The 56,795-nt window shown below is 62.5% G+C and carries 46 protein-coding genes and 1 pseudogene (2 of these 47 cut by a window edge); 25 read left to right on the top strand and 22 right to left on the bottom strand.

What is annotated here, in order from left to right:
• The 6 genes from THIDRDRAFT_RS02270 to THIDRDRAFT_RS02245 all read right to left on the bottom strand — a co-directional run.
• On the bottom strand, positions 1 to 403 hold the 5' portion of the coding sequence (locus THIDRDRAFT_RS02270) for a V-type ATP synthase subunit E (protein ID WP_007039171.1). 245 nt of this gene lie to the left of the window's left edge; only the first 403 of its 648 coding nucleotides appear in the window; its start codon is at positions 401 to 403; the stop codon falls past the left edge of the window.
• Positions 400 to 771: a V-type ATP synthase subunit F gene (locus THIDRDRAFT_RS02265; protein WP_007039170.1), complete on the bottom strand. Its 372-nt coding sequence runs from the start codon at positions 769 to 771 to the stop codon at positions 400 to 402. The genes THIDRDRAFT_RS02270 and THIDRDRAFT_RS02265 overlap by 4 nt, the downstream gene beginning before the upstream one ends.
• A gap of 54 nt (positions 772 to 825) precedes the next feature.
• A complete protein-coding gene (locus THIDRDRAFT_RS02260) occupies positions 826 to 1,281 on the bottom strand; it encodes an ATP synthase subunit C (RefSeq protein ID WP_007039169.1) in 456 nt (151 codons plus the stop codon).
• 70 nt (positions 1,282 to 1,351) lie between these two features.
• Positions 1,352 to 3,226: a V-type ATP synthase subunit I gene (locus THIDRDRAFT_RS02255; RefSeq protein ID WP_007039168.1), complete on the bottom strand. Its 1,875-nt coding sequence runs from the start codon at positions 3,224 to 3,226 to the stop codon at positions 1,352 to 1,354.
• A gap of 73 nt (positions 3,227 to 3,299) precedes the next feature.
• A complete protein-coding gene (locus THIDRDRAFT_RS02250) occupies positions 3,300 to 4,361 on the bottom strand; it encodes a V0D/AC39 family V-type ATPase subunit (RefSeq protein WP_007039167.1) in 1,062 nt (353 codons plus the stop codon).
• A gap of 4 nt (positions 4,362 to 4,365) precedes the next feature.
• Entirely contained in the window at positions 4,366 to 4,683 is a 318-nt protein-coding gene (locus THIDRDRAFT_RS02245) for a hypothetical protein (protein ID WP_007039166.1), read from the bottom strand.
• A gap of 215 nt (positions 4,684 to 4,898) precedes the next feature.
• Between THIDRDRAFT_RS02245 and THIDRDRAFT_RS02240 the strand changes: the two genes are divergently transcribed.
• Both THIDRDRAFT_RS02240 and THIDRDRAFT_RS02235 read left to right on the top strand, forming a co-directional pair.
• Positions 4,899 to 5,717 (top strand): transglutaminase-like domain-containing protein, encoded by an 819-nt coding sequence (locus THIDRDRAFT_RS02240; RefSeq protein ID WP_007039165.1) that lies wholly within the window; start codon positions 4,899 to 4,901, stop codon positions 5,715 to 5,717.
• Positions 5,714 to 6,499 (top strand): N-formylglutamate amidohydrolase, encoded by a 786-nt coding sequence (locus THIDRDRAFT_RS02235; protein ID WP_007039164.1) that lies wholly within the window; start codon positions 5,714 to 5,716, stop codon positions 6,497 to 6,499. The genes THIDRDRAFT_RS02240 and THIDRDRAFT_RS02235 overlap by 4 nt, the downstream gene beginning before the upstream one ends.
• Positions 6,500 to 6,547: 48 nt before the next feature.
• On the opposite strand, the gene THIDRDRAFT_RS02230 is transcribed toward THIDRDRAFT_RS02235, so the two are convergent.
• From THIDRDRAFT_RS02230 to ubiG, 4 genes are all read right to left on the bottom strand, one after another.
• Complete coding sequence (locus THIDRDRAFT_RS02230; protein ID WP_007039163.1) at positions 6,548 to 7,333, bottom strand: SDR family NAD(P)-dependent oxidoreductase; 786 nt, start codon at positions 7,331 to 7,333, stop codon at positions 6,548 to 6,550.
• 208 nt (positions 7,334 to 7,541) lie between these two features.
• Positions 7,542 to 8,372, bottom strand: coding sequence for a squalene/phytoene synthase family protein (locus THIDRDRAFT_RS02225; RefSeq protein WP_007039162.1), 831 nt, complete (start codon positions 8,370 to 8,372; stop codon positions 7,542 to 7,544).
• Entirely contained in the window at positions 8,369 to 9,055 is a 687-nt protein-coding gene (locus tag THIDRDRAFT_RS02220) for an HAD family hydrolase (protein WP_007039161.1), read from the bottom strand. The genes THIDRDRAFT_RS02225 and THIDRDRAFT_RS02220 overlap by 4 nt, the downstream gene beginning before the upstream one ends.
• Entirely contained in the window at positions 9,048 to 9,770 is a 723-nt protein-coding gene (ubiG, locus tag THIDRDRAFT_RS02215) for a bifunctional 2-polyprenyl-6-hydroxyphenol methylase/3-demethylubiquinol 3-O-methyltransferase UbiG (protein WP_007039160.1), read from the bottom strand. Before ubiG ends, THIDRDRAFT_RS02220 begins: the two co-directional genes overlap by 8 nt.
• A gap of 659 nt (positions 9,771 to 10,429) precedes the next feature.
• Here ubiG and THIDRDRAFT_RS02210 point away from each other — a divergent pair.
• The gene (locus THIDRDRAFT_RS02210; RefSeq protein WP_007039159.1) at positions 10,430 to 10,831 is read left to right on the top strand and encodes a hypothetical protein; all 402 of its coding nucleotides are present in this window, start codon (positions 10,430 to 10,432) and stop codon (positions 10,829 to 10,831) included.
• A gap of 40 nt (positions 10,832 to 10,871) precedes the next feature.
• On the opposite strand, the gene nadA is transcribed toward THIDRDRAFT_RS02210, so the two are convergent.
• From nadA to THIDRDRAFT_RS02190, 4 genes are all read right to left on the bottom strand, one after another.
• Positions 10,872 to 11,912: a quinolinate synthase NadA gene (gene nadA, locus THIDRDRAFT_RS02205; RefSeq protein ID WP_007039158.1), complete on the bottom strand. Its 1,041-nt coding sequence runs from the start codon at positions 11,910 to 11,912 to the stop codon at positions 10,872 to 10,874.
• Positions 11,913 to 12,012: 100 nt separating this feature from the next.
• Complete coding sequence (locus tag THIDRDRAFT_RS02200) at positions 12,013 to 14,427, bottom strand: penicillin-binding transpeptidase domain-containing protein (protein WP_007039157.1); 2,415 nt, start codon at positions 14,425 to 14,427, stop codon at positions 12,013 to 12,015.
• Entirely contained in the window at positions 14,424 to 15,350 is a 927-nt protein-coding gene (locus tag THIDRDRAFT_RS23505; protein ID WP_007039156.1) for a PP2C family protein-serine/threonine phosphatase, read from the bottom strand. The genes THIDRDRAFT_RS02200 and THIDRDRAFT_RS23505 overlap by 4 nt, the downstream gene beginning before the upstream one ends.
• Positions 15,350 to 16,993, bottom strand: a complete 1,644-nt coding sequence (locus THIDRDRAFT_RS02190) for a hypothetical protein (protein ID WP_007039155.1) — start codon at positions 16,991 to 16,993, stop codon at positions 15,350 to 15,352. Before THIDRDRAFT_RS02190 ends, THIDRDRAFT_RS23505 begins: the two co-directional genes overlap by 1 nt.
• Before the next feature lie 204 nt (positions 16,994 to 17,197).
• On the opposite strand from THIDRDRAFT_RS02190, the gene THIDRDRAFT_RS02185 reads away from it, so the two are divergent.
• Positions 17,198 to 19,663: an FtsW/RodA/SpoVE family cell cycle protein gene (locus THIDRDRAFT_RS02185; RefSeq protein WP_007039154.1), complete on the top strand. Its 2,466-nt coding sequence runs from the start codon at positions 17,198 to 17,200 to the stop codon at positions 19,661 to 19,663.
• A pseudogene (locus THIDRDRAFT_RS24345) lies at positions 19,650 to 19,814 on the top strand (AAA family ATPase); the annotation flags it as partial. The gene THIDRDRAFT_RS02185 and the pseudogene THIDRDRAFT_RS24345, both read left to right, overlap by 14 nt.
• Positions 19,815 to 19,998: 184 nt before the next feature.
• Here the strand turns inward: THIDRDRAFT_RS24345 and THIDRDRAFT_RS23500 are convergent.
• The 3 genes from THIDRDRAFT_RS23500 to THIDRDRAFT_RS02170 all read right to left on the bottom strand — a co-directional run bounded on the left by THIDRDRAFT_RS23500 (position 19,999) and on the right by THIDRDRAFT_RS02170 (position 27,298).
• Positions 19,999 to 22,944, bottom strand: a complete 2,946-nt coding sequence (locus THIDRDRAFT_RS23500; protein ID WP_007039152.1) for a serine/threonine-protein kinase — start codon at positions 22,942 to 22,944, stop codon at positions 19,999 to 20,001.
• Positions 22,945 to 23,186: 242 nt separating this feature from the next.
• The gene (locus THIDRDRAFT_RS23495; RefSeq protein WP_007039151.1) at positions 23,187 to 25,574 is read right to left on the bottom strand and encodes an SUMF1/EgtB/PvdO family nonheme iron enzyme; all 2,388 of its coding nucleotides are present in this window, start codon (positions 25,572 to 25,574) and stop codon (positions 23,187 to 23,189) included.
• Positions 25,575 to 25,783: 209 nt separating this feature from the next.
• Positions 25,784 to 27,298, bottom strand: coding sequence for a dynamin family protein (locus THIDRDRAFT_RS02170; protein ID WP_007039150.1), 1,515 nt, complete (start codon positions 27,296 to 27,298; stop codon positions 25,784 to 25,786).
• 493 nt (positions 27,299 to 27,791) lie between these two features.
• Between THIDRDRAFT_RS02170 and THIDRDRAFT_RS02165 the strand changes: the two genes are divergently transcribed.
• From THIDRDRAFT_RS02165 to THIDRDRAFT_RS02120, 9 genes are all read left to right on the top strand, one after another.
• On the top strand, positions 27,792 to 28,934 hold the full coding sequence (locus tag THIDRDRAFT_RS02165; protein ID WP_245535764.1) for an efflux RND transporter periplasmic adaptor subunit: 1,143 nt from the start codon (positions 27,792 to 27,794) through the stop codon (positions 28,932 to 28,934).
• A 73-nt stretch (positions 28,935 to 29,007) separates the two neighbouring features.
• Entirely contained in the window at positions 29,008 to 32,940 is a 3,933-nt protein-coding gene (locus THIDRDRAFT_RS02160; protein ID WP_007039147.1) for an efflux RND transporter permease subunit, read from the top strand.
• Positions 32,941 to 32,943: 3 nt separating this feature from the next.
• Entirely contained in the window at positions 32,944 to 33,579 is a 636-nt protein-coding gene (locus THIDRDRAFT_RS25430; RefSeq protein WP_007039146.1) for a hypothetical protein, read from the top strand.
• Positions 33,580 to 33,700: 121 nt separating this feature from the next.
• Positions 33,701 to 34,462: a LolA-like protein gene (locus THIDRDRAFT_RS02145; protein ID WP_007039145.1), complete on the top strand. Its 762-nt coding sequence runs from the start codon at positions 33,701 to 33,703 to the stop codon at positions 34,460 to 34,462.
• A gap of 47 nt (positions 34,463 to 34,509) precedes the next feature.
• Positions 34,510 to 35,151 (top strand): nucleotide-binding protein, encoded by a 642-nt coding sequence (locus THIDRDRAFT_RS02140; protein ID WP_007039144.1) that lies wholly within the window; start codon positions 34,510 to 34,512, stop codon positions 35,149 to 35,151.
• Positions 35,152 to 35,340: 189 nt separating this feature from the next.
• Positions 35,341 to 35,871 (top strand): hypothetical protein, encoded by a 531-nt coding sequence (locus tag THIDRDRAFT_RS02135; RefSeq protein WP_007039143.1) that lies wholly within the window; start codon positions 35,341 to 35,343, stop codon positions 35,869 to 35,871.
• Positions 35,872 to 35,937: 66 nt separating this feature from the next.
• Positions 35,938 to 36,855: a 5'-nucleotidase gene (locus THIDRDRAFT_RS02130; RefSeq protein WP_007039142.1), complete on the top strand. Its 918-nt coding sequence runs from the start codon at positions 35,938 to 35,940 to the stop codon at positions 36,853 to 36,855.
• 281 nt (positions 36,856 to 37,136) lie between these two features.
• Positions 37,137 to 37,652: a polysaccharide biosynthesis/export family protein gene (locus THIDRDRAFT_RS02125; RefSeq protein WP_245535763.1), complete on the top strand. Its 516-nt coding sequence runs from the start codon at positions 37,137 to 37,139 to the stop codon at positions 37,650 to 37,652.
• Positions 37,653 to 37,843: 191 nt separating this feature from the next.
• Entirely contained in the window at positions 37,844 to 39,037 is a 1,194-nt protein-coding gene (locus THIDRDRAFT_RS02120; protein WP_139058585.1) for a porin family protein, read from the top strand.
• Here the strand turns inward: THIDRDRAFT_RS02120 and THIDRDRAFT_RS23490 are convergent.
• Positions 38,993 to 41,230, bottom strand: a complete 2,238-nt coding sequence (locus THIDRDRAFT_RS23490) for an AAA family ATPase (RefSeq protein ID WP_007039139.1) — start codon at positions 41,228 to 41,230, stop codon at positions 38,993 to 38,995. The two genes, THIDRDRAFT_RS02120 and THIDRDRAFT_RS23490, sit on opposite strands and share 45 nt — an antisense overlap.
• 316 nt (positions 41,231 to 41,546) lie before the next feature.
• Between THIDRDRAFT_RS23490 and THIDRDRAFT_RS23485 the strand changes: the two genes are divergently transcribed.
• A complete protein-coding gene (locus THIDRDRAFT_RS23485; protein WP_050984623.1) occupies positions 41,547 to 42,512 on the top strand; it encodes a lytic transglycosylase domain-containing protein in 966 nt (321 codons plus the stop codon).
• 15 nt (positions 42,513 to 42,527) lie between these two features.
• Here the strand turns inward: THIDRDRAFT_RS23485 and THIDRDRAFT_RS02105 are convergent, their stop codons facing one another.
• On the bottom strand, positions 42,528 to 44,615 hold the full coding sequence (locus tag THIDRDRAFT_RS02105) for an EAL domain-containing response regulator (protein ID WP_007039137.1): 2,088 nt from the start codon (positions 44,613 to 44,615) through the stop codon (positions 42,528 to 42,530).
• Between the two features lie 133 nt (positions 44,616 to 44,748).
• Complete coding sequence (gene epmB, locus THIDRDRAFT_RS02100; RefSeq protein ID WP_007039136.1) at positions 44,749 to 45,744, bottom strand: EF-P beta-lysylation protein EpmB; 996 nt, start codon at positions 45,742 to 45,744, stop codon at positions 44,749 to 44,751.
• 49 nt (positions 45,745 to 45,793) lie between these two features.
• Between epmB and efp the strand changes: the two genes are divergently transcribed.
• Together efp and epmA are read left to right on the top strand one after the other, a co-directional pair.
• Positions 45,794 to 46,366 (top strand): elongation factor P, encoded by a 573-nt coding sequence (efp, locus tag THIDRDRAFT_RS02095; RefSeq protein ID WP_007039135.1) that lies wholly within the window; start codon positions 45,794 to 45,796, stop codon positions 46,364 to 46,366.
• Positions 46,363 to 47,397 carry an EF-P lysine aminoacylase EpmA gene (epmA, locus tag THIDRDRAFT_RS02090; RefSeq protein ID WP_007039134.1) on the top strand — a complete coding sequence of 345 codons (1,035 nt, stop codon included), beginning with the start codon at positions 46,363 to 46,365 and terminating at the stop codon, positions 47,395 to 47,397. Before efp ends, epmA begins: the two co-directional genes overlap by 4 nt.
• A 36-nt stretch (positions 47,398 to 47,433) precedes the next feature.
• Here the strand turns inward: epmA and THIDRDRAFT_RS02085 are convergent, their stop codons facing one another.
• Positions 47,434 to 48,909, bottom strand: coding sequence for a DUF4139 domain-containing protein (locus tag THIDRDRAFT_RS02085; protein WP_007039133.1), 1,476 nt, complete (start codon positions 48,907 to 48,909; stop codon positions 47,434 to 47,436).
• Positions 48,910 to 48,942: 33 nt separating this feature from the next.
• Here THIDRDRAFT_RS02085 and THIDRDRAFT_RS02080 point away from each other — a divergent pair, with 33 nt between their 5' ends.
• Positions 48,943 to 49,725: an amidohydrolase family protein gene (locus THIDRDRAFT_RS02080; protein ID WP_007039132.1), complete on the top strand. Its 783-nt coding sequence runs from the start codon at positions 48,943 to 48,945 to the stop codon at positions 49,723 to 49,725.
• Here the strand turns inward: THIDRDRAFT_RS02080 and THIDRDRAFT_RS02075 are convergent.
• The gene (locus THIDRDRAFT_RS02075) at positions 49,704 to 50,480 is read right to left on the bottom strand and encodes a DUF2189 domain-containing protein (protein ID WP_007039131.1); all 777 of its coding nucleotides are present in this window, start codon (positions 50,478 to 50,480) and stop codon (positions 49,704 to 49,706) included. The genes THIDRDRAFT_RS02080 and THIDRDRAFT_RS02075 overlap by 22 nt on opposite strands.
• A 331-nt stretch (positions 50,481 to 50,811) precedes the next feature.
• Here THIDRDRAFT_RS02075 and THIDRDRAFT_RS02070 point away from each other — a divergent pair, with 331 nt between their 5' ends.
• The 7 genes from THIDRDRAFT_RS02070 to THIDRDRAFT_RS02040 form a co-directional block, all read left to right on the top strand.
• Positions 50,812 to 51,465 (top strand): CDGSH iron-sulfur domain-containing protein, encoded by a 654-nt coding sequence (locus THIDRDRAFT_RS02070; protein WP_007039130.1) that lies wholly within the window; start codon positions 50,812 to 50,814, stop codon positions 51,463 to 51,465.
• 105 nt (positions 51,466 to 51,570) lie between these two features.
• Positions 51,571 to 52,554 (top strand): SPFH domain-containing protein, encoded by a 984-nt coding sequence (locus tag THIDRDRAFT_RS02065; RefSeq protein ID WP_007039129.1) that lies wholly within the window; start codon positions 51,571 to 51,573, stop codon positions 52,552 to 52,554.
• A 21-nt stretch (positions 52,555 to 52,575) separates the two neighbouring features.
• Positions 52,576 to 53,466, top strand: coding sequence for an SPFH domain-containing protein (locus THIDRDRAFT_RS02060; RefSeq protein WP_007039128.1), 891 nt, complete (start codon positions 52,576 to 52,578; stop codon positions 53,464 to 53,466).
• A 65-nt stretch (positions 53,467 to 53,531) separates the two neighbouring features.
• Entirely contained in the window at positions 53,532 to 54,176 is a 645-nt protein-coding gene (locus THIDRDRAFT_RS02055) for an HAD hydrolase-like protein (RefSeq protein WP_245535762.1), read from the top strand.
• Positions 54,177 to 54,377: 201 nt separating this feature from the next.
• Positions 54,378 to 55,403 carry an AAA family ATPase gene (locus THIDRDRAFT_RS02050; RefSeq protein ID WP_007039126.1) on the top strand — a complete coding sequence of 342 codons (1,026 nt, stop codon included), beginning with the start codon at positions 54,378 to 54,380 and terminating at the stop codon, positions 55,401 to 55,403.
• A gap of 13 nt (positions 55,404 to 55,416) precedes the next feature.
• Positions 55,417 to 56,397, top strand: a complete 981-nt coding sequence (locus tag THIDRDRAFT_RS02045) for a DUF58 domain-containing protein (RefSeq protein WP_007039125.1) — start codon at positions 55,417 to 55,419, stop codon at positions 56,395 to 56,397.
• Positions 56,394 to 56,795 carry the 5' portion of a DUF4381 domain-containing protein gene (locus tag THIDRDRAFT_RS02040; protein ID WP_007039124.1) on the top strand. The gene runs 87 nt beyond the window's last position, so the window shows 402 of its 489 coding nt (coding positions 1-402); the start codon lies at positions 56,394 to 56,396; the stop codon falls past the right edge of the window. The genes THIDRDRAFT_RS02045 and THIDRDRAFT_RS02040 overlap by 4 nt, the downstream gene beginning before the upstream one ends.

Genomic DNA, 56,795 nt, shown 5'->3' with positions numbered 1-56,795 from the left:
GGTGCTGGTCCTGGTTGTTGGCCGAGACCACGAGCCGATCGCCCTCGATGATCGTGACGGCGTTGAGAATGAGACTGTCGAGCCAGGCGTCGTATTGCGCCTCGTCCTCCATGAACCGTCGCATGCGATCGGTGAGGCGCCGTTCGACGCCCTGCACCAGATTCCAGCGCATGCGGTCGAGATGGGTCTGCATCTTGAGCTCGCTGGCCTGCACCCGTTGGTGGAAGGCGCGTTCGCCGAGCGACTTGGCGATGGCTTCCTCGCGCGCCTCGCGCAGACGCAGACGTTCGGCGGCATCGCGCAGGATGCTGTCGCGGCTGTGTCCGGCGCGCTCGTGGTATTCGCTGGCCAGGCGCTCGGCGCGGGCCAGAATGGCTCGTTCCAGTTCGTCTACCTGATTCACTGTGGTTCTCGCTCTCCGGTTTGACTGGATTCGAGTGCGGCGGCGCCGAAGAGGGCCGCCAGACGCCGAGCCACATCGCTGGAGAGCGTTGGCGGCGCGTTGAGCGCCGGCACCGCGATCACCAGGATGCGACCGCCCTCGCGTCGGGCCTGCTGCAGATGCGGGATGTTTTGACCCATGATGGCGTCGTCGACGATGACGAAGGTCCGCTCGCGCGTGCGCTGCAGGTCGCGGAAGATGCGATCGACCTCCTCGGGCGAGGGATCCGGGTGGACCTCGAAACCGATCAGGCGGAAGCCGTCCGCGAGCCGACCCTCGCCGAGGAACAGCATGCGGGTCGGGTGACTCAGGTCCTGGTGGGTATCCATCTTAGGCTGTGTCCGGCTCGGATCCTGTTGACTGGCTCAAATCGTGCGGCCGGCTCAAATCTTGTTGAGCAGCAGGATCGAGATGACCAGGCCGTAGATGGCGATACCCTCGGCCAGGCCCAGATAGATGAGCGTGCGGCCCAGGTTCTCGGGCTTTTCGGTGATGGCCGCGAGCGATGCGGCACCGATGGGGCCGACGGCGATGCCGGCGCCGATGGTCGAGAGACCGGTCGGAATGCCCGCACCGATGATGGCCAGACCCATGCCGGTGGACATCTCCTTGAGCCCCTCCGCCGCCGCGCCTGCGGTCTCCGGGCTGGCCAGGACGTCGTTGATCCCAAGTATCAGCAGTGCGAGCTGGGCGCCGACGAAGACGACCAGTTGGGTTCCGAGGGCTGGCTTGTACCAGCCGCGAATCGAGGTGACGAAGCGTGGGCGCCATTCCAGATAGAGTCCGGAGACGATCAGGCCGAGAATGGCGACGGACATGAGGGCGACGAGCCAGTACATGGTGAGCTCCAAAGTCATATGTGAGTGGCGAGGTTGCTGTTGAACGTGTGTTGCCGGGCTGGGCGTTTCATCACGAGAAGCCGCGACGGAAACGCAGCGGTTTGAAGGCGTGCCCATCCCCTGAGAAATAGCGCGAGAATCCTTCGTAATATTGCAGACGCATCACCTGAATCATGACGATGCCTCCCTCCAGTACCAGGACGAAGAGGTTGCCCAGGATGACGGTGACCACATGCCCGAAGGCGCCCATCATGTCCGCCAGTGTGAAGACGGCGATGGAGAGCGCGACATGGTTGAGGCTGAAGGCCGCAACACGCAGGAAGGACAGCGTGTTGGAGACATAGCCGATGACGGTCTCCAGGGTTTCGATGAAGACGACCAGGATCTTTTCGCCCAGTCCACCGTCCTGGTGCCGCCAGCTGTGCCAGGCCAGCGCGGCGAGCGAGCCGGCGACCAGAACGACGGTGTGGATGCCGATTCCCCCGCCGCGCGCCACCTCCAGGCCGCCGGCGACGAGCGCCAGATAGAAGATCAGGTTGACGACGCCGTGGTGTCCGAACAGCGCACCCGACCAGTTGCGGATGACGAGACGGTTGTAGATGGCCAGCAGACAGGCGGTGGTGATGAAGATCACGCCCCAGACGAGCGCGATGGAGAGCATCAGCAGGGGGTCGCTGAGCGGGCTCATCCAGAGCGCCGGCAGGACGTGCTCATAGCCGAAGACGCTGCCGTAGACGAGTCCGAAGCCCATCGAGGCGAATCCGGCCAGCAGACCGAACAGCCAGAAGCGTCCGAGCTTGCGACGTGCCAGGAAGGCGGCACCGGCAATGACCGCGCCCTGTCCGAGATCGCCGAACATGCTGCCGAACATGAGCAGGAAGGTGATGGCGAACAGGGGCGTTGGGTCCACCTCGCCATAGGATGGGATGCCGTATTGATCGACCAGCATGGCGAATGGGATCAGGAGTCGGTTCTTGGAGGCGACGGTTGGAACCAGCGGACGTTCCTCGGGGAGCGGATCGCGCAGGGTCAGATCGAAGGGTTGGTCGAGCGTCTTGCTCAGGCGCTGCTTCAGGCGTTCGACGGCGCGCGCGGGAACCCAGCCGGCCAGGTGCGCCAGATGTCCGGCGCTACGCAGCGAGGCGTCCAGTTCCACCAACGGCTCGGCCAGCAGGAGGGTGTGCCGAGCCTCGATCAGTTTGGGGCGCTGAGGGGCGCTCCAGCGAACCAGCGTCTCCTCCAGTGTGCGGCGCTGCTCTTCGATGCCGTTGAGTCGCGCCGCCAGCTCGCGTTGCAGCTCGGCCGGGGGACGGTCGAGTCCCTGCGGGATCGGCAGCCGTTGGAATCCGGCCGCCGATAGAACGGTCGTCAGCGTGGATTCCTTGTCACCCTTGGGGCCGACGATGACCACGTGGGCGTTGTCGTCCTGCTGCATGTAGACATGCAGGATGTGATGGGCCAGACCGACGGCGCCCTCCAGTTGACGCAGGTTTTCGCGCGGGACCAGGCCGATATGGATATCGAGGAAGCGCGTCTTGGTTTGCAGCATTCCCAGGTCGATATTGAGCTCGGCGAAGTTGGCCAGCGCCGCCTGCTGTTCCTTGACCAGCCGTTCCTCGTCGTCGAGCAGGCGGAAGTCCTCCTCGTAACCGGAGGTCTCGTCCCAGAGCGGGCCGAGCCAATCGTTGAGTTGGATGAGTTCCTCGGCATCGATCACCCGGATGGGCGCGATCTCGGCGACGGGATCGAGCGGGATGTGCCGGACGATCTTGTCCAGACGCGACTTGGCCTGAATGAAGACCTCGCGGTACTCGCGTCCGGGCAGGCCGGCGAGCTGAGTCTCGGTCGGCGGACGCGTGTCCGGGTGGAAGCTCTCGGTTTCGGCCAGGGCCAGAGACGCCTGCGGCAGGTTCTCGGTCAGAACCAGTAGGCGGACGTGCTTCATTGGCATGGGCCTCAACATAGCTGGGTCTCTTTATCCGATGGTTGGTTGGCGTCCGACTGGTGTCGCTCCCGCCTCAGGCGGCTTGGCCCGCGCCTGTGGCGCATTCCGGGTCGATGAGGTTGAGCGCCATCTCGACCCGGTCGTTCGGAAACCCGAGCAGTCGTCCCTGAACCACGGCGAACAGTCGCATCAGATCGGCCTCTCGGAGCATCAAATAGGCCAGCGCCCGGGCGACGCCGGACGGGCTGCGCGCCAAGAGCCAGCGGATTTCGCGTTGGGTGTGAAGCTCCATGCGCCGCTGCACGTCCGCGATGGTTCGGCAGTCGGCCATCGTTTGGTTCAGAGGTTCTGGGAGTGATTCCAAGATACGTTCCAGGTTTTCCAGGTTCACCAGATTCAGCAGGCGCTCGCGGGTCAGCAGACGGGGCGAGGGCACGAGCTGGTAGAAGGTCTCGGACGGCGAAAGCTGATAGGAGAAGCGGAAACGCAGCATCCAGAGCAGTGCGGTCCGGTCTAGCTCGACACCGATGAGACGGCGCAGCGAGGCCTGCTGGTGGCTGTCAAAGGTGAGGATGCGGTGTGCCAGATCGGCGAAATAGTGCTGATCGACTGTAGCTTCCAGGGCGAAGGGCTCGCGTTGCTGCTCGTAGACCTCGCGCGCCTGGCGCGCGATCCGGTGATGCGGGCCTGCCTCAAGCTGGCGCAGCATCTCCAGGACGTTCTCGGCCCCGAACAGCGCCCGGTCGGGTAGCCGGATGCTCTCGGGCAGGTCGTAGAGATTGTCGCCGATGTCCTTCTGGTCCAGTTCGTAGAGCTTGCCCCGGATCAGCGTTTTGAGATTGAAGAGCGCGTACTTGCGTCCCCAGGCCAGCAGCAGGCCGCGCTCGGCGGACTTCATGGGGCGGATCAGGATCTGAAGCTCGGTCATCAGCAGCCAGATCAGGCTCTGTTCGACGGCGCGGCTGCGAGCGGCGGTCGTGTGCTGCTCGTCGAGTAGGGCGGTCAATCCGAAACGCTCGGCCAGCGCGGGCAAGGGCATCTGGATGAGTTGTTCGGCGAGGTCGGGCGGGAAGAGCCGCGTGGCCATCACCGATACGCGCGTGTTGAGATAGGCCTGATCTGCGACGTCGCTCATGGCGTCAGCGCTCGACCCCGGTCAGGATCTGGAAGGCCGTCTCCAGGGCCGCCTCTTCGCGCTGCTCCGCCTGGTCCCTGAGCTGGATGTGGCGTTCGTCGTAGCGGCGTCTGAGCTCGGCGATGGTCTGCTCCGCCTTTTCCTCCGACTTGGCGATGAAGGAGCGATGCAGATCCGGAATCCGAGCCGTGAAGCGTTCGTTCTCCGACTTGGCGTCGGCGATGGCCTTCTGGATGATGCGTTCCTGTTCCGCTTCGGCTTGCTGAGCGATCTGTTCCGCGCGCATCTCGGCGTCGAGCAATCGCTTGAGTGTGTCGTCCATATCGGATACCTGCGACTACTAAGGCTCTTTACGCATACATTACGCGAACCGGCAGAGAATTGCGCGCGGGCTGTCGAGGAATTGTACGTCTTCGCAGCGGTCTTAGACCGAGGTCGTTCAAGGACGACGCACCACCTTCATTTCCATGAACCCCGCCCGCTGTCGACCACGCGGGCCACCATTGAAGCCAATGGATTTCCAACAGGAGTTGACCGATGCAGATTCGACTGGGCTACGAGATGGTCTATACGTGCCCTCAGCGCACGCCCATGATCCTGACACTGAACGTCCACTACAGTCGGGCGTCCGATCTGGTCGCCCCCGACCATGTCGTCACCCAGCCAGCGGTTCCGGTCATCGCCTATCGCGACGGATTCGGCAATTGGTGCAGCCGTCTCGTCGCGCCTCCTGGGGATATCCGCATCAGCACCGACACCATCATCAACGATAGCGGTCTGTTCGATGCGGTCGATACGACAGCCGTCCAGCATGCGGTCGAGGACCTGCCCAGCGAGACCCTGGTCTATCTGCAGGGGAGCCGCTACTGCGAGACCGACCGCCTCTCGGAGATCGCCTGGTCGCTGTTCGAAAAGACGCCTCCGGGGTGGCCGCGCGTGCAGGCGATCAGTGATTTCGTCCATCAGCACATCACCTTCGGCTATCAGTACGCCCGCGCCACCAAGACCGCGCTCGAAGCCTTTCAGGAGAAGGCTGGCGTCTGCCGCGACTATACCCATCTTGCCATCACCTTCTGTCGCTGCATGAACATCCCCGCGCGTTACTGCACCGGCTATCTGGGCGATATCGGCGTGCCGCCCGCCCCCGAGCCCATGGACTTCTCCGCCTGGCTCGAGGTCTATCTGGGCGGGCGCTGGCACACCCTGGATCCGCGCAATCTGGTGCCCCGTATCGGACGGGTTCTGATCGCCCAGGGCCGTGACGCGGCCGATGTGCCGCTCAGCAACGCCTTTGGTCCGAATACCCTGAAGAGCTTCCGCGTCTGGTCCGATGAGGTGGTGGCGGGCGGCGCATGAGCGGCGATTCAGCGGAAGGGGCGCGCGTGCTCGACCCCGATGAGCCGCCTGCGTTCGAGCTGGTCAATCCGCACGGGACGGCGCGGCTTTTGCTGGTCTGCGATCACGCCTCCAATCGGATCCCCAAACGACTCGCGGGTCTTGGCCTGGCACCCGAGCGTCTGGGCGAGCATATCGCCTGGGATCCCGGCGCGGCGGCGGTTGCCAGAGGACTTGCGGAGCGACTTGATGCCCCGCTGATCCTGGGCGGCTATTCGCGTCTGGTGGTCGATCTCAATCGCCCATTGGAAAGCGCGGAACTGATCCCGGAGCGTAGTGACGGGGTTCCGATTCCCGGAAACCGGAACCTGGACCAGGCGGCCCGAGAGCAACGACTCGCGACGCTGTTCTGGCCCTATCACCAGGCCATCGCCGCCTGGCTCGACGCCCATGCGGATCCCGCGACCTGCCTCATCGCGCTCCATAGCTTCACGCCCCAACTCGATGGCGAGCGCCGCTCCTGGCACATCGGGATCGCCCACGGACGCGATCCGCGACTCGCCAAACGTCTGCTGCGGGGACTCGCGGTGCACGAGGATCTGGTCGTCGGAGATAACTTTCCCTACGCGATCGAGGATAGCCACGATTACACCCTGACCAGACACGGCGAGCGCCGAGGGCTTCCGCATGCCATGATCGAGATCCGTCAGGACGTGGTGGAAACGCCCACGCAGATCGAGGCGTGGGTGAGTCGGTTGGCTTCGCTGTATGCGTCCGTTGGTACGCTGGAAGAGCGATATTGAAGCAGGGGGCGCGCACCGGCGTGGCCGGGCGCGCCGGATTCCTGTGGCTCAGGTCAGTCGACCCGTCGTGGCATCGACGCTGCAACGCTTGCCGGTCATGCCCTGGGATTCCGCGCTCAAAAGCTGGATGTAGGCTTCGGTGACCGTCTCGGGAGCCGGAAGGGTGGAGGGATCCTCGCCGGGATAGAGGCTGGCGCGCAGGGCGGTGCGCAGGATTCCGGGGTCGAGACTGTTGACCCGGATGTGGCTGCTGTCGCGCGTCTCGTCGGCCAGCACCTGCATCAGACCCTCGATGCCGAATTTGGCGGCGGCATAGGCACCCCAATAGGCCATGCCGGTGCGACCGACCCGGTCCGAGGTGAAGACGATAGAGGCGTCCTTGGACAGACGCAGGATAGGCATGCACGCCTGGGTCAGCATGAAGGGCGCGGTGAGGTTGACTCGAATGACGCCCTCCCATTCGTTGGTGTCATAGTCGTCGATACGGCTGAGGAAGGGCGCCGAGGCGGCGCAATGGACCAGGCCGTCGAGCCGCTCGAAGGTGTCGGCGACGATGTCGGCAGCGGCGATGAAATCGCGTTCGCTGGCCGTCTGCAGGTTCAGCGGCAGGATGGCGGGCTCGGGTCCGCCGTTGGCGACGATGGCATCGTAGACCGGCTCCAGGTCGACCTCCTCGAAGGAGGACAGGATCACTGTCGCCCCCTCGGCCGCGCAGGCTAGTGCGACGGCGCGTCCGATGCCTTCGAGCGCGCCCGTGACCAGGATGACCCGCTCGTTGAGCCGTTGGCCGCGATCGTTCGATGGAGTGTTTGATTGAGTGCTCGATTGATCCATTGCTGGATGATCCTCGTCTTGCGAACTATCACCCGATCGGGATCGGCTCTCGCCCTGACCCCGTTCGAGTCGGTTGGTGTGATGCCGGATCGATCGGCTCGGTCCGGCTGGTGGTGATGATCGGCTTTAAAAATCGGGATGCATGGTCCGCCTTGGAGCGGCCAGCGACGCGTGTCTTTGAGTCTTCTTGGTTTCGAACGGTTCCGAATCAGCGCTCACGCCAGGCATGCCAGAGTTTGAGGATAGGGGTGAGCGCGATGCGTTGGTTCAGGACGTCGAATCCGCTGGATGCTAGCTCGGTCAGGAGCAGGTCGCTCAGTCGGGCGCGGATGCGGAGCGTTCTCGGCAGGGTCGCGCTGCTCGGGGCGATGTGGGCGCGCAGGGTCTGTGCGTCCTCGGCGATGCGGGCGAGTAGGGCGCGTAGCTGGGTCTCGTGCTCGGTGAGTCGGATCCGGTGCCGGTCGAGGCCCGCCTCGGCGAGGCGGTCGTTGGTCAGACATCCGTGACGGCCTCGGCGCAGCGACCAGCCGCTGTCTCGGATGCCTTCGACCAGACCGCAGTAGGTACCGAGTTGGCGGGCGGCGTCGATGGCGCTCGGATCGGTTTGGCCGTGACAGTGTGCGATCAGCTCGAAGAGCGCTCCCAGATCCTGCTTCGCCTCGGCTGCGAGGGCGGTGAAGTCGTTCGGCTGCGTTGGCGAGAGGCGCTCGACCGCGCTGGCGAGCAGCTCACGCAATGGCTCGGCTGGCAGTGCATGGCGCTCGCGCACGGAGGTCAGTTGTCGGGTCAGCGGATGCCGCGCGGTGCCGTCGAGGCTGCGTTCCAGTTCGTGCGACCACCAGTCGAGTTTGGCGGCGGCGACCTGGGGTTCGCTGACCTGGTCGGGCGTGGTGGCGATCTCGTGACGCCAGGCGCAGAGAACGGCCAGGTCGTGACGCAGAGGCGCTGGCGCGAAGCGCAGGCTGTAATAGCTGGAAGAGCCGGGCGGGGTGGCCGCGTTGGGGAAGCCCCAGCGCTCTTCAGGTGCTGTTTCCGTCATGAGTCGATGGGTGCGGACAGCCAGTCGAGCGTCTCCAGCGGGTGGGCGATGAGTCCGTGCGCGCCCCAGTCGGTTGGTGCGGTTTCGGTGCCGAGATAGCCGAAGAGTGCGGCGAGCGTGCCCATGCCGGCGGCGAGTCCGGCATGGATGTCGCGTGCGTCGTCGCCGATGTACCAGCAGCGGGCCGGCTCGATTCCGAGCAGGCGGGCGGCGTGCAGCAGTGGGTCCGGATGCGGCTTGGGTCGGGGCGTGGTGTCGCCGCAGACGATGCAGGCGGCACGCTCGCGAAAGCCGAGTTGCTCCATCAGTGGCTCGGTGAGGGCGGTCAGCTTGTTGGTGACGATGCCCCAGGGAATGCCGCGTGCTTCGAGCGCATCGACCAGCTCGGGAATGCCGGGGAAGGGCCGGGTGCGCTCGACCAGGGCGGCGGTATAGAGCTCCAGGAATTCGGTCTTCAGTGGCTCGAAGTCGGGGTCCTCCGGCGTCAGGCCGAAGCCGACCTGGAGCATGCCGCGCGCCCCGTGCGAGACGTACGGGCGGACCTGCTCGAAGGGCAGCACCGGTTTGCTGTGACGCGCGTGCAGCCGGTCGAGCGCGGCGGCCATGTCTGGGGCTGTGTCGGCGAAGGTGCCGTCGAGGTCGAAGAGCACCGCGCCGTCACGTACGGCTGAGCGCTCAGGCATCGGTGTCGCGCACGCAGGTGACCAGATAGTTGACCTCCAGGTTGTGCGGGTCGAGCCGGTAGGTCTGGGTCAGCGGGTTGTAGCTCATGCCGCTCATGTTGATGGTGCGCAGCTCGGTCGGTCGGACCCAGGCGTCGAGTTCGGACGGGCGGATGAAGCGCGAGAAGTCGTGGGTGCCGCGCGGCAGCATGCGCATGATGTATTCGGCCCCGACGACGGCCATCAGATAGGACTTGGCGTTGCGGTTGAGCGTGGAGAAGAAGACCTTGCCGCCCGGACGGACCAGTCGGGCGCAGGCGCCGATCACGGAGGCCGGGTTGGGGACGTGTTCCAGCATCTCCATGCAGGTGACCACGTCGAAGGCCCCTGGCAGCTCGTCGGCGAGAACCTCGACCGGGACGCGGCGGTACTCGACCTCCACGCCGGTCTCCAAGGTGTGCAGCTCGGCGACGCGCAGCGGCATGTCGCCCATGTCGATGCCGGTCACCGTGGCGCCTTGGAGTGCCATGCTTTCGGACAGGATGCCGCCGCCGCAGCCGACGTCCAGGACGCGTTTGCCGGCCAGCCCGTCGGCGCCGCGCTCGATGTAGTCGAGACGCAGCGGGTTGATGTCGTGCAGTGTCTTGAATTCGCTGTGCGGATCCCACCAGCGCGAGGCGAGTTCCTCGAACTTGCTGATTTCGGCGCGATCGACGTTGGGATACTGTTCGGTCATGGTCTATGGATCCGGTGGTTGGTGCTCAATCGGGCTGCAATCGCACGGGCCGAAATCGTGGGTCGAGATCGCCAGGGCGGCTGGAATGCCACGATTCTGAAAATGGCCGCCATTCTAAACGAGCGAGAAGGTCGGCGCGTAGCGCGCTTGTTTTGGTGGTCCGACTCTGTCGGGCGCGGGCGCTCGGTTTGTTGCGGCCAGGCGCGCTCGGACCTCCGTGAGCGCGCATCCGAGCAGGTTGCGGCCGCGCCAGTTCAGCGCATTGGACGCCTGTGGATGGTCTCGGTTCACTCCGATTTCGCAGAGGTTGGCCTCGACAGGATGCGCGCGGGTGGCTCTATGCCTCATGCGATGCGGTCGCTGATGTCGCCTCGCACAGTTTTCCCCAGATGCAGTGCATATCCCTGTGGATAAACTGTTATCAATGGGTCTAAGCGATTCTTGCATATTAAGAATCTGTGACTGGTCGAATCTTGTTCGCCTGGCGTGGGAAAATGGGTCGAACATGTCCTGCATGATGACCTTCGACTTGGGTTCATGGCCCTGGAGGTCATGGGGGGCTGACTCGCGAGCTGCCTGATTGGTCGCTATCCTTGGATGGATGGGGTGGCCTGGTGCGATCGCCAGGCCGTGGTCACGTTGATCGCAACGAGCAACAGATGACGCACTCAACGACGAGAATGCTCGATATCTATCCTGAACGGCGGCTCGTCATTGGACGCTTTGCCGGGCCGATCGATTATCAGGATGTGATCGCATGGGTGCAGGATGCGATGGGCGAGGAGACCTTTTCGAGCGACTACGACGGTGTCGTGGATCTGCGCCGGTCGATGCTGAAGGATGCACGGCCGGACAAGGCCCGATTTCTCGCCACCTATACGATCGATGCGGGCTTCACCCAGGGGAGATGGGCGATCCTGGTGGATCGCCCCAAGGAAACGGCACTGTCCTATATCTTCTCGTCGATTGCCGAAGGACGGTATCCGGTCCAGATCTTCTCGACGACCGAGGCCGCCTCAATCTATCTGAGACGCGATCTTTCGGATTTGCTCCCGGAATAGGCGTCGGCTCAAGGCTGTAGGGCGGACGGATCGGCGGGTCCTAGCGGCGGGAGAAGTCGAGCATGCGGCGAATGGGTACGAGCGCGCGCTCGCGGATCGCTGGATCGATCTGGATCTCCTGGTCGCCCGTTCGCAGCACCGTCTCCAGATTTTGCAGCGCGTTCATCGCCATCCAGGGACAGTGGGCGCAGCTTTCGCAGGTCGCGCCCTCGCCGGCGGTCGGGGCCGGAATCAGCGTCTTATGTGGAGCGACCTGGCGCATCTTCCAAAAGATCCCGGCATCGGTGGCGACGATGAATTCCGGGTTCGACATCTCCGAGACCGCGTTGATGAGCTGGCTGGTCGAGCCGACCAGGTCCGCCTGATCCACCACCTCGTCCGGCGATTCCGGGTGCACCAGCACGGCTGCGTCCGGGTGCAGCTTGCGCACCCGTTCCAGCGCGAAGGATTTGAACTCCTCGTGCACGACGCAGGCGCCGTTCCATAGAAGCATGTCCGCGCCGGTCATGCGCTGGACATAGTGTCCCAGGTGTTTGTCGGGGGCCCAGATTATCTTTTCGCCCTGGGCGGCCAGATGCTCGATTACCGGCAGCGCGATGCTCGATGTGACCACCCAGTCTGCGCGCGCCTTCACCTCGGCGCTGGTGTTGGCGTAGACCACGACGGTGTGATCCGGGTGCGCGTCGCAGAAGGCGGTGAACTCGTCCGCTGGACAGCCTTCGTCCAGCGAGCAGGTGGCACCCAGCTCCGGCATGAGGACGCGCTTCTCCGGATTGAGGATCTTGGCCGTCTCGCCCATGAAGCGAACGCCGCAGACCACTAGGGTTTTGGCCTGGGTCGTGGTGCCGAAACGGGCCATTTCGAGCGAGTCGGCGACACGGCCGCTCGTCTCTTCGGCCAGCTCCTGGAGGTCGTCGTCGGTGTAGTAGTGGGCGACCAGCGTGGCATCCTCCGCCTTGAGCAAGTCGCGGATGCGCGTCTTGAGCTGGGCCTTTTCGTCTGGAGACAGGCTGGGCCACTGAGGATGGGGCGGTACGCTGACCGGGTGTGGCTGGAGACCCTCGGGGGCCGGGTTGGGCATTCTGATACTCCGCATTGGTAAAGACGTCCGTTGCCCTGGCTCGGCGTCGGACAATGCGCTCAATTCTAACGGCTGGTGACGATGAGATGTGAAGCGGTGTTCATCCGTCGCTGTCCGATGGCGAGTCTGGGATACGGCTGAGTAGATCCGCAACGATGGAGCCGCATACGTCACCGCCGAAACCTTGGGTGTGGGTCACCATGCAGGCGAAGGCGAGCCGATCCGAGCCCCCTGGAGGCTGGTGCCAGCCGATCAGCCAGGCGGTACCGTATTGTTCCTTTTGGCCTGTCTTCTGTTGCTGTGCGACATCGGCCGTGCCGGTTTTGGCGTATGTGTTACACCATATCTCGGGATCGGTTTCGCTAAAGGCCTTGGCCGCAGTACCGGCCTGCACGACATCGCGCATGCCTCGGCGCACGAGCGACAGGTCCAATCCCAAAGGCGTCGGTGCCTTGAGTCGTACCGGATCCGCGTTCCAGGCCGCATCCAGATGCGGATGCACGATCGCCCCGTCGGACAAGGTGGCGGCCAAAGTCGCCATGCGCAAGGGAGTCACCAGCACACCCTGACCGATGGCGCTCTGGGCGATGATCCAGCGCAGTGGCGTGGGTGTCTCGCCGAGCAGGTCGATCCGATCTACGCTCATCTGTGGCGAGCGGTCGCCGAGCGACGCGGGCGGTGCGGCAAGCAGCGATTGACTGGAGCCGAATCCCAGTTGGCGCATGGTGCCTATCAGTCGAAGGTCGGGTTGCGGGCGCTGGTTCAGGGGACGAGGATCGTTCTGATAGCGGTCGGCGGCGGTTCCGTCGAGTTGCAGCGCCAAGGCCGAGAACCAGGTATTGAGTGACTCGCGCAGTGCGCTGGCGACGCTCAAATCATACTGGGGTGCGGTCTGTCCTGGGCACCTGGCTCTGGGCCGGCTCGGGGATGGGTTCAGCAAATTCTGCAGCGTTTCTCCGCCGAAGTTCTTGATGGTGTGACGCCCTCCGCTCGGATGGCCGCCTTCCACACCCGCATAGGGATCGATGCGTGTCGATGTCAGTCCGAGTCCTGTGAGCCGTTTGAAATCCGCAACGGAGAGTCCGCGTAACATTTGACCGATCTGCGGTCGATCGGCGCTGGCCTCTAACCCGGCGAGTGCGATCAGTGGCTTGAGGGTCGACCCCGCCGCCTGATGACGGTCCACACCCTCCCAGGCGCGCATCTGCAGTGGATTGGCCAACGGATAGATGCGGGAAAATGCCGTCAGATCCCAGTGCGTGACCTGATTCAATGGCGGTGGCTGTGGATGGCCGGCGGCGGCGAGAATTGCTCCGTCCGAGCGGAGTAGGACCAAGGCGGCTCGGCGCTCTGCGGACCGGGAATCCTGCGTGTCCAACTCCTTGAGCTTCTTGGTGAGTGCAGCGTTGGCGGCCGTTTGCAACCGGCTGTTCAAGGTGAGGGTCAGCCGGCCGGCGGGGCGAGCGGCGCCGAGCATGGCTCCGAGCCCGTAATAATCCTCGGGTCCATATCCGACCAAAGGGATCAAGCCGAGCCTTTCGGCTTCGGGGGTGGGGTGGAGCTCCGAATCGAGCAGGGGCACGCCATCGATCGTCGTGACGGACCAGATCGCGGGTGCGCCTCCGCTGCCAGGCCGAGGCGAGTGCCAGACGGGTGTGCACTTCGCTGCCTCGTCCTGCGTTTTACTCTCCGAAACGCCGACCTGCAGACCCTGCGCGTTCAGGCTGGGATTGCGTGCTGGATGAAGGCGGAGTGTCGCGGACAGCTTCCAGCCCCCCTGGGGCGTGCGTTGCCAGGCGGACGCGGGAATGCGCCATTCGCCGACCTGGTTGGTGTGTTGTGGGTTTCGGTCGAGACAGGTGGGTGTCGGGCGGTTGTTCCAGGCCGGCGGTGGTGCGTAGGCGATGGACCGGCCTTCGGGCATCCCGTCCATGAATCGACCGATATAGAGGACATTCAACGACAGCGGCTTGGCCGCGTTGAACTCGCCGCGCCATTCGATGCAATCGGACGTTGAAGCGACGGCCGTCCAGGGAGAGAAACCCAGACGCAGTCGACCCTGGTGAACGTAGCCGAACGACGCGTCGACCAATGCCGGGGTGTTGATGAGTCGATCGTCTTTGCAGCCGTAGGCTCTCCAGACCGCGTGGGTCACGCCGCTGGAGGCGCCATTGTCGCGAACGGCGGCCAGGCGGCGGCTACGGTTCCACAGCCCGATCTGGTCTTGCAGGCTTATTCCGGCGGCTGTGCCATAGAGATCGTGCACCTGCTGCATGGCCGACGGTTCAGGGTTTTCACTGCGCCAGGCCGCAGCCAAGGCGGCATCTGGAGGTGGAGGTTGCAACCGTGCGTCAGGGGCAATGACCAGCAGATCGGAGTCGACGAGTCCCTCGAATAGGTCCTGGGCGGCGGTGTGGGCGCCGGTCAGCTGGTGATTCGGAGGGGTGAAGGTCAGCATGCGCCAGGCAATCAGGATTCCAAGCGCGCTCAGCGTGAGCGTGGCGAAGCGACTCATGAGGCGGGTTCCGGGTCGAAGTGACCAATGATCAAGGTCGTATTGTCAGTGCTTCCCGCATCGATCGCCGTTTGAGCCAGGTCGCCGATTGCGCCGGGAACCATGAGTTCGGTCGGGGGTGGCAGATCGCATCCGATTCCACTCCATAAACCATCGGTCGCCAAGATCAAGGGTGTGCCTCTTGGCAAGTCGATCGTGCGGAGATCGGCGTGCCCCTGCAGTGAGGGTGATAGGTCGTGCATGGCATCGAGCCGGATTTCGGGGGCGAAACCGAAGCTTTCATGGCCCTCCGCATCCATGATGACACCCCAAGTCCCATGTCCAAGCGCCTGGGCGAGGGGTTGGTTGCGTCTCTCGCTCTCGGCGGCATAGGCCGAGGGATCGATGCGTCCGTCACGATAGCCGAATTCGGCCAATGTATGGTCATGGGTCAGAGGGTGCCAGCGATCGTTCATCCCGAGCCAGGCACGGCTGTCGCCAAGATGCAGCAAATGACAGCGACGTCGGAGCCGATCGATTTCGGCCCAGACCAGTGTGGTTCCTGGGCTGTTGGCTTGGCCGGTTCCGAACTGGCGAAGCAGGTTTCGATGCAGATCGACGACGGCGCGGCGCTGCTTGAATGTCGATTGGCAGGGTGGCAATCGCCGCAGCGCATCGACGGCCGCCTCGGCGATTTCGCGTCCATGGGTATGGCCGCCCATACCATCCAAGACGGCCAATCGGATCCAACGGCTCGGCCAGGAGGCGCGCGTCTCCTCGGCGGCGGATGCGTCGCGCAGCCAACGCGCCTTGGGCTGTCCATCTGAGCCTTGCGCAATGATCAGATAGTTGTCCTGATTCTCGTGCCTGAGACCGGTGAGGCTGACCGCCTCGGTCTTGAAATCAGGCAGTAGCGCGGAGATACAGCGTCCGATGACACCCATCAACCACCCTTGGAGCGAAAGCGCAGCAGATAATTGCCGGCGAGCAGGCCATCCCCGGGTGGAATGCGCAATGCCTGACCCTCTTGGTCGTCCTGCATGGGTTGGAGACGACCGTTCCGATCGAGGTGCATGAGTGAGCAGTTCGGTTTGCAGGCCTCGGCCAGCAACTGGTCTCCGTCCACCCAAATCCAGGCGTGGCTGCGCGACACGCTCAGGTTGCAGAGCGTGAATCCAGGATCGATGCCGTTGGACCAGAGCAGCCCGCCGGGCTGGGCCAGCTGATCCAGTGCAATATCGGGCCGACTACCGGGGTTCGTCGGATCCGTGCGTCCCAATAGACGCCTCTCGTATGCCGGTGAGTAGAGGTCGGGTCGAGGAAGCGATAAAAGCCCTCGGCCTCCCGGTGACTCGAACGGAAGCAGTTTGGCATCGGTTTGGCCGATCTCGACCGGCTCAGTCAGGTGTTCGCCAAGCGTCTGAAGCGGCTCGCCTGGAATGGCGAGCGAGAGGCCGCGTCCATCCAACTGCACGCGAATGAGCGTGTCTGGATACCGTCCGATCTGCTCTGGCGTTGCCAGCGTGCCGTCTTGTCCCAACCAGATCGTCCACTGTCTCAGTCCCTGATGCAGCGCTGGGAGCGCAATGGCTTCGAGCTCCAGGGTGTAGGGAGAGACCGGTGAGGGCAGGCCGGGTATCAGTGTGCCGCCGGCGTCGCCGACTGTCTGCTGCTGTCCGAGATGCGCGGGCGCGAGTTCCAGCGAGAGTATTTGTTTCGCCTGGCCATCGGGACTGCGAAGCTCGAAGACCCAGCCGTCTCCGTGTCGTCGTTCGCTGGCCTTCCAGTCGTTCCCGCTGCTGCCATACGCCGCCCACTCATTGACTCCCGTGCGGCGCAATAGGAGATAGGCGTCATCCGGGGTGTGCCAACCTGGCACCGGTATCGGGCCGCGTCCCTCCGGTGTCAGCAATAGACATTCCTGATCTGCATAAAAACCCGGTGGCTGTGCGTGCGTGTGTCCAGTTGGCAACCAGCGTAGCGACTCCAAGACTAAAGGGGCCTGGTTGAGGCTTGGTAACAGATCGAAGGCTGGCTGGTCTTCGGGATCGGGAAGAAAGACGGCAGGACCGAACAGGGAGACGACGCGATCGTCAGGCAACTGCGGATCGGGTCGCAGCAGGTAACGTGGCGGACGCCCGGTTGGCAGGCTGGCCTTGAAGGCTTCTCGATGGCGGAAGATCAAATTTTGCGCCGCCACCTCGATACGTTCGCCGCCCGTCGCCCGGATATCCTGATCCCAGGCCCTCTGAGGGATCGAGAGGATGACGTCGGTGAAGCAACGATCGCCCAGAACCCATCGTCCGTGATTGGGGTCGCTCAACCGAACCCAGCGTCGATGATCTTGAAGGGCGCGACACAGGCGTCTGTTGGGCTCTCCGCTGGATAGCTCGCGGATATGGCGTCCGCTGCCGCCGCTATTGTCCCAAAGCGCATCCGCATCGAGTGGATCCTCGACTCCGCTCAGGGTCAGATTCCAGAGCAGATGATCGTCGTTCGGTGGCAGCCATTCATTGCGGCGGTAGGAAACGGACGCGTCTCCCGAACCTCCTAGGGCTTGGCGAACGCGGTTGATGAAGTCGACCATGGCATGTCAATCCCATTTCGAATCCGAGTCGCGCGGCGGTCATGCTCGACGCATCGTCTCAGTGCAAGGCTGTGCTTGGAGGCGCTGAACGGTATGATCTTCGTGGCCGATCGGCCTCTCCTTAAACCGACTTGACCGCGCGACTTCCGCCCCTGTTCCTCGAAGTCTGAGCGGCGAGTGTACCCTGGGTTCCTGAATTCGCACATGCATCAAGATCGCTCGCTCGGTCCCTTTTCGTTAGCGGTTCTACTGTTGCTCGGTTACGGCTATGCGGCTTGGTTGCTGCTGGCGCATGCACCAAGCGGCTCGGTCGTGGCACAGGTGACGATTGCGCTCGGATCGGATGAGAGCCCCCTGATTCTTGGCCGAAAAGAATTGGGGCAGCGTCCAGGCAGCGATTCTGCGGTCTTGGATCATCTGCGCGTGCGGCACGACGCGTCGGGCTGGTGGGTTGCCAATGTGTCCGATCGACGTCGGGTCGATGCGCCAACGAGCATGCATCCCACACGCTATCTGCGCCGCTGGTCTCTAGCCCCAGGTGACCGTTTGAGCCTGGATGGCAGGGTGATCGAGGTGACCGAGGTCCAGGCGGATCGTCTGATTCTTTCCGCACCCTCTGGTCGCGCCCGTTGGGAAGCAGGAACGCTCTTCCAGGAACTGGAGCCCTTTTCCGGCTGCCCGGACGAAGGCGGCGATTGGTGGATGCACCGGGTGCGGCCCACGGCCGAGCTTGCCCTGTTTTCGATCGGCGGTCAGGTTCCTTGTTCGACGCGCTGGTCCTTGCCGGGCCTGCCTGCCAAAGGTGTCCGTGTGCTCTGGTCCGAGGGGCGTTTTTGGCTGGCCCCTGGAACGGCCGAGGTCCGCTTCTCTCGCGCCGGCGAGCCGCAGTGGCGTGGCTTCGGTGACTTGGAGTGGCGTCTCGACGATCCGGTCGAGCCGGCACAGCGTCTGGTCTTGGGGCGTACCAGTTACAGGCTCACCTGGACGGATGCCGGGTCCGATGGCTCGGCCCTGACGCTGGTACCGACCCGAGGAACCGATGTCTGGCCGGAGGAGCGGGGCGTGACGCGGCTTGTTTCGCGAGATGAGCGTGTGTCGCCGGACTGGCGGCCATACGCGCCGACCGCTGCTATGCCGTCGATGACCGAATGGATGGTCGGGCACTGGCCTTGGGGCTGTGCCGCACTGGTCTTGGCCTTGGTTGCCGGAGTGCTCGAACTGCGTCGGCCCAGGCCGTATGGACAGATACCGCTTGGCGTTCGGCTGACCGCTTCGGTGCCGGCGCCTCTGTTCGGCATCCTGGCCTTGGCGACCGCCTGGACCGGTCTCGTTTCCCCGGCGTGGTTGTTGATGTCGATCGGTCTGGGTTGGGGGCTGGCGACGCTGCTGCTCGGTCTCGGTGGCCGGCTCGCCGGTCCTGTCGGTTGGTTGTGGTCGGCTGCACTGGGCCTGGTCTTGGTCGGTGCACTGGTACAGGGACAACTGGGGCTTGGTGGCGACGATACCCGTTGGCTCCTGATCGCCCAGGATCACTGGCGTCTGTTGGCTCTGATGGGGTGGTTGATCGTCCCGCTGACCCTGGTCCGGCGCGAGACCTTCGAACGTTTGGCGACCCAGCTGACCGATCCGGAGGCATCGGCCGCCTGGAGACGTGCGCGTCTCTCACTCTTGTCGGGCGCTGTGCTCGTATTGCTGGCTCAGGGACTGTTCGGGCGAGAGGAGGGGCTGGCTGGCGTGCAGCCTGTCGAAGGCGTCAAGATCCTCACCGCATTGCTGCTCGCCTATGTGGCACGGCGGCTGTGGGCGCGCCGTGTCGGTCTCGTCACCTATCATCGCGTTGCGCCGCTGCGCTCCAGCCTGGAGCTGACAGGGATTGCACTCTTCTTCCTGACGTTCGCCTTGGCTCTGCTCTGGGCCGTGCATGATATGTCGCCGGCCTTGCTGCTCCTGATGCTGGTGCTCCCTGGGATGTGGCTGGTCGCGCCACATCCGCTCGGCGTACCGAGCCAGGGTGCGCGATGGACCCGGGTCGGAATCGTCGTGGCGATCATACTGGGGCTTGGTCTTCTGTTTTGGATCTATGCCGATCCGGACATGCTGCCGCGCTGGTTTCCGCAATATGCACGACTCATGGCCTGGGCACAGCCTGAGCGTTTTCCCGAGAGCGGCTATCAGGTCAGGTTGGCCTTGGATCTGGCCGCCGAGGGAGGGCGCATGGGGCCAGTGACCGGTCCCTTCGGCTGGAACGGTGCCGTGATGGGGTTGCCCGTGGTCCAGAACGATTTCATCGGGGCCTTCGTGCTCAACCGTGCCGGTTCCGTCGGCGGCATCCTCGTCCTGCTGCTTCAATTGCTGTTCGCCGGATCCCTGTTTGCCTTGAGCGAGCGGCTATCCGCCTGGGGGCGCCGTCAGGATGTCGCCCAACAGGGACTGGGCGTCTTTTTGTCGTTCGCGCTCTTCGCGCTGGCCTGGCTCTTCGTCGCCCATGCGCTCATCGCCTGGGGCAATGTGCTCGGGCTCCTGCCGGTCATGGGGCAGCCCATGACCTTCATCGCCAGTGGCAACAGTCACCTGCTGCTCTTCGCCTTGCCGTTGCTGCTGATCGGGCTGGCGAGTGGTTGGATGATGGTCGGGGCGGATAATCGGTCGTCGAGGTTTGGCGAACCATGAGACCCCATTGAAGAAGCTCCCCATCGGCATCCAGACCTTGTGCGAGATCATCAAGGAGGGCTACACCTATGTCGACAAGACCGCCCACGCCTTGGCGCTGGCCAGCTGCGGCAAATACTATTTCCTGTCGCGTCCGCGCATTTTCGGCAAGATCGCTTGCTCGACCAGCTTGCGGTGACGGCCTAAATTGGCCAAAGCCGAGCTAAACGGTTGTCTCGCAAAATACGCCTGTCACGGTCCATTCAGTATATCGTTCGTCTTTACTTCTCGATGAAATGATGCAAATTGCGCTTCATGACTCAAAATCGAATGATCCTACCATTAGGCTCACGGAATCATAGATTCAATTTTTTAATCATCTCGCGTGCGCCTTTATGCCCTTGATTTGCTGCTTGATGGAACCAATATGCGGCTTGATGGTGATCCGCAGGGACTCCAAGGCCAAATTCATAAAGCATGCCGAGGTTATTCTGTGCGTCAGCATGGCCTTGTTTCGATGCTTTTTCAAACCAAAGAAACGCCTGATAATAGTCAGGGCCGACCCCTTCACCGACCATGAACTTGACGCCGTAATTATTTTGGGCTTGCGCGTGACCCTGTTCGGCTGCTTTGCGATACCAGTGGTCTGCTTGAGATTGGTCTTTGTTAACTCCGCGGCCTTCTGAATACATTATTCCAAGATTGTATTGTGCATTAGCAAACCCCTGCTCGGCCGCTTTGCGGTACCAGCGAGCCGCTTGAGATTGATTTTTTTTAACTCCACGGCCTTCTGAATACATTATACCAAGATTGTACTGTGCTTCAGTATGTCCTTGACTGGCGGCTTTGTGAAACCATTCAGCTGATTGCTGGTCATCCTTTTTAGTGCCACGACCGAAGGTGTTAATTAAACCGAGATTGTATTGAGCTTCAATATACCCTTGCTCGGCCGCTTTATGGAACCATTTCAATGCCTGGTGGTCACTTTGGATGACACCTCGTCCGTAAAAAAATGCGATACCGAGACTGTTTTGCGCAGCAGCATGACCTTGTTCAGCCGCTTTTCTAAACCAATGTGACGCCTGATGCTGATCCAGTTCGATACCGCGGCCTTCTGAATGCATTACACCAAGATTGTTTTGTGCATCAGCACTTCCCTGCTCGGCTGCCTTGCGATACCACTCTACGGCCTGTTGGTCATCTTTGGTGATGCCAAGACCATTTGCATACATTACGCCGAGGTTGTTTTGTGCATCAGCATTTCCTTGCTCGGCTGCCTTGCGATACCACTCTACAGCCTGTCGGTCATCTTTGGTGGTACCAAGACCATTTGCATACATTACACCGAGATTATATTGAGCCATGGCATGGCCGTTTATGGCTGCTTTATTAAATAAGCGCAAAGCTTTTCGGTTATCTTGATCGGTATTAGTTTCCAAATATATGAAGCCGAGATGAGATTGTAGACCTATGAGGTCCGAATTTATCGGGTTGATCTCTTCAGCTTTGGCAATCCAATTGGCGGCTGCATCGGGAGCGCTGCGGTCGAGTTGAGCATACGCCAAAGCTAGATAGGCATCGGCAATGCGTCTACGCCCGTTAGATTCAATTTTTGCTCGTTCGCGTTCGATTCCATTCCATTTCGCGCGACCACCTTCGGGAATGAGAGCTAGAATCTTTTGCAAGTCATCTAGAGCGTGGCCGTCGTGCCCACTAGTAAGGGCATTGCGCTTGATATGGGTGTTGAAGCGACCCTCAAGATCAGCAATTTGGCGAGCATTGGCTTGGATTTCGTGGCTTGCCGGATTGATTGAGCTGATCGCCCTATTATCCAGACGCCTAGTGTTGGCATTGACGTTGGAGCCTACGTTATTCTCGCCCGCTGGGGCATCCGGCAAAGGTATGTGTGGCAACGTTGGTTTTGGTGGCGCAGCAGCGGGAGGGGGCGCTGGAATGACCGGCTCACCCGTGTGGACGGGCGTGGGAAATTGGATATCGCTTTCCAGAGAGAGGGTTATCCAAAGAACCCAACCGCCTGCAGAGATGATTCCAAACGGGGTCAGCAGACGAACTGCTGGCTTCTTTTTCTTTATCCGGGCTTTGATTGTTTTTCGGTTAGGTATTGGGCTTTCTTCGGATTCGTCAACGCTTAATGCCTCGTCCTCACCGGATTGGATCTCATCCTCATCGGTAATCGGTTCGGGCTTTGGAATAGGAGCCGGCTCGGACGGAGGCGGCATTTGGGTCAGGGCCGCTAGCCGGAATTGCATGTCGATGGCATCCCGGGGACGCTGGTTGGCCGCTAGGCGCAGACAGTCCATTAGTACTCCGGCGAGTCCAGAGTCCAGTTCCGGGACCCGTGCCCTCAAATCGGCGAGCGGTGCGCCGGTGCTGCGTGCATCGGTCGGCGGTGGTGCGCATGCGGTCAATGCTGTGTAGAGCGTTGCACCCAGAGTGTAGGTGTCTGCGGCAGCTGTGACGGATTTGTTTCGCTGAGGGTCGGCCTGTTCCGGGGGCATGAAATGCGGATGTCCGACCCCGGCACCGATCGAGGCGTTGCCAGCCATTCGCGCACCGTGTCGCGCCAGACCGAAATCGAGCAGTTTGACGCGCCCCGGGTCAGGCTCGGTCGAGATGGGGTCGTTCTGAAGGAAGAGGTTGTTGGGGCTGAGGTCCAGGTGCAGGATTGGCCCCTGTGATTTGGATTGGCTATGCAGATAGGCCAATCCATCCAGGGCCGAGAACAGGAGCGGAAGCGCCTGGGCTGCGGGTAGTCGACGTTCCAGCACCAGGCCCGCGCTGGTTTCTTTCAGCCCACCCAGGAATTCCGACAGGGTCTGTCCCCGAAGACGCTCCATCACCAGGTAGGCGGTTTTGTTCTCCTCCAGTACGTCGTGGGCCTGGACGATGCCCGGATGCTCGAGTCGGGCCAGCAACTGCGCCTCTTCCAGAAAGCGCTTCTTCCATTTGTCCAGCAACGCCTCGCTATCCGCTTGAACTGGGACAACGGACAAGCTGTCGTGCCCACTGCGTTTAGCCAATGGGTTCCAGGTCGAGGGAAAGAACTCCTTGATGGCGACAGGCTTGCCGAGCCGGGTTTGCCAGCCGGCATAGACCACGCCGAAACCACCCGGCCGTCCGAGGACGCGGCCGACCCGATAGAGTCCATCACAGAGTCCGGTGAAAGGTGCGAGCAGGCTGGAGTCAGGCTCATAATCGCGCCAGTCGAAACCACAATGGCGGCAGACCGGATTGGGGGCGGGGGACTGAAAGCAATCGGGACAGTGGCTGGTGCGGTCCATCGGGTCTCCAGAATCACAGGGACGATAGCCGCCAGGGTCTTTTCGAAAGGCGCGCCCAGTTTTTGTGCGACGCGCCGGGAGGATAGATTTGCGGCCCGTCACCCATTTCGCCCGATTGAAGCAAGGGATTCAAGCGCGAATGTGACTGCTATAGGGTTACGCTTTTTGTGTCTGGAAATGGAATCCTTGGCCTTTGGCATGGGCGAATGCCGACGAATCAGTCGAAGGTCCAGACACCGACGCTAGAGTGAATCCTGGGCAAGTCGGAACCCGATGTCCGCATAGCGGTAGCCCGGCTTGTTGCTGCCTCGGAGCGCAGAGCGCACCCAGTTCGGTGCGGCGTTGAACCAGGAGCTGCCCCGGAGCGACCGGCGGCCGGGATTGGTTTCATCGGAACATCGACTCTCGGCTCCGCCATAGCGTTTGTCGTAGACCGAGCAGGTCCACTCCCAGACATTGCCGAGCATGTCTTCCAGTCCCCAGGGGTTGGCTCGGAAACTGCCGACCGGGGCGGACCATTCGTAACCATCGTCACAGGGAAAGCCCAGCTTCCAGCCATGCGCCTTGTCGGCGATGTTGGCGTATTGGCATGCCCTGGCATCGACGGCATCGCCCCAATAACGCGCGCCCCGCGTCCCAGCGCGGGCGGCATATTCCCATTCCGCCTCGGTTGGAAGCCGGTAGCGCCCCTCTCCCTGCGCGTTGAGCCAGGCGATGTAGGCTTGGGTGTCGTACCAGCTCACGCAGGCGACCGGATGCAGTTGCTGGTTGTATTGATCGGCGTTTGGATTGCGCCAATTCGCGTCTGCCCTGGCGCGCCACGACGTCCAACGCTTCTCTTGGTCGTAGTCCGCAAAGCAGCCCTCAAGATCCCCCGCGTTGCGCTCCGCGTCCGTGAGGTATCCCGTCGCTGCGACGAACCGACTGAACTCATCGACCGTGACTTCATGTTTGCCCAGTCGAAAGTCTTGGACACAGACGTGGTGCTGGCGCTCGTCCTCAAGGCGCTCAGCTTCATTCGCGGAACTCCCCATCTGAAAACATCCACCCTGGATTTCAAGCATCTCGGGGGCCGGGATCAGCTCTGCGTGCACTGTGCGCGGCTCACCAGGCGTTAGATCGACCTGGGCCTCATAGTGAAAAAAGCCGGCCTTCTCGATGCGGATTTGGTGTGTCCCCGCTGCGGCTTCATAGGGTTCGGGACTCGTCGGGCCAATACGGCGTCCGTCCAGATACCAGGTGTCTCCACTGACGTTGGAGCGCACGATCAGCTCGCCCTGCGGCTTGACTGGCGGTTCAGGGATTGGCGTCACAGAAATAGGGTGGGGTGTCTCATCGGACGCTGGGAACATGGCGGCCCAAAGAGACCAGCCGCCCGCGACGATGGCTCCTATCAAGATCAGTGCGAGCAGTCCTTTTTTGCGTCCCCGCGTGCCGTGCTGCGGGCGTTCGGATTCGCCGTCCGACGCATCAACGGCGCTCGGCGAGGCATCTGAGGGGGATGGGGTCTCATACGTATCGTGAATCGATACCGGATGTTGGGTGGCGGTCGGTTCGGGTGGCGGCGGAGGCGGCAGTTGGGTCAGTGCCGCCAGCCGGGCTTGCAGGTCCAGCGCATCCCGAGGGCGTTGGTCGGCCGCCAGGTTTAGGCAGTCCATCAGGACCCGAGCCACACCAGGATCCAATTCAGGGACCCGTGCACTCAGGTCCGCAAGCGGTGTGCCGGCACGGCGTGCTTCCGCAGGTGGCGGCGCAGCGGCGGTCAGTGCGGTGTAGAGCGTGGCGCCCAGGGTGTAAACGTCCGCCGTAGGGGTGACGGGCTGCTGGCGTTGGCGGTCGGCCTGCTCCGGGGGCATGAAGTGGGGATGTCCGACTCCAGCGCCGATCGAGGCGTTTCCCACCGTCCGCTCACCGTTGCGCGCCAGGCCGAAATCGAGCAGTTTGATGCGTCCTGGGTCGGGTGCGTTTGCTATCGGATCCCGTTGTAGAAATAGATTGTTGGGGGTGAGGTCCAGGTGCAGGACCGGTCCCTTGGGTGCGGGTTGGCGATGCAGGTAGGCCAATCCATCCAGCGCCGAGAGCAGCAGTGGAAGTGCTTGGGCGGCGGGTAGCCGACGTTCCAGCACCAGTCCCGTACCGGTTTGCCGAAGCCCGCCGAGCGCATCCGCCAAGGTCAGCCCCGCGAGACGTTCCATCACCAGATAGGCGGTTTGGTTCTCCTCCAGCACGTCATGGGCCTGGACGATGCCCGGGTGATCGAACTGTGCCAGTAGCCGTGCCTCTTCTAGGAAGCGTTCCTTCCAGCGTGCGAACGCATCCGGGTCGAGTGGGGAAACGGACAGGCTGTCCTGTCCGTTGCGCTTGGCCAATGGGTTGAAGGTGGAGGGAAAGAATTCCTTGATGGCTACGGGTTTGCCGATTCGGGCTTGCCAGCCGGCATAGACCACCCCGAAACCGCCCGGTCGGCCAAGGACGCGACCGACCAGATAGAGTCCGTCTCCGAGCCTGGTGAAGGGTGCGAGCAGGCTGGCGTCATGCACATAGACGCTCGCGTCGAATCCGCAATGGCCGCAGACCGGATCGGGGGCAGGGGACTGAAAACAATCGGGGCAATGATTGGAACGATCCATCGGGTCTCTCGGGAAGCGGCGTCGGCGGCGATATCCGTGAACGGGGTTGCTATCGCTGGATCGAGCCGCTCGCGATGGGGCTGTGCGCCTTTGGGGGTGGCAGAGGTCGCCTGATCGCGATCTTCATGGGCGAACCGCTCCATCAGTGTCGGCAGACAGGCCGTTTACCTGTCTGCCGAGGAGCGTGGAAGCGAGCGATCGGCTGGGTTTCAGGCGGGTTCCGGCTTCATCTCGCTCAGGTCTCGGCTGTTGGTGGGGGTGGAGGATTGCTGCCAGGTACTGTCTTGCGCGCCCTTCGGATTGGTGAAGCTCGCGTTTAGGGTCTGGATATAGCTTTCGCAACCCTGGAAGACCTCGTCGATCTCGGAGCGCGATCCGCTGTTCCAGCCGAACGCCCGTCCGAGCAGCACGGTGCGCCAGAAACGTGTGTTGTGCCGGAAGGCGGCGATGACGTCGCCGGGCGGATCGCGCTTCTCGACCTCCTTGCGCAGACCAGGCACGAGGCTCGCTGCAGCGAGACGGCGCACGCCGAAATGGATCAGGATCGCGATCAGCGCCAGCGTGCCCTCTAAGGCGTCGAGTCCCCAGGGGACGCTCTTCACCAGGTCGAGCCAGTGTGCCTCGTAGACCAGTCCGTGCCACTGGCCTGCGTTTAGGCTCCAGACCATGAAGCTGGCGACGGCACCGATCAGCAGGAGCGCGTCGGTCGCCAGGGTGCGGCGACGCCATTTGCGTAGCGTTCCATTCAGCAGGTCGACCGTGTTGTGCCTGAAGTCGGTGGCGGTTTTGCGTAGTGCCGCGATGATGCGGTAAGCACGCTCGATTTCGACCTGCTCCATGCGCTGATAGATCTCGTTCAGATCTTCGTCGCGCTTCTTCTCGAAGCGCTTGCGGCGATACTCGTCCTTGATATAGGTATCGACGTCAGGGCAGTAGATGGTATAGAAGCGTCCGGCCGTGAGGCCTGCCTCGCCCATGGCGCGCAGCCAGGCGGCGACCACGTCTTCTGGGTTGTCCTCGCCTGCGGTCGAGTCGAGCTGGTTGAGGATGTAGAGAAACTTGCCGGAGTCGGAGCGCTTGATGGTGTCGCCGACCAGATGCTTCAGTGTGTCGCGCATGGCGCCCGGCTCGGGGTGGCGCGCGTCGAAAAAGACCAGGACCAGATCGGACAGGTCGATCATGTGGTTGGTGATGCGCAGCACCGCCGTGCGTTGGGCGTCGGCGTCGAATCCGGGCGAGTCGATCAGGATCTTGCCGCGCAGCCGATCGCTATGGGTGGTCTTGAGTTGGAGGTAGGCGTCGATCCGGCTGCCCTCGCCGTTGGCGACCTCTTCGATGGACTGCGACATGCGGAAAAAGGGGAAGCGCGGATCCGAGTCGAGCGAGACACCCGGAAGGGTGTGGCTCGTCTCCTCGGGGCTGTAGACGACGACGGTGAAGCGATCGTCGACCGCCTGGTTGCCCGTGCGCTGCAGTTTGCGTCCGAGGTAATGGTTGACGAAGGTCGACTTGCCGGCTGAGAAGGTGCCGAGGATGGAGATCAGCGGCCACCAGGGGATCTGATTGGCGAAGGATTGATTGGATTCCAGCAATCCCATGCGGTATGCGACATGATCGATCGCCCTGAAGCTCTGCACCGCGCTGAGCAGGACGGGGTTCTCCTGGGACAGGTGCGATTCCAGTTCTTGGAGGCGTTGCTGAAGGGCGTCGGACGTGGACGTCATGGATGGGCTCCTCAGGTATTTCTCGGCGGTCGTCGAACAAACCGCAGCGGACAGGGTGGGCTGATGATGGTGGAAACCGGCGTATGTCGGGAGACCGCGTCGGGCGCTTCCGCAGTGGTTCGCGATGTTACACCCATCCTCGCCCGAGACGGTAGCCGCCTGTCTAGCGAGGGAATTTGCAGGCCCAATCCGATCCGGATTCGCGCACTGGAGCTTGCCATCGGCTTGAATGTGGTCATGTGCTGAATGCATACTGCGCAACTGCGCCGCGAGGCATGGGCGAGGCAACGGAAGCGAGCGGCCTGCGATCCCGCGCGGTGCGTGGTCCGTCTGGCATGTATCCGAGTCCAGTCGGCCTCTCCCCGAGACGGGCGCCATGTGCGACGCAGGGCCCGATGTCCTCGCCATTCAGGTCCGACCGCATCCATGCCCGTCGGGCATTCGACTCAAATATAAGAAGTATCATTTGGTGTGCGATCCGATGGGAATACAGATGAGTAATGCGCCCGCTGTGCGCCTGTTCGCCTTCGTCTTGGCGTTTGTTCCGGGCTTGGTGCTCGGGCAGGTCGGGGAATCTTTCGTCGTTCAGCAGACCCAGGGGGCGCCCACGGTATCGGTGGGTGGCACCGTGGTGCCCTATAAGGAGGTCACGCTCTCGGCCCAGCTGCCTGGGCGTGTGACCTTCATCGCCGGCCGCGAGGGCAATTCCTTCGAGGATGGCAAGTTGCTGGTCGCCATCGACGACGAGGAGCTGCTCGCCAACCGTCGTGCGCTGCTCGCTCAGATGGCCAGCGCCGACGCCAAATTGCGCAATGCCGGTGTGCAGTACACGCGCGAGATCTATTCTCCCCAGTCGCGGAACGCCCCGGGAGGCATGGGGCTGCCCAATCTGTTCGATCAGATGTTCACCCGTCCGGTGGAGAGCTTCGTCGGCGAACGCGATCACTCCACCGAGCGTTCGGCCGATCTGTTCGCCTCCGGTATCCAGATCCAGGAAGCGCGTAGCGCCATGATGCGTTTGCAGGCCGAGTTGCAGGCGCTCGACTCCAAGATTCGCGACGCGCGCAGCATCTCGCCCTTCGCCGGCGTCATCGTCAAGAAGTTCGTCGAGGTGGGCGATACGGTTCAGCCCGGTCAGCCCCTGATCAATTTCGCCGACATCGAATTTCTCCAGGTCGAAGTGGACGTGCCGGCGCGTCTTCGCTCCGGATTGCACGAAGGTCAGATGATTCCGGCTGAGATCGATCCGGGCGATCGGCGCGTGCCGGTCCGGGTGGCTCAGATCTATCCCATGGCCGATCCGCAGCGCCATACGGTGAAGGTCAAGTTCGACCTGCCTCAGGGCGTCTCGGAGCCCGGCATGTACGCCAAGGTGTTGGTCTCCGACATCAATGCGCCGGTCAAGTCCAATCCGGTGATTCCGAAGAACGCCGTGCGCTACAACGGCAGCCTTCCAGGCGTCTATGTGCTCGACGACAGCGGTCGGCCGCAGCTGCGTTTGATCCGTGTCGGCGAGGCGTTGAACGATGGCCTCATCACGGTCCTCAGCGGACTGCGCGCGGGCGAGCGGGTTCTGCTCAACCCCGGCCCTGGGGTGACGGCCGGTTGGTCGAAGGGAGGAGCTGCGGATCGCTGATGCGATCGGCGATACATCTCTCAGCCGGCCGCGACCGCGTGGCATCGGCCTGGACAGTCTGGATTGGATGGATATGAGTCAAGATCTTAGCGCACAGTCTTCGCAAGAAAGCCCGCTGTTGTCGAAGTCCGAGCAATTGGGCGTTGCCGGCCGCACGGCCAAATTCTTCATTCGTTCTCCGCTTTCCCCGCTGTTCTATGTCGCCATGCTCATGATGGGGCTGCTGGGGCTCATTCTGACGCCGCGTCAGGAGGACCCGCAGATCTCGGTCCCCATGATCGACATCATGGTGCAGTATCCCGGTGCCTCGGCACAGCAGGTCGCCAACCTCGCGGTCCAGCCACTCGAGCGGATCATGAGCGAGATCGCCGGCATCAAGCACGTCTATTCGGTGGCGCAGCGCGGGCAGGGGCTGGTTACGGTCGAGTTCGACGTCGGCGAGGAGATGGGACCCTCGCTGGTCAAGGTGAACGACCGGCTCGCCTCCAACATGGACAAGATTCCGCCCGGCGTCCTGCCCCCGCTGGTCAAAAGCAAGGGAATCGACGACGTTCCCATCGTCACGCTGACGCTCTGGTCCAAGGATCTCGACCGCGACGGTGCGGCCGACGTCGACGACGCCCAGCTGCGTCTGCTCGCCCAGGACGTGCTCCAGGCGCTCAAGCAGGTCCCGAACACGGGCAACGCCTTCATCGTCGGCGGCCGCCGCGAGCAGGTGACCATCAACGTCTCGCCCGAGCGTCTGTCGGGCTATCGCATCAGTCTCGATCAGGTCGCCCAGACCATCAAGGGCGCCAATGCCGAGACCACCGCCGGCGGCGTCGAGGTGAGCGGATCGCGCTTCTCGGTGACCACCGGTGCCTTCCTGACCGGGGTCGAGGACATCGCTCGACTGGTGGTCGGGACCTACAATGACGTCCCCGTCTATCTGCACGATGTCGCCGATATCCGGCTCGGTCCAGAGGAGGATGCCTCGCAGCTCGTAAGCTATTACAGCGGCGCCTCCGCCGAGGATGTCGAGCGGGCCGACGGCCGTCCTGCAGTGACCATCGCCATCGCCAAGAAGGAGTTGACCAACGGCGTCACCGTCGCCCAGTCGATCATCGACAAGGTCGAGGAGCTGAAGGGGTCGCGCATTCCCGATAACGTCGAGGTGAGCGTCACCCGCAACTACGGCGAGACCGCCAACGAGAAGGTCAATGAGCTGATCTTCAAGCTGATCGTCGCGACCGGCTTCGTCTTCTTGCTGGTGCTGGCGGCCTTCCGTGCATTGCGTCCGGCGATCGTCGTCATGCTGGTCATTCCGGTCGTGCTCTTCATGACGGTCTTCGTCGCCTGGATCTGGGGCATGACCATCGACCGGGTCAGTCTGTTCGCGCTCATCTTCTCGATCGGCATCCTGGTCGACGATGCCATAGTCGTTATCGAGAACATCTATCGGCGCTGGCTGGAGGAGGGGCGTACCGACGACGAGACGGCGGTCGACGCCGTGCGCGAGGTCGGCAATCCGACCATTCTCGCCACCTTCACCGTCATCGCGGCACTGCTGCCCATGGGCTTCGTCAGCGGCATGATGGGGCCTTACATGGCGCCGATTCCCAAGCTCGGCTCGGTGGCCATGTTCATCTCGCTGTTCGCGGCCTTCGTCTTCACGCCCTATCTGGCGATCTCCAAGTGGCTGCGTCCCTCAATGCGTTATCTGAACGCTGCCGAGAAGCGCGAGCATCGCGACGCCGAGCGCCTGGAGCGCTTCTTCCGGCGCATCTTGACCCCGCTGATGGAGAATCCGCGCAAGCGCGCCATCTTCCGGCTGACGCTTTGGGGCACCTTCCTGTTCACCTGCTCCTTCTTTTACTTCCACTGGGTGTCGGTGAAGATGCTGCCGCTCGACAATAAGCCCGAGTTCTCGGTGGTCATCGATATGCCCGAGGGCACCGCGCTGCCGGTCACGGCCAACCTGGCTCATCGCATGGCCGAGCGGATCAAAGGGGTCCCCGAGGTGACCGCGATGCAGCTCTATGTGGGCACCGCGCGACCCTTCGACTTCAACGGCATGGTCCGTCACTACTATCTGCGTTCCGATCCCTGGCAGGCCGAGCTCCAGGTCCAGCTCAGCGACAAGCATGCGCGCGAACGCAGCAGTCACGAGATCGCGGTCGAGGCGCGCAACCTGCTGGAGCCCATCCTGTCCGGCACCGGTGCGCGGATCGCCGTGGTCGAGATGCCACCGGGGCCGCCGGTTCTCCAGTCGGTGGTGGCCGAGATCTATGGACCGAACACCGAACTGAGGCATCGGTTCGCGCGCGAGGTGACGGACTTCTTTACCCAGGCCGAGAGTACGCGCGACGTCGACAACTATCTGCGAGATCCCTTCGATTACTGGCGCTTCAACGTGGATACCGAGAAGGCGGTGCGTCGTGGCATCTCCGTCGATACCATCAACCGCAATCTGTCGATGGCGCTCGGCGGCGCTCCGATGGGCGACATCAAACAGCAGACCGGGCGCCAGAGCGGGCACGAGCCGATCCAGATCGCGCTGCAGGTGCCGTTGGCCGAGCGTTCCGAGATCCAGCGTCTCGGGGATCTGCCGATTCAGTCGAGCCAGGGTTTCACCGTGCCTCTGAGCGAGCTTGGATCCTTCCAGCGCACGCCCGAGGAGGACCTCATCTATCACAAGGATCTGCGGCCGGTCGAGTTCGTGGTCTCGGATGTCGGCGGCCGTTTGGCGGCGCCCGTCTATGCCATGTTCCAGGTCCAGGATCTGATGGCGGCGCAGGACTATACGGCGCCCGACGGCTCCAAGCCGGCGGCCAGCGGCGGCTCCGGCGATGCCTTCTATTGGCTCGGTCCACCGCCCGACAACAGCCGTCTGGCCTGGGAGTGGGGCGGCGAATGGACCGTGACCTACGAGACCTTCCGCGATATGGGGGCGGCCTTTGGCGTGGCGCTGGTCCTCATCTATATCCTGGTGGTCTGGGAGTTCGGGAACTTCCGTATCCCGCTCGTCATCATGGCGCCCATTCCGTTGACCTTGCTAGGCATCATCCCGGCCCATTCGGTGATGTTCGCCCTGGGAATCGGCGGCGAGTTCACCGCGACCTCGATGATCGGCTGGATCGCCCTGGCCGGTATCATCGTGCGTAACTCCATTCTGCTGGTCGACTTCGCGATCCACGAGATCCAGAAGGGCGTACCTGTGGCCGAGGCCATGATCCGCTCCTGTAAGATTCGGACGCGTCCGATCCTCATCACCGCTCTGGCGCTGGTGGCCGGGTCGAGCGTCATCATCACGGATCCGATCTTCCAGGGCATGGCCATCTCGCTGCTGTCCGGCGTGCTGGTCTCGACCATGCTGACCCTGATCGTCATTCCGCTGGGCTGCGTCGCGGCGAAGGAGGATATGTGCATGGTCGCCGGTGCGAGCATGCCGCCCGGTGTCGAAATGCCCTGTCGGATGGAGGCCGGTGCCGCGCGGGTTGCGAAGGCGGTGAAGACTGGGCGCATGCGACGTCTGTTCGACATGCTGGTCGAGTTCTTCGTGCTGTTTTTCTATGCGATCCGAGGCATCTTCCTACTCCTGTTCGACGCCTTGAAGGGGCTGCGCAAGACCAAACCCAAGCCCAAGTCGCGATCCGTGCGTCCCGAGCCGGCTGCACAGCCGGCCGCCGAGCCCGCTCGGCCCGAGACCTCGGTCGTGCCGGAGCCAGAACCGCCGCAGGAACCGGCTGCGCTGGACGCGGGTGCAGAGCCCGAATCGGTGGTGACGCCTCCGGCCAAGACAACGGCATCCAAGAAGACCGCTTCCAAAAAGGCAGCCGCCAAGAAGCCGGCGGCCAAGAAGGCCGCAAGCAAGAAAACGGCGACGAAAAAGGCGGCGAGCAAGAAAACGGCTGCCTCCTCGCAAACGGCTCCGACCAAGGCGGCGGGCGGTGCGACCCAGAAGAAGTCTCCTCGGCGCGGGATCCGTCTCAAGGTCGATGACGATACGGATCCCGATCGGAGCTGATGCATGAGCTTCTGGATCCTTTCTGGCTCGGGCTGGGGCGTTCGCCCGGGCTTGCGGGGGCGCGGTTTGATCATCGCGCTCTGTTGTTGCTGCAGCCTGGAGTGCCTCGCCCAATCGGCGTCGGATGGGCGTTGGTCCGCCGCGCCGTCCTCGGGCGCTCGGTCTTGGGGGGAGCCGTCGGTCGCGGAGCGTTGGAGCGCGAGCCCCAGTGTCTACGGAGCGCCTTCGCCGGGGGACGTCTATTCGCCGCAGGACGCGAACGCATGGCGCTTCGCTCCGAGGGGCGATACGCCGCGTTCGAGCGATGGCTACGGGCTTCGCTCGGATGGCTCGCTCGATTCGCGCTGGAGGGGCGGTTCCGCTGCGGTGGGTTCGGGGTTCTCTGAATCGGTTCCGGCCCAGGGCTATCGTTTTCGTGACGATCCCTCGTTGAATGGGGCCGTCCGTGCTGGCGAGGACGCGAGCCGGTATCGTTTTCGTCCGCTCTCGGACGCGGAGCGTCGACAGGCCACCGATGATAAGGATTCGGTTTGGCGTCCGTTCGACTCCGGTGAGGAGGGCCGGCGCCCGGCAGATCTCTACGACTCGATGCAGCCGCCGGGTGGCAACGGATATGACCAGCCCGAAGGCTGGCGTTGACTGGGGCTGGACAGGGCCCAGATGACGGGCGGAATCGATCGCACGGACGCTGGTTCGGAGCCGTGGATCGACTGACCCGATCGGCGTGATCTAAAGCGACACACCAGGGGAGCGAGACATAATGAGTATTCGAAGAACCGTTCAGATTGCGATTTTCCTGTCGTCGGCAGTCATGGCGACGGCCGGGGCTCAGATCGCGGGAACCCAATTCTCGGCCGACATGGTCAGCCGGGGGCCGGACGGTCAGGTGTCGACCGGCAAGATGTATGTGGGTGATGGCCGGATGCGTGTGGAAATGAACCAACAGGGCAAGGAGGTCGTGCGCATCACCGATCAGACTCAGGGTCGCGAGCTGCTGCTCTTTCCCGATCGAAAGGGTTACATGGAGCGTGACCTGGCAGCCGATCGGCAGGATTCGCCTGCGTCGGCCAACGCCGATCCCTGTGCGGGGCTGGACGGGGTGAATTGCCGCAAGGTCGGCGAGGAGGATGTCGGTGGACGCGCGGCGGTGAAGTGGGAGATGTCGGTCGTGCGCGACGGTCAGACCCTCACCGGTGTCCAATGGATCGATGTCGAGCGCGGTCTACCGCTCAAATACCGGATGCCCAATGGCCAATCCATGGAGCTGCGGATGGTTGGTAAGGAGACGATCGATGGCCGCGCTGTCGAGAAATGGGAGATGACGAGCGCCGCGCCCAATCAGCAGCCGGTGAAGACCTTTCAGTGGTATGACCCCGAGCTGAAGCTTTCGGTGCGCGAGGAATTTCCGGGCGGCTATGTCCGCGAGCTCGACAGGATTCAGGTTGGCGACCAACCGGACGCACTGTTCGACATTCCGGCCGGCTATAGCCGCATGGAATCGCCCCCCCCGACACAGCGCTAGTCCGTCAGCGGATCACAGGATGGCAGACCCCTTCTCGGAAGAATGACATGATCACGATCGTCGGTAGTTTGAAAGGCGGTTCCGGTAAGAGCACCGTGACCTTCAATCTCGCCGTGTGGCTGGCGATGGCGGAGCTGGACGTTATGCTCGTCGACGCCGATCCCCAGGCGACCCTGACGGACGTGGCCGATGTGCGCAAGGAGGAGGGGTTCTCGCCACGCCTGGAGGTGAGAGATCGGGGCGCGCTCTCGGAGGAGACGCTACGCTCGGCGGACGAGGCCCTGATCGACGTCGGGACCTCGGACATGGACAGCATGCGCCTAGCCATGTCGCTGTGCGATCGTGTGGTGGTCCCCGTGCCGCCCTCGCAGGCCGATATCTGGTCGACGCAGCGTTACATCCAGTCTGTCTCCGAGGTCGAGCGTTCGACTCCGATCGAGATGCTGGGCTTCATCAACCGTGGCGATACGCACCACGCCGTGCAGGAGACCAACGAGGCCGCCGCAGCCTTGGTCTCGCTGCCGGGTATTCGTTTCATCAAGCCGCGTCTGTCCCAGCGCACGGTCTTTCGTCGCTCGTTCAGTGAAGGCTTGGCCGTCTTCGAACTCGAGTCCCGAGGCAAGGCGGCGCGCGAGTTTCTTGGATTGGCCGCCGCGCTCTATCCGCATCTCGTGGGTGACACGCATTGATGTCGGGTGTGTCGGACGCCATTGGCCGTTGGTGGGCGCAGGCGTCCTGTCCGGCGGCGCTTTTTGCGCATTCGGTCAATTCTGTTAATCTCCCAACCGACGTGATCGATCGGCTCTATCGCGGGCACTCCGTGCACGCATAACCAGATCGCACGCATCATTCCAGCAAGGTAGGACGCAATTCCCAATATGCAGGACAACGAGAAGCCCACGGACTCGACCGCATCGGTCCAGTCGGCCGATGGACAGGCTGCGAACCTGGATAGCGTCGATGCCCAAATCAACGCCTTCGCGATCGATAGGCTGTCTCAGGCGTTCGAGACCAGCGCCAAGCGATGGGAGCTGATCGTCTATCCCAGTCTCTTCGCCTTCATCATCCTGGCGGCCTATGGGTTCTATCTGGTGTTCAGTCTGGCGAAAGACGTGCACTATCTGGCGATCAGTGTCGATACCAACATGACAGTGCTGGCCAGCAACATGCAGTCGATCTCGGACAACATGGCCCAGATGAGTTCCGATATGCGGACCATGTCCGTCTCCGTCGACTCGATGGCGCGCGATGTCAACGCCTTGGAGCCGATGCTGGCGAGTATGCAGAACATGGATCGTTCGATGCAGAACATGACGGCCTCGACCTCTTCCATGCGTCGCGACATGGCGGTCATGAATCAGAGTATCAGTCGCCCGATGCAATTTATGAATGGGTTCATGCCCTGGTGATTCCTCGAATTCGCAGTCAGGTGTGCTGACCTCGGGAAATCCGATCCATCTTCTCCGAGGTCGACGATGTCGGTAGGCTCCAAGGATATCGAGGCGGTTCGGCTGGTCGTCGCCATTTCTTCTCGGGCGCTGTTCGACCTCAGCGAGTCCCATCGGGTTTTCGAGACGCAGGGGGTCGATGCCTACCGAGAGTATCAGGTCGCCCACGAGTCGGACATCCTCTCGCCTGGCGTCGCCTTTCCCCTGGTCAAGAAGCTGATGAGCCTCAATGCCACGCTGGAGCAGCGTGGGCGTGTCGAGGTCATCCTGCTGTCGCGCAACAGCTCTGATACGGGGCTGCGGGTCCTCACATCGGCCCATCATCATGGCCTGGATATCACCCGCGCGGCCTTCACCGGTGGCGCGAGTCCCTATCGCTACGTTTCGGCGTTCGGGGCGCATCTCTTTCTCTCGGCCGATCCGATGGATGTGCGTCTAGCCTTGGATGCGGGCTGCGCGGCGGCGACCGTTCTACCTGCGTCCGCGCCCTCGGCCGAGGGGCACGAGGGCCAGGTGCGCATTGCCTTCGACGGCGACGCGGTCCTCTTCTCGGACGAGGCGGAGCGTCTGTTTCGCCGGGAAGGGCTCGATGTGTTCAACGCGAGCGAGTTCGCCTCGGCGCACGAGCCGCTGGCCAGCGGGCCGTTCAAGGGCTTCCTCGTCGCCGTGCATCGACTTCAGGCCCTCTTTCCCCAAGACGCCTCGCCGCTGCGCACGGCTCTGGTGACCTCGCGTGGGGCGCCTTCGCACGAGCGTGTGATTCGTACCCTGCGTGACTGGGGCATTCGGATCGACGAGGCGTTGTTTCTCGGCGGCATGCGCAAGGCCGATTTCCTGCGCGCATTCGACGCTGACATCTTTTTCGACGATCAGGAAGCTCATTGCGAGGCGGCGAGCCTTCACGTTGCGACCGGTCATGTTCCGCATGGTGTCGCCAATGGCTGACTCCCAAGCGTTTTTGAACGAGATTGCGGATGAAATAGAGGCGATAGACTGAAGCAAGGCGAGGGCGGACGATCGTGAAACCCTGTCAGCTTTTTCTTTCTGCCTGTTCGCTTGAATGGTGAGTCGCTGGAAAAAGCGATAGTGCGATGGTGTAATTCATTCCTGGAATTATTGAATAGAGGAGTATCGAGATGGCGCTACTGAACAGATCGGGCATTTCGCGATCCCGAGTGTTGGAACTGTCATTGGGGCTTCTGGTTTTATTCGTGATAACGGTTGCGATGCCCGCCCAAGCCGACCGGGCGGTGCCCGAGGGCTATCGTCTGCAAGCCGGTGACATTGTCGCGGTTTCGGTCTGGCAGGAGCCGGGCCTGGAGCAGCTGGTCCTGGTGCGCCCGGACGGCGGTATTTCGTTCCCCCTGGCCGGCGATCTGAAGGCATCCGGATTGACCGTCGAGGAGCTGAACCAGGCGCTCAAGAAGCGGCTGAAGAAATATATCTCGGATCCGGTCGTCACCGTGACGTTGCAGGAGATTCCGGGTAACAGGATCTATGTGATGGGGCGTGTCAACAAGCCGGGCGATTTTCCGCTGGTGACGCGCGACGTGACCGTCGTTCAGGCATTGGCTATGGCTGGCGGATTGACTCCTTTCGCGGATGAGAAGCATATCAAGGTGCTGCGCACGGAGAATGGCAGGCAGCGCTCGATCCTGTTCAACTATAAGGATATCCGGCGCGGTCAAGCGCTGGAGCAGAACATCATGCTTCAAGCCGGCGATGTCATCGTCGTGCCTTAGTGTGTGTTCGTTGGCGATAGTATTGAGCGTATCTCATGACATATGAATCTGTGGGGAATTGATTTATATGGTCGGTTTTACTTCTTGCGATCTATAACGCTCATGAGGTTAAGTGCGGCGTCCCGACAATTTGTGTGACATGGTCATGGCAATGGGACGTATCGATTTTTGGGTACTCATCGATGGCGATTATGGATAAGCAACAATATCGTGCATGCCTTTCGTATCGTGTGTCGCTCTTGTATCTGCCACTGGTTCTCGGCAGTTCCATTGCCGTTGCCGACCAATGGTATGTCAAGCCGCTCGCGGTTCTTGAGGCCTACTACGATGATAATGTACGTCTCACCAGTCGTAACGAGAGGAATACCTCGGTCGCGAACGTTCGGGCCAACGTTAAGGCCGGGCGGCGCACCGAGATTAGCGATATCCAACTCGGTGCTAACCTCACGTCGAGTCGGTATTTCGAGGCATCCGATCTTGACAAGACCGACGGTTCGCTGAACGCTCTGGCCTCCTATGATCTTGGCCGCAGCACCTTCAAGCTAAACGGGGCGTTCAATTACGACTCGACTCTTACGAGCGAGGTTTCGACCTCTGGATATGTTCAGGCCAACAAGCGCCGGCTGCGCTTCTACGTCCAGCCGACCTGGACCTATCAGCTGACGCCGCGTGGAAGCGTCGAGATGACGCTCAGTTACGAGGACATCCGTTATGAGGACGTCGACGTCATTCCCCTCTATGACTACGACTACACGACGGCGGGCCTCACCTTCATTTATGCCCTGAGCGAGCGGGCTCAGGCGTTTACGCGTGTGACCTTCGATCGCTATGAGGCGAGCGATGTGGGCCTGAAATCCGATAGTACCGGATTGCTTTTTGGGGCGAGCTATCAGCTTTCCGAGACGCTGTCCGCTAGCGCCTATGCCGGGGTGAGACAGACTTCGTCAGAGGTTCCGACGTGGCTCGGCGTGCAGAAGAGCGACAGTAGCGGCCCGCTGTTCCAGTTCGAGCTCAATAAAAGATTTGAGGTCGGTGGTCTGGATTTCTCCGTCTCTCGCTCCATGCTTCCGAGCAGTAATGGCGAACTGCTGGATACGACCTCTTTGGCGCTCTCCTTCACGCGTCCCTTGAGCCACAAATGGAATTTCAGGCTGACTGCCGACGCTTATCGCAATCGCACTGAGGACGATGCCGCCTCAAGTTCGGATCGTGACTATTTCGCCATCTCGCCCCGCTTTGAGTTCAAATTGTCCCAAGAGCTGAACCTTGGACTGAGTTATCGTTACCGCTGGCAGAAATACGATCTCAGCGACGAAGCGGCTGTCTCCAACTCGCTCCATCTATATCTGACCTATGTTTTTCCGCAGAAGCTCATCGGGAAGTAGAGCGGGCGCGTTTTTCGGCTCGGGTGGTTGGGTCTCGATCAGATCGATCTCGATTCGACGGTTGACCAAGGGGCCGCGTTCCTGCTCCACCTTGGGTGCGACGAGGAGTTCATCCTCCCCCTTGCCGACGGCCTTGACCCGCTCCGGTGCGATACCCGCCGCAATCAGCATGTCGGCTACCTTGGCCGCACGCCTGTCGGAGAGCGACTGATTGAGTGCGCGGCTTCCCTTGCTGTCTGTGTGTGCGGTGACGACGACATCCAGCCTGGCGTCCTGCTTGGCGATGTCGGCGAGGCGTATGATTAGGGTCAGCGCCTGTTGGTCCAGCTCTGCGCTACCGGGTCCGAACTGAACCCGATCGGCTAGATTGGTCCGAATCCGGTCGGGTGCGATGCGTTTTGGGGAGAGGCCCATGGAGGCGATCTCCTGTGCGACCTGAGTGAGTCCGTTGCTCTTGTCATCTTGGGTCGACACGGATGCATCGGCGGTCTCCTCGACAGGCCGAGCCTGGGCCATGGATGTGTCTGGCTCTTCCGTCGAGGCTGTCGAGTCCTGCTTCTCGGGTTGGGCCGATGCGGGTGTGGTCGCTTCCGGGGTCTTTGGCGTCTGAGCCATGACGGCGGTTTCATCCGTTGCTACGGGCGTTGGGTCCTCGGTCGCATCCGTCGTCGAGGCCACGGTCGATGGTTGATTTGCGTCTACAGCGGCGGGCGGTGGAGGCGTTTGCGGGGTCTCTAGCGCAGCGCTCGTCTGTTCGGTCTCTGTCGGATCGGTCGACGCTGCTTGGGATTCCGCCACGGCCGGTTCTTGGGGCCGCTCTTTATGTCCCCAGAGCACATACGAGAGCGCCAAAACGAATCCCAGCCCGAGCCCCAGAGTGATGGCGAGGATTTCTTTCGTCCGTTGGCGCTTGGGAACCTGTCCGGATTCGATTAACTGCTGGGCGGCAGCAAAATCCGCCTGAGGTAGGTCCTCCTCGGTGAGGCGGATTGGCGGAATGGCGTCCTCGGCCTCGCGGTTTGCGACGCTTTGCACGACCAAGCCGAGAGCCTTGGCTGGCTGCCGCTTGGTTGGATGTAGGGCTTCGTGCGCGGGCGCTGGCTCAGGCGCGGGAGAAGAGGGTTCGGCTGATGATCGAGTGGGTGAGTGCGCGTCGCCGCTCGCAGGCTCCTGGGGGGCATCCGTTGCGTTGAAGTGGCTTCGGTCATGGGGCTGGGATTCGGCCGAGGTGGGTTCGGTCTCTGTTTCCTTGCGCTCGACGCCAACCTCGGGTGCCGGTTCTTCCAGAAGAGGGGCTTGCTCCTCTTGGGTATAGCCGACGGATGCCATAAAGCGCTGGACGGCCTCTTCGGTCAAGGGCACGCGCTCATCCGAGTCGACAGCGAAGAGCAGGTGCGAGGCCTCTGATTGGACGAAGTCGTCGATCGCCTTGCCGGTGACGATCTTTTCCCCCATGCCATACGAGAGTACGAGCGCGGTCTCGCAGATCAGGTTGATGATACGCGGGATGCCCTTGCTGTAATGAAAGGCGGCATGGCAGGCGTCCGGGGTGAATATCTCCTTGCTGCCGCCGACGACGCGAAGTCTGTGCCGGATGTAGTGAAAGGTCTCTTCGGATGAGAGGCGTCCGAGATGATAGGACGCCGAAACACGCTGAATGAACTGCTCCAACTCGGGTTTTCTGAGCTGTTGTCTGAGCTGCGGCTGGCCGAGAAGTAGGAGTTGTAGGACCAGATCCTTGTCGGCGTTGATGTTGGATAGAAGGCGGATCTCTTCGAGCCTTTCGAGACCGAGGTTCTGCGCCTCGTCGATGATGAGCAGGGTCTTCTTGCCCTTTGAGTATTGTTTTAGCAGGAAGTCGACGAAGGCTTGATGTTGATCGAGTTTTTTACCGCTCGGCGCATCGAGCTCGAATGCGGCGCAGACCCAGTCCATGATCTGTCCGAGCGATTGATGGGTGTTCGATATGAGCCCGACGGTCAGCTCGTCATCGAGCTGACCGAGCAAATAACGCATCAGGGTCGTCTTGCCGGAGCCGACTTCGCCGGTCAGTACGGTGAATCCGGATTGGTTATAGAGCCCGTATTCGACGAGCGTCAACGCCTCTTGATGGATCTTGCTGAGATAGAAGAAACTGGGGTCCGGGAGGAGCGAAAATGGTTTTTCGTCGAGTCCAAAAAAAGATTCGTACATCTTCGAATTCCCAGGGGTGATTGACGTCCATAGAGGCATGGTGCCTGATCTACGCGAAGATCGGCCCGGCTAAGTCGAGGCCGCAGTTTAACAAACTCGGTCTGTGTTGTTTGGTCGGTCAATGGGTGTTTGTTCGGTGTTTCCGCCCTTGATTGACTGCTTGTCTTGAGTTGCCGTTGCAGATGCGCTTGCATGTCCGTTAGGGGGAGTTATGAAAAGCAGTGTTACCAGCGATTTTTACGCTCTTCCAGGTTTAGGAGCCGGCCCTGGGTTTCGCGCGCGATGCGTGCGACCTCTTGGCGCTGTCGCGCCGAGTTTGGGTTTCGCATTCCTGTGTGTCCTGAGTTCCCATCTCGCGGTCTGCAAGGCGGCCGACGCGGTGGAACAGGATGGCGGCCGGGGAGAGGTGGCGGTCTCCGTCGATCAGTCTGCGGTCGGCGCGCAGACGACATCGGAGGCGGCTTCGGTACAGCCGGAGAAACCTGTCGCCCGCGAGGTGCCCAAGCCGCCCGAAGGTCCCGTTCCGTCGCGCTCGAGCATCAGGGCGACCATGGATCGCTATGCCGCGCGCTATCGGCTGGATCCGTTGTTGCTGAACGCGCTCGTCGCTGTCGAGTCGGCCTATGATCCCCATGCCGTGTCGTTGGCTGGTGCCATTGGGCTGATGCAGGTGATGCCTGAAACGGCCGGCGATTATGGTGTAACCTCGCCGGATGCGCTCTTCGACGTCGAGACCAATCTGGACGTTGGGATACGCCATCTGAAGCGTCTGATCGAAAAATACGGCAGCTTGGGTCATGCGGTCATGGCCTACAACGCGGGTGAGGGCGCCATGGATCAAGGGGGTGGAGTCGTCGCGTTTCCTGAGACCCAGGCCTACACCCGTCAGGTGTTGACGCGGTATCTAAGGACGAAGGGCGTCTCCCTCTATTCCAAACGGGCGGAGACGCTGCTCGGAATGCCTCTGGAGACTGTTCTTGCTATGGTGGGTCCGGGTGCGCCGACACCGTCGGCGACGATTGGGTTTGCGCCGAGGGGCCCTGGAGTCGGTGGGGATTACGTTTGGCCGGGGCCGCTGGAGTCGTCTGGCACCAAGTCGCCGAGCTACAAGATGCCGACGCGTCTGATGAGCCGGCTGAACGCGCCGAACAACTCGCTGCTCAAGAGCCATCTGGAGGAGCTGACACAGCGCAGAACCGGCTTGTCGAAGCAGAAGCCCCAGAAGCCTCAGGTGAAAAGCCTCCCAGCGGAGACCTTCGTTTATCCCTCAATGGGGCGCTGATTTCGGGGCTGTCGGTTAGGCCTGGACTTCGAGTGTCGGGGAGGGGCGCTGGAGGAAATTGCCCTGCACGTAATCGACCCCGGCCGTCCAGAGTACGGTGAGGGCGCGGGCATCCTCGACCCCGGTAACGATACTCTTAACGTTGAATTCCTTGGCCAGGGTTGCGAGCTGCAGGAGTCGCTGCTGCTTGTCGGCGTCGTCGGCGAGTCCCTGAGCGAAGCTCGGTTTCAACAGGACGAAATCGAGCGAGAGCCCCTGCAGGATCAGTTCCGGCCGTTCGCTGACCCCGAATCGGTTGATCGCTACGCGGCATTTGATCTTCTTCAGTGTCTCGACCAATTTGCTGAGGCTGGCCAGGTTGCCGACCACCAGCTCCTCCTGGAACTGGAAGGTGAGCCAATTGCCTCGGACGTCGAATTCGCGCAGACAGTCGCAGATCCATAGGACGATGCTCGGGTTCCTGAAGGTATCCTCGGAGAGATTGACGAACAGGCTGAGATTATGTCCGGCCTTGCGCTGCTCGCCGATGACCCGGATCGACGAGCGGATCGTCCACTTGTCGACCTCCTCGATCAGTCCACTGCGGATGGCGGGGCCGATGAAATCCTTGGCCTCGAGCAGGTTCTCTTCTTCGTCCAGCAGCCGTACCAGAACACTGTAGTTCTCCTGGTTGTCGCCCATCAGGCTGATGATCGGCTGATAGACCAACTTGAGCTGATCGTTGTGCAGCGCGTATTCGATCTTGCGCGCGATGTTGACGTCGCCGTCTTCGTCCTCGACCTCTTGCTTGACCCGCGCGGCGAGCGAGGTCGGCGGCTGCTGTCCGGGCACATGATTCCGCTCGCTGAAGTCGTGACCGATGCAGAGTCGATGTGCGGCGTTGACGATGTCCTCGGCCGCCGCCGCTCGGTCGCTCACGAGGAAGTAGCCGATCTCGCAATCTGCGGCGGTGTCGTTCGTCGCGCGGCGCTGGCCGGGCAGGCGCGCCTGGCTGGTGATGCGTTCTGCCAAGGACTTGGCCTCGAATGCCCCCAGATCATCCACGATCAGTCCGAAACCGTCGTCTCCGAGTCGCGCAAGGAATCCCGTTCCAGCGATGATCTCTACGAGCGTCTTGGCGAACTCCTCGAAGAGTTCGAGCGCATGGGTGAGTCCAAGATCTCGGAGGAGATCGGCGCTGTTCTTGATACGGATATAGAAAATGGCGAAGTCTCTGTCGACGAGACGTTCGTTGCCAATGTGTGCCTCGATCTCGGCAAGGAAGCTGATGAGGCCGATCTCGTTGCCGGTTCCCTGGGCCTGATTGCTGGCATTGGGGGCGGGCGAGGAGGCGTTTGTTTGGAGGATCAGACGCAGGCAGGGTTCGTCCTCGAACTCGGAGGGTGCCGCGAGCAGGTGGGCGCCGAACGGGCTGCCATCGGTTCGGCGACAAACCAGATCGAACTCGATCGGAGTCGATGTGATTTGGGACGTGTTCACACGCAGGATGTCTCGAACCCGTTTCTGCGCGGCGGGTTCGACCAAGTCTAGGAAGGGCGTCGCCAGCACATCATCCTTGGTCTCGAAACCAAAGAGGCCCAGGTAGGCCGGATTGGTTTCCACATGCAGACCGTCTTGGATGAAGGCGACCCCGGCGCTCGTGACTTCGATGATTTCGAGCGAGCGTTGTTCGCAGTCCTTCAGTCGTCCGCTCAGGGTGTCCGCCTCGCGTCGCCGGAATAGATCGGAGCGTTCGCGGGCGACCGCGAGCTTGAGGCGTTCGCTGTCGCCGCTTTCGACGAGATCGCGCACGCCGGCGCGGCGTGCCTTGATCGTGAGACCCGCGTCGGTGTCGCCATCGGTGACAAGAATCAGTGGAACGTCCGCGCTCAGCTTGCGGTAGGCCGTCAGCACGGCGTCGAGATCGAGGTCGCGGTCGCTGGCGAAACAGATGATGATGTCGCAGCCACGCTGCGTGAGTGTCTCGGCGAGTCGGTCTGCATTCGGGACGCTGACGCTTTTCGACGCCAAACCCTCTTCGCGCAGTCCTCCTAAAAGTCTTTCGGACTCACTGGTTTCTGTGGTGATCAGAAGCAGGTTCGCTGTTTGAGTGTGCAGTGACATGCTGTGGGTTTCTGGGCTGGGCGATGGAGGTCTCGAATCTCGTATGCGTTCTAGGATGCGACGACTCGACTCGAAAGGCAACGCGTTTGGGTATTTCCTCAATTAGTGCGTGTTTTTCAATCGGTGTCGGCGTTCAGTCGACGGGCGTCTTCGAGCCCTCTCCGGGGATCTCCCGGACCAGGCGCGGAACCAAATATCCGGGCAGACGTTGACGAAGACAATCCATGAGTCGTTTCGCTTCGTCGTCCGCAACCGAAAAATGTGCGGCCCCTTCCACGCGATCCAGTTGGTGGACGTAATAGGGGAGGACCCCGTTTTCAAACAGTCGTTCGCTCAGACGCTCCAAGACCTCCGGGTCGTCGTTGATGTCCTTCAAGAGGACGCTTTGGTTCAGCAGCGTTACACCCGCCGCCCGAGTCAATCGCCGCAGCGCTCGTCCGGTTTGGATGCCTAGTTCATGGGGGTGGTTGGCGTGGATGACCATGATCGTTTGCAGACCCAGCGCCGTCAGCATCCTGCAGAGTTCATCGGTGATGCGTTCCGGCAGCACGATCGGGAGTCGGGTATGGATCCGCAGCCGACGTAGGTGCGGGATGGCGTCCAGCGCCGACAGAAGCTGCCGCAGCTGTGCGTCATCGAGCATGAGCGGATCGCCGCCACTGAGAATGACCTCGCTCAGAGAGTCGTCCTCGGCAATCTGCGCGATGGCTGCCTGGTGGCCTGTCCCGCGCGCGGGCAGCGAGGCGTAGGGAAAATGGCGACGGAAACAGTAACGGCAATGGATGGCGCAGGCGCCGGTCGTCATGAGCAGCGCCCGCCCACGGTACTTCTGGAGTAGGCCGTTTCCCCGGTCCGCTGCACTGTCCCCGACCGGATCGGCAACGAAGCCCTCGACCCTGTCGCGCTCGATTCGCAGTGGTAGCACCTGGCGCAGCAAGGGATCCATCGGGTCGCCATGCCGCATCAGCGCGGCGAAGCCTCGTGGTACCAGGAGCCGGAAGCCGTCCGGGTTTGGATCCAGGTCCGCAATCTCATGCCTCTCCAGCCCGAGACTGTCCAGCAGCCCGTCGAGCTTGGTGAAAGAATTGGTCAGCGCCGACCGCCAGGTCTCGCTCTGACAAGTCACCATGGTTTGGGATAACATTCTCCGGTTTAGCTTCACAGACACTGAGGATGACATGGCTTTCTATAGCACCAATGAATTCAAGGGCGGACTCAAGATCATGTTGGACGGGGATCCGTACACCATCGTTGAGAACGAGTTCGTCAAGCCCGGCAAGGGACAGGCATTCAACCGCGTGCGTGTACGCAATCTGAAGACCGGTCGCACGGTCGAAAAGACCTTCAAGTCGGGCGATACCGTCGAGGCGGCGGATGTCCATGATACGGAGATGCAGTATCTCTACAACGACGGCGAAGAATGGCACTTCATGCATCAGGAGACCTTCGAGCAGATGACCGCCAACGCGCCCGCCGTCGGCGAGGCCGCCAAGTGGATCAAAGATAACGACATCTGCAAGGTCACCCTCTGGAACGGCGCTCCGCTCTCCGTCGAGCCGCCTAACTTCGTGGTACTCGAGATCACCGAGACGGATCCGGGCCTCAAAGGCGATACCTCCGGTGGCGGCGGCAAGCCGGCAACCCTCGAAACTGGTGCCGTGGTTCGCGTTCCGCTGTTCGTGCAGACCGGCGAGCTCATCAAGGTCGACACCCGCACCGGTGAGTACGTGTCGCGCGCCAAGGACGCATGACGACGGCCTCGAACGGGGTCGGACATCTGACCGAATTTCCAGATCCTTCCAGCGAGTTCGAGGGCGCCGACTGGCGGCCGAGCGCATCGCTGGAGCGGATTCGGGCGCGGGCCGACCTGCTTGGTCGGGCTCGCGCCTTCTTCGCCGCCGCTGGCGTGATGGAGGTCGAGACACCCATCCTCTCGCGCGCTGCGGTGACGGATCCGGCGCTCGCCAGCCTACGAACCTCGATCGAGGGGCCGGGCGGTGATCGGGCGCTCTATCTGAACACCTCTCCCGAGTTTGCGATGAAGCGTCTGGTCGCTGCAGGCTCGGGACCCATCTACCAGATCTGCAAGGTCTTCCGCGACGCTGAGCGTGGACGCCGTCATCACCCCGAGTTCACCCTGCTGGAATGGTATCGGCCGGGCTGGGACCACCAGCGTCTCATGAACGAGGTCGCGGACCTGGTGCGCGCAATCCTGGGGCGTCCCGACATGCCCGACGAGCGGATCCGCTACCGGGATCTCTTTATGCGGCAACTGGACCTGGATCCCTGGTCGGCGAGTATCGAGAGTCTGCGCTGCGCGGCGGCCGACGCCGGGATGGTGGATGCGGGCCATTTGGAACTCGATCGCGATGGATGGCTCGACCTGCTGCTGACCCATCGGCTTGAATCCGGACTCGGTCGTGGCGGCATGACCTTCCTTCACGACTATCCGCCCTCGCAGGCGGCACTGGCCCGCGTTCGACCGGGTCCCTTTCCGGCCGGCGAGCGATTCGAGCTCTATATCGAGGGCATCGAGCTGGCCAACGGGTTTCACGAGCTGACCGATGCCGACGAGCAGCGTCGACGCTTCATGGACGATCTCGTGGTCCGACGCGATCTGGGCCTGCCCGAGCCGCCGGTCGACGACGCCTTCCTCGCGGCGCTCGCGTCCGGAATGCCAGACTGCTCCGGTGTGGCTCTGGGCCTCGATCGATTGCTGATGATCGCGGCCGAGGCCGATCATATCGATCAGGTGCTCACCTTTCCCGTGGAGCGGGCCTGATGGCACCTGGAGCCGGTCTGACAGAGGTGTCGCGGATCAGAATCGGACCTGAGTGCGCCAACTGAGCGTCGTGCCCCCGTCGGCTGGAACCTCGACTACCCAAGAGGCCAGGTTGGACGCCTCCTTGGTGTGGGGCTGACTTTCCTTGAGGATGTCCCAATCGCCCGGCAGGGTTTCGATGACCCGGACCTTGGCCGGTGTCGGCTTGGCGTTCTTGAGTTCCATCTCGAAGCTTGCCTCGTAGGCGTAGTTATAGGCCGAGGATCCGGATAGCTTTTTGAAGGCGGTCTGTTTGCGGCGTGCGGTGACATCGAAGCTCTCGCCCAGCTTGAGCGCTACGGTCTCGTTCTTCGGGGTGTGGTCGATCCCGTCCTCGCCAATGAATTGGGCATGTCCCTGGCTGTCCTTGGTGTAGACCCGAATCACCCCCTTGGGCAGCGGAATCCCGAGCGAGCCATCGCGGTTGACGAATTTGAGCAAGGACTCCACCGCGAGTTTGCTCCAGCCGTCTCCAGTCTTGGACTGATAGGCATAGGGCTGGCCGCGAACGACCAGCTCCTTGGTCACGGGTATTTGGCTGGCGCTGAGCAGCGCGACCTGCTTGGTCTGTTGATTCAGAATGTCGGTCTGTCGGGGCAGGGTGTAGAGGTGATATTCGGCGAGCGCCTCTTCCTCGGGCATGGGCGCCGCCGCTGCCATGGCCATCTTGCTGCGCATCAACGGCATCGGATGTTCGTTGCTGACCTGATTGACCTCGCCGGCCACCAGCTGGATTTGCGCCTGGCGGAGGGCGATACCGCTGGCGTTGGTGAGCGTGACCCAACCGCTCAAATCCATGGTGCGCTCGTCCTGACTCAGATCGGCGACATAGTCCGCCTTCCAGGACAGACCCGAGGTCAGATAGGAGAGCTGCAGATCGCGCTCGCCCGCCTCGGAGGCCCTCAGGTGCAGCACCAGCGTCGGCTCGTCGCGTAGATCGTCCGGGACATCGGGAAAGGCGAGATGTCCAACGACCTGCGTCTCGATGCGGTCGGCATAGCGCAGCACGGGACCATCATTGACTGCGAGCAGGGTGGCCGACTCGGTGGTGCGTTCGCCCGCGTCGTTGGTACGCACGACCTCGACCTTCCGTCCGACATATTTTTTCAGCAAGCTCTGGGGTGTGAGCAGGTCGTAGTCGAAGTTCTGTTCCAGCAGGGTCAGGCCCACGTCCTCCGAGACCGAGGTCAGTAGAGCAGTCTCGGGGCGAATGTGTGCGGAGACCTGGCGCCAGGCGAGCCGGTTCTCGCCGTGCTCCAGCGTGACCTGGCGCTGATCCTTGATCAGTGCGAGATCCTGGTTGTAGATGGTGACGGCCAGCCCCTGCTGGGCCGAGTCCTCGACACGGCGTTCCTGATCCATTGCGATTCCTGTGGAGCTGAAGAGGCCGAGGGCCAAGGCCGCGAGCGACACTGCTGCATGTAACCTATAGCGTGGTTGGGCGGGAGAGAAGGCTGGGCGTTTGCGGTTCATCATGTCCTCATTGATCTGTGGTAGGGGGCGGGCATGCGAAAGATCTTCGACGCGCATTTCCATATCATCGATCCGAATTTTCCGCTGTGGGCCAATGCGGGATTTGTACCCGAGCCTTTCGGAGTCGGCGACTATTTGGATCGCGCCGCGTCTCTGGGTGTGGTTGGTGGAGCGGTCGTGTCCGGTTCGTTTCAACGGTTCGATCAGGGCTATCTGCTTGCGGCGCTGGAACGGCTCGGTCCGGGGTTTGTTGGCGTTACTCAGCTTCCGGCGACTGTCTCCGAGCGGGCGATCAAGCGCCTCGATGCACGGGGCATTCGGGGTCTGCGTTTCAACCTGAGACGCGGCGGGTCGATGTCCCTGCGGACGGTCGAGTCGCTGGCAGCGCGTGTCCATGATCTGGTCGGATGGCATAGCGAAGTCTATGCGGATACGGGTGACCTGTCCGATCTGGAGCCGCTTTTGCGACGTCTTTCCGTCGTGAGTATCGATCATCTGGGGCTGTCCAAGCGAGGGCTGCCGCGTCTTCTGCGTCTCGTCGAGCAGGGCGTTCGGGTCAAGGCGAGCGGCTTTGGCCGGGTTGATTTCGATGTTGGAGACGCCTTGCTCGCGATCCACAGGAGCAATCCGAGGGCGCTCATGTTCGGGACCGACCTTCCCTCGACGCGGGCACCGCGTCCCTTCTTGAACGCGGATCTGTCACTGGTGATCGACGTGCTCGGCGAGGAGGGGGCCAGGTTGGTCCTGTGGGAGAACGCCTCGGATTTCTATTCAAAAGAACGGGGTTCGCCTGGTCAAGCGACCATACGGCGATAGCTGTGCCAGGTTGCATAGCCGAGCAGCGGGAAGAGGGCGACCATGCCGATGAATCCGGTGAGGATGCCGGTTCCACTTAGTGTGACGATGCTCGCCGCCCAAACCAGCATGCCCGGCCAGTTGATGGCGAAGGCGCGTAGGCTGGTGTTGATGGCGGTTATCGGATCGACGTCCCGGTCCAGGATCATGGGGATGGCGAGGGCGCTGGTGGCGAAGACGGTGATGGCGAGAAGGAGTCCGATACCGAGGAAGAATCCGGCGATCAAGGGGTCGAAATGACCCGAAAACATGCCCAGATAGCTGTCGATGCTGGGCGACAGTGCGTCGAACTGGATCGCGAACAGCAGAGCGGAAAGCCTGATCCAGGCGGCGGTGATCAGACCCAGAAAGAGCACGAAGAGACTCAGATTGGTGCGTCTGAGCCAGAGCAGATTCAGGCTGTCGCGAATGCTCACGGATTGTCCTGACTCCTGCTGGCGTGCGGCCACGTAGAGTCCGGCCGCCAGAAAGGGGCCGAGCAACATGAGTCCGGTGAGGAAGGCGAGGGCAAACCAGGGCATGGACCAGGTGAGCCCGATCGAACCCCAGCAGGCGAGGGCGAAGAGCGTGCCGTAGAGCAGGCTGTGTCCCGGTGCTTGGGCGAAGGTGGCGACTCCCTGTTTGAGCCAGTCGAGCGGCTCGTCGATCTCGATGTGATGCACGGAGGGGGCGCCGTCGAGCAGTGGACGTGACGAGCGGACTGTCTGTGATCTCATAGCCTCATCTCCAGTGGGTTAGCGGAGTCTTGGGCCGGGGTAGTGCCGGTCCGAGAGCGCCCCGTCGGCGTCATTCTCTGCGTCGATGGAGCGCGTTGAAGTGCCGATACGACTGGCGATGCATATGACCCATGGGATAGGGCAAGCTCTCGGAAGTTCAATCGCGCAGGGAGGGCGGCCGTCGTGGATTCTGCTCGATCCGCCCCAAGCTGATGGACCGAGCCCTTCATGCAGCGATTGTCCGCAACGGGCCAATTGGAACCCCCATTTTCTCGTCCTTTGCGGGTTCGACTGCGCCTAATCTTTAGGATCATGCCAAGAGGACAGAACCATGAGCGACGAACAAACCTGTGTCGATTTTCCGGGCGAAGAGATTGATGTTCGCTGGGACAGTCGGCTCTGCATCCATGTCGGCGAGTGCGGCAAGGCGAAGGGCGATCTCTTCGTCGGCGGGCGCGAGCCTTGGTGCCTCCCGGACGCCGTGACCAAGGCGGAGGTGCGCGAGGTGGTCGAGCGATGTCCGAGCGGTGCGCTCACCTATCGAGACAAGTCTGGCGAACCCGAATCCCCGCCGACCGAGAACCGGCTGATGATCGCCAGCGATGGTCCCTACTATCTGACGGGCGACATCCAGATCGAGAACGCGCCCGATGACATGCCCGGTGTGCGCACGCGCGCGGCCATCTGTCGCTGCGGGGCCTCCAAGAACAAACCCTTCTGCGACGGCAGTCACGAGGGCGCCGGTTTCAGGGACGGCGGCGCGGTCGGCGACCGTGGTCGCGGATTGCAGTCGACCGGAGGTCCGGTGGTGGTGCGCTCCATCAAGGATGGCCCGGTGCAGGTCGAGGGCAAGCTGACGATCCAGGCGGGCTCTGGGCGCGTCGCCTGGCAGGGCGAGAATGTCTTTCTGTGTCGCTGCGGGGCCTCCAAGAACAAGCCCTTTTGCGATGGGAGCCACGCCGCCGCCGGATTTAAGAGCGACTGACCCCGAACTGGGGCGTGCCGGCATGGCGGCCTGATGCGATCGGCGGGAGGCGCGCGCAGGCTGTACCATTGGATTGCCTTTCCGTCTATCGCACCAGGAGAGCTCATGTATGTGACCGCTTTTCTCTTCGGCCTGGCGTTCTATCTCGTCTATAAGGTCTTCATCCGCGCCTTCTACACCGTCAAACCGGACGAACGCGCCATCATCACCTCCTTCGGTCGCGCCCAGCGACTCGGTAAGGTCATGGTCCAGGACGATTCGCTGAACGCGGAGGAGCAGGAGCGCTACCGCTTTCCGCGTCTGCGTACCATCAGTCCCGGCGGGCCCTATTTCAAATGGCCTTGGCAAGAGGTCCATAAGGTCCGTGTCGTCACCCAGGCGATCGATCTGACCTGGGATCCGACCAAGACACAGATGACCGTCGAGGCCGTGACCAAGGACAACCTCACCACCGGCGTGGGCGGCCAGATCCGCTTCCGGGTCTCCGAGAAAAATCTCTATGCCTATTTTTTTGGCGTGGACAGTCCGCTTGAGCACGTCATGGGCTATTTCATCTCGGTGCTGCGCGAGCGTATCGCCAACTTCGTCGACCCCAAGGGGGCGAGCCTGGTTGCCGATCCGGAGACCTCGGATGCCGGCAGCGCGCCCGAGTTGTCCGAGGGCGTTTCAATCAACGACCTGCGCAAGAATCTGCCGCTACTGAACGATTACATGGAACAGCAATGCCGCTCGACCTGGGCACGCTATGGGATCGAGCTGGACGCGGCGCTCATCACCCAGATCGACCCGCCGCCCGAGGTGGATCGGGCGCTTTCGGCCATCAATACCACCCGCAATCAGGTCGCGGCCGACATCAGTACCGCGCGCGCCGATGCCGAACAGCAGATCACCATGAGCACGCGCGCCGTGGAGATCGCACGCAACAACGCCCAGGCCGAGGTGGCACCGCTCAAGGAGCTGGCCGAAACCCTGCTGCGGATCAAGACCAGTGGCGGGCCGGATGCCCTGAGGGGCTATGTGCGCAATTTGCGCGTGCCGTTGCTCGGCAAGGCCGCTCGCATCATTCAAACCACATCGGCGTTCCGCTGATTCCAGCACCCGGAGGTCGTCATGTTTCTCGATCTGGATAGCTCGATCGGTGTGGTCATCGCCTTCGTGCTCGGCGTCGTCTACATCCCAGTGTTGCTCGCCATTGCCCGAATCCTGGGTCTGTACGCGGTCGTTGTCGAACGCCAGGCACAGGTCTTCACCCTGTTCGGCAAGGTCATCGGTACCCTGGACGAACCGGGGCTGCGTTTTCCGCTGGCCCATTTCGGGGTCAAGGCGCTACTGGTACCCTTCTTCGGCAAGCTGTATCGCGTTCCGACCACGCTGCGTCAGCATTATCTGCGCGACCAGATGGTCAACTCGGAGGAGGGCACGCCCATGGGTGTGGGCATTTGGTACGAGATGCAGGTCAGCGATCCGGTCTCCTATCTGTTCCGCAACGCCAATCCCGAGTCCTCGCTTCAGGCCAATGTGGCCAGCTCCACCATCTCGACCCTGAGCAACCTGGAGATGGACAAGATGCTGGAGGATCGCCATCAGCTCAGCCGCCGGGTGCGGGTGACGGTCTCGCCACTGTCCGAGCAATGGGGTTACAAGCTCGGTTCGGTCTATATCCGCAAGGTCGCCTTCACCGATCGCCAGATGGTCGATAACATCACCGAAAAGGTGGTCAAGCGTCTGGTGCAGGTGACCAGCGCCATGAAGCAGGACGGCGAGAACCGGGTCGGCCTCATCAAGAGTCAGACCGCTTTCAAGGTCTCCCAGAAGATGGCCGAGGCTGCTGCGGCGCGTCCAGCGATCGTCGGCGATGCGCTGAACGCCATCGCCCAGAAGGATTCGGAGGTGCTGGATGCCGTGATGGAGGTGATGGAGACCGAGCAGCTCATCCAGTCCGGCGCGGCAGTCGAGGTGTTGCCGAGCGGTTCGGAAATCCTGGTTCAGGTCGGCCCATAGGGTCGATGTGTCGCTTCGGTCGGGTGGGTTCGGTGTCCACCCGACCTCTGTTTCAGAGTCTTGCCTTGCCTCAGATTTGTTTCGATTTCGATGGAACCCTGGTCTACAGCTTCGATGCCGCCTTCAATGCGTTGCAGTCGGTCGGTCCCGCCTTCGGCTGCGGTGACCTGACTCGGGAACAGCTCCAGGATATGCGCGGGATGCATGTCCGCGACGTGATCCGCATCCTCGGCGTGCCCCTGTATCGCGTACCCCAGCTCGCCAGACGCATGCGTGCCGCCATGCGTGCCGAGCTGATGGAGACGCCTCCGGTCGAGGGCGTGCCCGAGCTCCTCCTCGAACTCGATCGACGCGGCTACCGGCTCGGTCTGCTGTCCTCCAACGCCGAATCCAGTCTGCGCGACTATGTCGCCCGTTATGGTCTGAACCAGTTCGACGTCGTCATCGGCGGCACCGGGCTCTTCAGCAAGGCGCGGGCCTTGCGTGGTCTGATCCGGCGCGAGGGCATTCGGGCCGCCGATCTGATCTATGTCGGCGATGAGCTGCGCGACCTGGATGCCGCGCGCGATGTCGGCGCCGGATTCGCTGCCGTATCATGGGGTTACACCGCGCCAGAGGGACTCGCCTCGGCAGGCCCCGATTGTCTGCTGGAGCGTCCGGGCGACCTGCTCGAACACCTCGTCCGAATCTGGCCAAGCCCTCACGATTAACAAGATTTAACGGACATAGACCGCCGAATCTGGAACTGTATTCCCAACCGACGGCCGAAGGCGTCGAGTTCGACATCGACAATAGATGAGCGTCTTCCGCTTCCAGATGCCCGCCTCCAGCAAGGCCGGAGGCAGTGCCGCCGCAAGGTTGGCGGCCGGTTGCTGGAGGCCGATCGCTCTTTTGGTACAACGGAGATCGACTTGACCTTGGACGAGACACAGACGACGCAGCCGAATCCCTCGCTGCGGAAACAGACCGGGGCGAGCGGGCTGGCTGAAACCTTTTCCGCGCTACGCGAACAGATCGGGCGCAACATCCTGGGCCAGCGCGCGCTCATCGATCGACTGCTGATCGCGCTGCTGGCCGACGGGCACCTCCTGGTGGAAGGCGCGCCCGGTCTGGCCAAGACGACCGCCGTCAAACAGTTGGCGCTGGGGCTGGAGGGCGACTTTCACCGTATCCAGTTCACCCCCGACCTGCTGCCGGCCGACCTGACCGGGACCGAGATCTATCGTCCCAACGACGGCAGCTTCCGCTTCGATCGCGGGCCCATCTTCCACAACCTGCTGCTGGCCGACGAGGTCAACCGGGCGCCGGCCAAGGTGCAGTCGGCCTTGCTGGAGGCGATGGGCGAGCGTCAGGTCACGGTGGGGCGCGAGACCTATGCCTTGCCGCCGCTGTTCCTGGTGATGGCGACCCAGAACCCGATCGAGCAGGAGGGAACCTATCCCTTGCCCGAGGCGCAGCTCGACCGGTTCTTGCTGCACGTACGGGTCGATTATCCCGATCTCGCGACCGAGCGTGCCATCCTGCGCTTGACCCGGGACGAGGCGCGTGGCGAGCCACCCGAAACCTCCCGGGTCGAGGTCTCGCAGTCCGACGTCTTCGCGGCGCGCCAGGCCATTCTGGGGCTCTACATGGCCCCGGAGGTCGAGGACTATCTGGTCCATCTGGTGATGGCGACCCGCAATCCGGGGGCCTATGCACAGGATCTCGACGGTTGGCTGCGTTTCGGTGCCAGCCCGCGCGCCACCATCGCGCTCGATCGCTGCTCGCGAGCGTTGGCCTGGCTGAGCGGGCGCGACTATGTATCACCCGAGGACGTTCAGACGCTGGCGCCCGATGTGCTGCGTCACCGCGTACTGCTGTCCTATGAGGCGGAGGCGGCCGGTCACAGCCCGGATGCCTTCATCGCCGCGCTCCTGGCGCGGGTGCCTGCTCCTTGATCGATCGCGTCGCATGAGTCCCTTCAGCAGCAATCGTTCCGGTGGCGACGCTCCGCCGCGCGGAATTCGTATCGGGCTCCAGGAGCTGATCGCGCTGCGCGGTCAGGCCCGGCGTCTGGATCTGGCTCCGCGCGGCCGGGTGCTCGCGACCCGTAGCGGCGGCCATCTCTCGCGCTTTCGCGGACGGGGGATGGAGTTCGACGAGTCGCGTCGCTATCAGCCCGGAGACGATCCGCGCAACATGGACTGGCGCGTGACGGCACGCGCCGGCGTCCCTCATGTGAAGCTCTTTCGCGAGGAGCGCGAGCGGCCCGTGTGGTTGCTGATCGACCAGGGATCCAGCATGCGTTTCGGGACCCGTGTCGCCTTCAAGTCGGTGATCGCCGCCCAGGTTGCCGCATTGCTCGGATGGGCCGCCTCAGACCGCGGCGACCGGGTCGGTGGTCTGGTCTTCGACGAATCGAGCCATCTGGAGCGCCGTCCGGCCGCGCGTGGTACCGCGCTGCTGCCGCTGCTCGACCGTCTCGCCGCAGCGCCCCGCGTTGCGAATGGCATCGAGAGTGGCGGCGGCCATGCCTCGATCGAATCGGCCGCCGAGCACTTGGTGCGACTGGTGCGTCCAGGCAGCCTGGTGGTCGTCGTCAGCGATTTTGCCGAGCTCTCGGCCGAGCGTGGCGGCTGGGCATCCCAGATTACGTCTGGGAGCGAGCTCATCCTGGTCCAGGTCCAGGATCTGATCGAGTCGAGCGTGCCGCCTCCCGGCCGCTATCCGGTGTGGACCGAGCAGGAGCGGGGCATTCTGGACCTGACCAGCGCTGCCGCGCGACGCGCCTATGAGGATTATTTCGCCCAGCAGCGCGACCGTCTGGAGCAGCTGGCGCGACGTGAGCGGGCCCATCTGGTCTCGCTCACGACCGAGGATGCGGTCGGTCCGGCATTGGCGCTGGCGTTGGGGGGCGGTCGAGTGGCTGGGTCCACGGGAGGGCGCAGATGAATGCCGATCCATTGGCCGGTCTGAGCGACTGGCATCTGCCCGATCCAGTGAGCTGGTGGCCGCCTGCGCCCGGTTGGTGGGCCTTGCTCGTCCTGCTGCTCGCGGTGCTTGCGGTTGCCTCGATCGGGTTGAGGCATTGGCGGCGACGTCGCGCCATGCCGCGCGCGGCCTTGGCGCAACTGGTCGAGCTGCGCACGAGCCTGGAGCGTGACGGCGATGAGCGTCGTTTCGTCGCCGAGCTATCGCGTCTGCTCCGGCGTGTGGCGCTGGCGCGTTTTCCGCGCGAGCGGGTCGCCGGACTCAGTGGGCGCGACTGGCTGGGTTTTCTCGACGCCACGGGCGGCGAGGGCGGGTTCAGCGATGGACCGGGGCGTGCCCTGCTCAAGGTCTCGTTTCGC

The sequence above is a fragment of the Thiorhodococcus drewsii AZ1 genome (genome assembly GCF_000224065.1).
Taxonomy (GTDB): Bacteria; Pseudomonadota; Gammaproteobacteria; order Chromatiales; family Chromatiaceae; genus Imhoffiella; species Imhoffiella drewsii.
This window is presented reverse-complemented; position numbering and strand designations above follow the sequence as displayed.

What these genes read in the sequence shown, in the direction of transcription:
- THIDRDRAFT_RS02130 (WP_007039142.1), top strand. Translation starts at nt 35,938, where the DNA reads ATGTCGGTAGGCTCCAAGGATATCGAGGCGGTTCGGCTGGTCGTCGCC.
- THIDRDRAFT_RS23505 (WP_007039156.1), bottom strand. Translation starts at nt 15,350, where the DNA reads ATGGGTGTCATCGGACGCTGTATCTCCGCGCTACTGCCTGATTTCAAG.
- THIDRDRAFT_RS02200 (WP_007039157.1), bottom strand. Translation starts at nt 14,427, where the DNA reads ATGAGTCGCTTCGCCACGCTCACGCTGAGCGCGCTTGGAATCCTGATT.
- epmB (WP_007039136.1), bottom strand. Translation starts at nt 45,744, where the DNA reads ATGGTGACTTGTCAGAGCGAGACCTGGCGGTCGGCGCTGACCAATTCT.
- THIDRDRAFT_RS02170 (WP_007039150.1), bottom strand. Translation starts at nt 27,298, where the DNA reads ATGACGTCCACGTCCGACGCCCTTCAGCAACGCCTCCAAGAACTGGAA.
- THIDRDRAFT_RS02070 (WP_007039130.1), top strand. Translation starts at nt 50,812, where the DNA reads ATGAGCGACGAACAAACCTGTGTCGATTTTCCGGGCGAAGAGATTGAT.
- THIDRDRAFT_RS02145 (WP_007039145.1), top strand. Translation starts at nt 33,701, where the DNA reads ATGAGTATTCGAAGAACCGTTCAGATTGCGATTTTCCTGTCGTCGGCA.
- THIDRDRAFT_RS02045 (WP_007039125.1), top strand. Translation starts at nt 55,417, where the DNA reads ATGAGTCCCTTCAGCAGCAATCGTTCCGGTGGCGACGCTCCGCCGCGC.
- THIDRDRAFT_RS02190 (WP_007039155.1), bottom strand. Translation starts at nt 16,993, where the DNA reads ATGGTCGACTTCATCAACCGCGTTCGCCAAGCCCTAGGAGGTTCGGGA.
- THIDRDRAFT_RS23495 (WP_007039151.1), bottom strand. Translation starts at nt 25,574, where the DNA reads ATGGATCGTTCCAATCATTGCCCCGATTGTTTTCAGTCCCCTGCCCCC.
- THIDRDRAFT_RS02185 (WP_007039154.1), top strand. Translation starts at nt 17,198, where the DNA reads ATGCATCAAGATCGCTCGCTCGGTCCCTTTTCGTTAGCGGTTCTACTG.
- THIDRDRAFT_RS02260 (WP_007039169.1), bottom strand. Translation starts at nt 1,281, where the DNA reads ATGTACTGGCTCGTCGCCCTCATGTCCGTCGCCATTCTCGGCCTGATC.
- THIDRDRAFT_RS02065 (WP_007039129.1), top strand. Translation starts at nt 51,571, where the DNA reads ATGTATGTGACCGCTTTTCTCTTCGGCCTGGCGTTCTATCTCGTCTAT.
- THIDRDRAFT_RS25430 (WP_007039146.1), top strand. Translation starts at nt 32,944, where the DNA reads ATGAGCTTCTGGATCCTTTCTGGCTCGGGCTGGGGCGTTCGCCCGGGC.
- THIDRDRAFT_RS02250 (WP_007039167.1), bottom strand. Translation starts at nt 4,361, where the DNA reads ATGAGCGACGTCGCAGATCAGGCCTATCTCAACACGCGCGTATCGGTG.
- THIDRDRAFT_RS23490 (WP_007039139.1), bottom strand. Translation starts at nt 41,230, where the DNA reads ATGTACGAATCTTTTTTTGGACTCGACGAAAAACCATTTTCGCTCCTC.
- THIDRDRAFT_RS02210 (WP_007039159.1), top strand. Translation starts at nt 10,430, where the DNA reads ATGACGCACTCAACGACGAGAATGCTCGATATCTATCCTGAACGGCGG.
- THIDRDRAFT_RS02060 (WP_007039128.1), top strand. Translation starts at nt 52,576, where the DNA reads ATGTTTCTCGATCTGGATAGCTCGATCGGTGTGGTCATCGCCTTCGTG.
- efp (WP_007039135.1), top strand. Translation starts at nt 45,794, where the DNA reads ATGGCTTTCTATAGCACCAATGAATTCAAGGGCGGACTCAAGATCATG.
- THIDRDRAFT_RS02225 (WP_007039162.1), bottom strand. Translation starts at nt 8,372, where the DNA reads ATGACGGAAACAGCACCTGAAGAGCGCTGGGGCTTCCCCAACGCGGCC.
- THIDRDRAFT_RS02240 (WP_007039165.1), top strand. Translation starts at nt 4,899, where the DNA reads ATGCAGATTCGACTGGGCTACGAGATGGTCTATACGTGCCCTCAGCGC.
- THIDRDRAFT_RS02125 (WP_245535763.1), top strand. Translation starts at nt 37,137, where the DNA reads ATGCCCGCCCAAGCCGACCGGGCGGTGCCCGAGGGCTATCGTCTGCAA.
- THIDRDRAFT_RS02265 (WP_007039170.1), bottom strand. Translation starts at nt 771, where the DNA reads ATGGATACCCACCAGGACCTGAGTCACCCGACCCGCATGCTGTTCCTC.
- epmA (WP_007039134.1), top strand. Translation starts at nt 46,363, where the DNA reads ATGACGACGGCCTCGAACGGGGTCGGACATCTGACCGAATTTCCAGAT.
- nadA (WP_007039158.1), bottom strand. Translation starts at nt 11,912, where the DNA reads ATGCCCAACCCGGCCCCCGAGGGTCTCCAGCCACACCCGGTCAGCGTA.
- THIDRDRAFT_RS02245 (WP_007039166.1), bottom strand. Translation starts at nt 4,683, where the DNA reads ATGGACGACACACTCAAGCGATTGCTCGACGCCGAGATGCGCGCGGAA.
- THIDRDRAFT_RS02105 (WP_007039137.1), bottom strand. Translation starts at nt 44,615, where the DNA reads ATGTCACTGCACACTCAAACAGCGAACCTGCTTCTGATCACCACAGAA.
- THIDRDRAFT_RS02235 (WP_007039164.1), top strand. Translation starts at nt 5,714, where the DNA reads ATGAGCGGCGATTCAGCGGAAGGGGCGCGCGTGCTCGACCCCGATGAG.
- THIDRDRAFT_RS02255 (WP_007039168.1), bottom strand. Translation starts at nt 3,226, where the DNA reads ATGAAGCACGTCCGCCTACTGGTTCTGACCGAGAACCTGCCGCAGGCG.
- THIDRDRAFT_RS02230 (WP_007039163.1), bottom strand. Translation starts at nt 7,333, where the DNA reads ATGGATCAATCGAGCACTCAATCAAACACTCCATCGAACGATCGCGGC.
- THIDRDRAFT_RS02120 (WP_139058585.1), top strand. Translation starts at nt 37,844, where the DNA reads ATGGATAAGCAACAATATCGTGCATGCCTTTCGTATCGTGTGTCGCTC.
- THIDRDRAFT_RS02075 (WP_007039131.1), bottom strand. Translation starts at nt 50,480, where the DNA reads ATGAGATCACAGACAGTCCGCTCGTCACGTCCACTGCTCGACGGCGCC.
- ubiG (WP_007039160.1), bottom strand. Translation starts at nt 9,770, where the DNA reads ATGACCGAACAGTATCCCAACGTCGATCGCGCCGAAATCAGCAAGTTC.
- THIDRDRAFT_RS02140 (WP_007039144.1), top strand. Translation starts at nt 34,510, where the DNA reads ATGATCACGATCGTCGGTAGTTTGAAAGGCGGTTCCGGTAAGAGCACC.
- THIDRDRAFT_RS02135 (WP_007039143.1), top strand. Translation starts at nt 35,341, where the DNA reads ATGCAGGACAACGAGAAGCCCACGGACTCGACCGCATCGGTCCAGTCG.
- THIDRDRAFT_RS02080 (WP_007039132.1), top strand. Translation starts at nt 48,943, where the DNA reads ATGCGAAAGATCTTCGACGCGCATTTCCATATCATCGATCCGAATTTT.
- THIDRDRAFT_RS02085 (WP_007039133.1), bottom strand. Translation starts at nt 48,909, where the DNA reads ATGAACCGCAAACGCCCAGCCTTCTCTCCCGCCCAACCACGCTATAGG.
- THIDRDRAFT_RS02160 (WP_007039147.1), top strand. Translation starts at nt 29,008, where the DNA reads ATGAGTCAAGATCTTAGCGCACAGTCTTCGCAAGAAAGCCCGCTGTTG.
- THIDRDRAFT_RS02165 (WP_245535764.1), top strand. Translation starts at nt 27,792, where the DNA reads ATGAGTAATGCGCCCGCTGTGCGCCTGTTCGCCTTCGTCTTGGCGTTT.
- THIDRDRAFT_RS23500 (WP_007039152.1), bottom strand. Translation starts at nt 22,944, where the DNA reads ATGGACCGCACCAGCCACTGTCCCGATTGCTTTCAGTCCCCCGCCCCC.
- THIDRDRAFT_RS02220 (WP_007039161.1), bottom strand. Translation starts at nt 9,055, where the DNA reads ATGCCTGAGCGCTCAGCCGTACGTGACGGCGCGGTGCTCTTCGACCTC.